The 55,382-nt window shown below is 72.7% G+C and carries 49 protein-coding genes and 4 pseudogenes (2 of these 53 only partly in view); 24 read left to right on the plus strand and 29 right to left on the minus strand.

Translation table 11 applies throughout. The features are described 5' to 3' along the window. On the minus strand, positions 1-642 hold the 5' portion of the coding sequence (locus ACGFMM_RS31675) for a LysR family transcriptional regulator (RefSeq protein WP_393649914.1). Its footprint begins 255 nt before the window's first position; only the first 642 of its 897 coding nucleotides appear in the window; it begins with the start codon at positions 640-642; its stop codon lies beyond the left edge, outside the window. 118 nt (positions 643-760) lie between these two features. Here ACGFMM_RS31675 and ACGFMM_RS31680 point away from each other — a divergent pair, with 118 nt between their 5' ends. Next, the gene (locus ACGFMM_RS31680) at positions 761-1,120 is read left to right on the plus strand and encodes a DoxX family protein (RefSeq protein WP_393649915.1); all 360 of its coding nucleotides are present in this window, start codon (positions 761-763) and stop codon (positions 1,118-1,120) included. A gap of 112 nt (positions 1,121-1,232) precedes the next feature. Here ACGFMM_RS31680 and ACGFMM_RS31685 read toward each other — a convergent pair whose 3' ends face one another. The 8 genes and pseudogenes from ACGFMM_RS31685 to ACGFMM_RS31720 all read right to left on the minus strand — a co-directional run bounded on the left by ACGFMM_RS31685 (position 1,233) and on the right by ACGFMM_RS31720 (position 10,130). After that, positions 1,233-2,882, minus strand: coding sequence for a glycosyl hydrolase family 8 (locus ACGFMM_RS31685; protein WP_393649916.1), 1,650 nt, complete (start codon positions 2,880-2,882; stop codon positions 1,233-1,235). Positions 2,883-3,025: 143 nt separating this feature from the next. Beyond that, positions 3,026-4,102 (minus strand): winged helix DNA-binding domain-containing protein, encoded by a 1,077-nt coding sequence (locus ACGFMM_RS31690; protein ID WP_393649917.1) that lies wholly within the window; start codon positions 4,100-4,102, stop codon positions 3,026-3,028. Beyond that, positions 4,099-4,815, minus strand: coding sequence for a response regulator (locus tag ACGFMM_RS31695; protein ID WP_393649918.1), 717 nt, complete (start codon positions 4,813-4,815; stop codon positions 4,099-4,101). Before ACGFMM_RS31695 ends, ACGFMM_RS31690 begins: the two co-directional genes overlap by 4 nt. Further along, positions 4,812-6,035 carry a sensor histidine kinase gene (locus ACGFMM_RS31700; protein ID WP_393649919.1) on the minus strand — a complete coding sequence of 408 codons (1,224 nt, stop codon included), beginning with the start codon at positions 6,033-6,035 and terminating at the stop codon, positions 4,812-4,814. Before ACGFMM_RS31700 ends, ACGFMM_RS31695 begins: the two co-directional genes overlap by 4 nt. Before the next feature lie 7 nt (positions 6,036-6,042). After that, a complete protein-coding gene (locus tag ACGFMM_RS31705; RefSeq protein ID WP_393649920.1) occupies positions 6,043-6,723 on the minus strand; it encodes a DUF998 domain-containing protein in 681 nt (226 codons plus the stop codon). A gap of 162 nt (positions 6,724-6,885) precedes the next feature. After that, complete coding sequence (locus ACGFMM_RS31710; RefSeq protein ID WP_393649921.1) at positions 6,886-8,583, minus strand: FAD-dependent oxidoreductase; 1,698 nt, start codon at positions 8,581-8,583, stop codon at positions 6,886-6,888. 33 nt (positions 8,584-8,616) lie between these two features. Further along, a pseudogene (locus ACGFMM_RS31715) lies at positions 8,617-9,561 on the minus strand (diiron oxygenase). A gap of 176 nt (positions 9,562-9,737) precedes the next feature. Next, on the minus strand, positions 9,738-10,130 hold the full coding sequence (locus ACGFMM_RS31720) for a winged helix-turn-helix transcriptional regulator (RefSeq protein ID WP_393649922.1): 393 nt from the start codon (positions 10,128-10,130) through the stop codon (positions 9,738-9,740). A gap of 116 nt (positions 10,131-10,246) precedes the next feature. Between ACGFMM_RS31720 and ACGFMM_RS31725 the strand changes: the two genes are divergently transcribed. Continuing rightward, entirely contained in the window at positions 10,247-11,092 is an 846-nt protein-coding gene (locus ACGFMM_RS31725) for an NAD(P)H-binding protein (protein ID WP_393649923.1), read from the plus strand. 51 nt (positions 11,093-11,143) lie between these two features. Beyond that, positions 11,144-11,812: a class I SAM-dependent methyltransferase gene (locus tag ACGFMM_RS31730; protein ID WP_393649924.1), complete on the plus strand. Its 669-nt coding sequence runs from the start codon at positions 11,144-11,146 to the stop codon at positions 11,810-11,812. A gap of 223 nt (positions 11,813-12,035) precedes the next feature. Here the strand turns inward: ACGFMM_RS31730 and ACGFMM_RS31735 are convergent, their stop codons facing one another. Continuing rightward, positions 12,036-13,085, minus strand: coding sequence for an enoyl-CoA hydratase/isomerase family protein (locus ACGFMM_RS31735; protein ID WP_393649925.1), 1,050 nt, complete (start codon positions 13,083-13,085; stop codon positions 12,036-12,038). A gap of 165 nt (positions 13,086-13,250) precedes the next feature. Here ACGFMM_RS31735 and ACGFMM_RS31740 point away from each other — a divergent pair, with 165 nt between their 5' ends. Further along, the gene (locus tag ACGFMM_RS31740; RefSeq protein ID WP_393649926.1) at positions 13,251-14,030 is read left to right on the plus strand and encodes an SGNH/GDSL hydrolase family protein; all 780 of its coding nucleotides are present in this window, start codon (positions 13,251-13,253) and stop codon (positions 14,028-14,030) included. 54 nt (positions 14,031-14,084) lie between these two features. On the opposite strand, the pseudogene ACGFMM_RS31745 reads toward ACGFMM_RS31740, so the two are convergent. The 4 genes and pseudogenes from ACGFMM_RS31745 to ACGFMM_RS31760 all read right to left on the minus strand — a co-directional run. Then, positions 14,085-14,195, minus strand: a pseudogene (locus ACGFMM_RS31745) (IS5/IS1182 family transposase); the annotation flags it as partial. 9 nt (positions 14,196-14,204) lie between these two features. After that, positions 14,205-14,570, minus strand: a complete 366-nt coding sequence (locus ACGFMM_RS31750) for an iron chaperone (protein WP_393649927.1) — start codon at positions 14,568-14,570, stop codon at positions 14,205-14,207. A 497-nt stretch (positions 14,571-15,067) separates the two neighbouring features. Next, the gene (locus ACGFMM_RS31755) at positions 15,068-15,400 is read right to left on the minus strand and encodes a hypothetical protein (protein WP_393649928.1); all 333 of its coding nucleotides are present in this window, start codon (positions 15,398-15,400) and stop codon (positions 15,068-15,070) included. A gap of 54 nt (positions 15,401-15,454) precedes the next feature. Beyond that, complete coding sequence (locus tag ACGFMM_RS31760) at positions 15,455-16,276, minus strand: LysR substrate-binding domain-containing protein (RefSeq protein WP_393649929.1); 822 nt, start codon at positions 16,274-16,276, stop codon at positions 15,455-15,457. Between the two features lie 57 nt (positions 16,277-16,333). Here ACGFMM_RS31760 and ACGFMM_RS31765 point away from each other — a divergent pair, with 57 nt between their 5' ends. From ACGFMM_RS31765 to ACGFMM_RS31780, 4 genes are all read left to right on the plus strand, one after another. After that, a complete protein-coding gene (locus ACGFMM_RS31765) occupies positions 16,334-16,714 on the plus strand; it encodes a DUF5997 family protein (protein ID WP_393649930.1) in 381 nt (126 codons plus the stop codon). A gap of 197 nt (positions 16,715-16,911) precedes the next feature. Continuing rightward, positions 16,912-17,544 (plus strand): hypothetical protein, encoded by a 633-nt coding sequence (locus tag ACGFMM_RS31770; RefSeq protein ID WP_393649931.1) that lies wholly within the window; start codon positions 16,912-16,914, stop codon positions 17,542-17,544. Between the two features lie 308 nt (positions 17,545-17,852). Beyond that, on the plus strand, positions 17,853-18,044 hold the full coding sequence (locus tag ACGFMM_RS31775) for a hypothetical protein (protein ID WP_393649932.1): 192 nt from the start codon (positions 17,853-17,855) through the stop codon (positions 18,042-18,044). Between the two features lie 99 nt (positions 18,045-18,143). Then, positions 18,144-18,506 (plus strand): hypothetical protein, encoded by a 363-nt coding sequence (locus ACGFMM_RS31780; RefSeq protein ID WP_393649933.1) that lies wholly within the window; start codon positions 18,144-18,146, stop codon positions 18,504-18,506. A gap of 27 nt (positions 18,507-18,533) precedes the next feature. Here ACGFMM_RS31780 and ACGFMM_RS31785 read toward each other — a convergent pair whose 3' ends face one another. Then, complete coding sequence (locus ACGFMM_RS31785) at positions 18,534-19,346, minus strand: 2-phosphosulfolactate phosphatase (protein WP_393649934.1); 813 nt, start codon at positions 19,344-19,346, stop codon at positions 18,534-18,536. 29 nt (positions 19,347-19,375) lie between these two features. Here ACGFMM_RS31785 and ACGFMM_RS31790 point away from each other — a divergent pair, with 29 nt between their 5' ends. Next, a complete protein-coding gene (locus tag ACGFMM_RS31790; protein WP_393649935.1) occupies positions 19,376-20,386 on the plus strand; it encodes an NADAR family protein in 1,011 nt (336 codons plus the stop codon). A gap of 12 nt (positions 20,387-20,398) precedes the next feature. Here ACGFMM_RS31790 and ACGFMM_RS31795 read toward each other — a convergent pair whose 3' ends face one another. Next, positions 20,399-20,992 (minus strand): TetR family transcriptional regulator, encoded by a 594-nt coding sequence (locus ACGFMM_RS31795; RefSeq protein ID WP_393649990.1) that lies wholly within the window; start codon positions 20,990-20,992, stop codon positions 20,399-20,401. Positions 20,993-21,102: 110 nt separating this feature from the next. Between ACGFMM_RS31795 and ACGFMM_RS31800 the strand changes: the two genes are divergently transcribed. Continuing rightward, entirely contained in the window at positions 21,103-22,041 is a 939-nt protein-coding gene (locus ACGFMM_RS31800; RefSeq protein WP_393649936.1) for an oxidoreductase, read from the plus strand. 37 nt (positions 22,042-22,078) lie between these two features. Here ACGFMM_RS31800 and ACGFMM_RS31805 read toward each other — a convergent pair whose 3' ends face one another. Continuing rightward, positions 22,079-23,578 (minus strand): alpha/beta fold hydrolase, encoded by a 1,500-nt coding sequence (locus tag ACGFMM_RS31805; RefSeq protein WP_393649937.1) that lies wholly within the window; start codon positions 23,576-23,578, stop codon positions 22,079-22,081. A gap of 125 nt (positions 23,579-23,703) precedes the next feature. Between ACGFMM_RS31805 and ACGFMM_RS31810 the strand changes: the two genes are divergently transcribed. Further along, complete coding sequence (locus tag ACGFMM_RS31810) at positions 23,704-24,861, plus strand: AI-2E family transporter (RefSeq protein ID WP_393649938.1); 1,158 nt, start codon at positions 23,704-23,706, stop codon at positions 24,859-24,861. Between the two features lie 14 nt (positions 24,862-24,875). On the opposite strand, the gene ACGFMM_RS31815 is transcribed toward ACGFMM_RS31810, so the two are convergent. The 3 genes from ACGFMM_RS31815 to ACGFMM_RS31825 are packed head-to-tail and all read right to left on the minus strand — an operon-like array spanning position 24,876 to position 27,293. Continuing rightward, complete coding sequence (locus tag ACGFMM_RS31815) at positions 24,876-26,474, minus strand: MFS transporter (protein WP_393649939.1); 1,599 nt, start codon at positions 26,472-26,474, stop codon at positions 24,876-24,878. A gap of 36 nt (positions 26,475-26,510) precedes the next feature. After that, the gene (locus ACGFMM_RS31820) at positions 26,511-26,795 is read right to left on the minus strand and encodes an SHOCT domain-containing protein (RefSeq protein ID WP_393649940.1); all 285 of its coding nucleotides are present in this window, start codon (positions 26,793-26,795) and stop codon (positions 26,511-26,513) included. A gap of 57 nt (positions 26,796-26,852) precedes the next feature. Further along, entirely contained in the window at positions 26,853-27,293 is a 441-nt protein-coding gene (locus tag ACGFMM_RS31825) for a DUF6325 family protein (RefSeq protein WP_393649941.1), read from the minus strand. Positions 27,294-27,451: 158 nt separating this feature from the next. On the opposite strand from ACGFMM_RS31825, the gene ACGFMM_RS31830 reads away from it, so the two are divergent. Further along, positions 27,452-28,384, plus strand: a complete 933-nt coding sequence (locus ACGFMM_RS31830) for a MerR family transcriptional regulator (protein WP_393649942.1) — start codon at positions 27,452-27,454, stop codon at positions 28,382-28,384. A gap of 4 nt (positions 28,385-28,388) precedes the next feature. On the opposite strand, the gene ACGFMM_RS31835 is transcribed toward ACGFMM_RS31830, so the two are convergent. Then, positions 28,389-28,655: a hypothetical protein gene (locus ACGFMM_RS31835; protein WP_393649943.1), complete on the minus strand. Its 267-nt coding sequence runs from the start codon at positions 28,653-28,655 to the stop codon at positions 28,389-28,391. 170 nt (positions 28,656-28,825) lie between these two features. Between ACGFMM_RS31835 and ACGFMM_RS31840 the strand changes: the two genes are divergently transcribed. Next, complete coding sequence (locus tag ACGFMM_RS31840; protein ID WP_393649944.1) at positions 28,826-30,382, plus strand: FAD-dependent oxidoreductase; 1,557 nt, start codon at positions 28,826-28,828, stop codon at positions 30,380-30,382. 24 nt (positions 30,383-30,406) lie between these two features. Here ACGFMM_RS31840 and ACGFMM_RS31845 read toward each other — a convergent pair. The 3 genes and pseudogenes from ACGFMM_RS31845 to ACGFMM_RS31855 all read right to left on the minus strand — a co-directional run. Further along, positions 30,407-30,757: pseudogene (locus tag ACGFMM_RS31845) on the minus strand (discoidin domain-containing protein); the annotation flags it as partial. Between the two features lie 15 nt (positions 30,758-30,772). After that, complete coding sequence (locus ACGFMM_RS31850) at positions 30,773-32,836, minus strand: endo-beta-N-acetylglucosaminidase (RefSeq protein WP_393649945.1); 2,064 nt, start codon at positions 32,834-32,836, stop codon at positions 30,773-30,775. A gap of 168 nt (positions 32,837-33,004) precedes the next feature. Next, on the minus strand, positions 33,005-34,027 hold the full coding sequence (locus tag ACGFMM_RS31855) for a LacI family DNA-binding transcriptional regulator (RefSeq protein ID WP_393649946.1): 1,023 nt from the start codon (positions 34,025-34,027) through the stop codon (positions 33,005-33,007). A gap of 146 nt (positions 34,028-34,173) precedes the next feature. Here ACGFMM_RS31855 and ACGFMM_RS31860 point away from each other — a divergent pair, with 146 nt between their 5' ends. The 6 genes from ACGFMM_RS31860 (at position 34,174) to ACGFMM_RS31885 (ending at position 42,709) form a co-directional block, all read left to right on the plus strand. Next, positions 34,174-35,475, plus strand: a complete 1,302-nt coding sequence (locus ACGFMM_RS31860) for an ABC transporter substrate-binding protein (RefSeq protein WP_393649947.1) — start codon at positions 34,174-34,176, stop codon at positions 35,473-35,475. An 11-nt stretch (positions 35,476-35,486) separates the two neighbouring features. Continuing rightward, entirely contained in the window at positions 35,487-36,359 is an 873-nt protein-coding gene (locus ACGFMM_RS31865) for a carbohydrate ABC transporter permease (protein WP_393649948.1), read from the plus strand. Between the two features lies 1 nt (position 36,360). Next, entirely contained in the window at positions 36,361-37,206 is an 846-nt protein-coding gene (locus ACGFMM_RS31870; protein WP_393649949.1) for a carbohydrate ABC transporter permease, read from the plus strand. A 41-nt stretch (positions 37,207-37,247) separates the two neighbouring features. Then, a complete protein-coding gene (locus ACGFMM_RS31875) occupies positions 37,248-38,534 on the plus strand; it encodes a glycosyl hydrolase (RefSeq protein WP_393649950.1) in 1,287 nt (428 codons plus the stop codon). 109 nt (positions 38,535-38,643) lie between these two features. After that, positions 38,644-41,691 carry an alpha-mannosidase gene (locus ACGFMM_RS31880; protein ID WP_393649951.1) on the plus strand — a complete coding sequence of 1,016 codons (3,048 nt, stop codon included), beginning with the start codon at positions 38,644-38,646 and terminating at the stop codon, positions 41,689-41,691. Positions 41,692-41,977: 286 nt separating this feature from the next. Next, the gene (locus ACGFMM_RS31885; RefSeq protein ID WP_393649952.1) at positions 41,978-42,709 is read left to right on the plus strand and encodes a flavodoxin family protein; all 732 of its coding nucleotides are present in this window, start codon (positions 41,978-41,980) and stop codon (positions 42,707-42,709) included. 288 nt (positions 42,710-42,997) lie between these two features. On the opposite strand, the gene ACGFMM_RS31890 is transcribed toward ACGFMM_RS31885, so the two are convergent. Continuing rightward, on the minus strand, positions 42,998-45,265 hold the full coding sequence (locus ACGFMM_RS31890; protein ID WP_393649953.1) for a Dyp-type peroxidase: 2,268 nt from the start codon (positions 45,263-45,265) through the stop codon (positions 42,998-43,000). Between the two features lie 343 nt (positions 45,266-45,608). Between ACGFMM_RS31890 and ACGFMM_RS31895 the strand changes: the two genes are divergently transcribed. Together ACGFMM_RS31895 and ACGFMM_RS31900 are read left to right on the plus strand one after the other, a co-directional pair. Then, the gene (locus ACGFMM_RS31895; protein ID WP_393649954.1) at positions 45,609-47,570 is read left to right on the plus strand and encodes a galactose oxidase-like domain-containing protein; all 1,962 of its coding nucleotides are present in this window, start codon (positions 45,609-45,611) and stop codon (positions 47,568-47,570) included. A gap of 137 nt (positions 47,571-47,707) precedes the next feature. After that, a pseudogene (locus ACGFMM_RS31900) lies at positions 47,708-47,938 on the plus strand (flavodoxin family protein); the annotation flags it as partial. Between the two features lie 44 nt (positions 47,939-47,982). On the opposite strand, the gene ACGFMM_RS31905 reads toward ACGFMM_RS31900, so the two are convergent. Next, positions 47,983-48,438: an Lrp/AsnC family transcriptional regulator gene (locus tag ACGFMM_RS31905; RefSeq protein WP_393649955.1), complete on the minus strand. Its 456-nt coding sequence runs from the start codon at positions 48,436-48,438 to the stop codon at positions 47,983-47,985. A 140-nt stretch (positions 48,439-48,578) separates the two neighbouring features. Here ACGFMM_RS31905 and ACGFMM_RS31910 point away from each other — a divergent pair, with 140 nt between their 5' ends. Together ACGFMM_RS31910 and aspA are read left to right on the plus strand one after the other, a co-directional pair. Next, positions 48,579-49,685: an asparaginase gene (locus tag ACGFMM_RS31910; RefSeq protein WP_393649956.1), complete on the plus strand. Its 1,107-nt coding sequence runs from the start codon at positions 48,579-48,581 to the stop codon at positions 49,683-49,685. Between the two features lie 76 nt (positions 49,686-49,761). After that, on the plus strand, positions 49,762-51,189 hold the full coding sequence (gene aspA / locus ACGFMM_RS31915; protein ID WP_393649957.1) for an aspartate ammonia-lyase: 1,428 nt from the start codon (positions 49,762-49,764) through the stop codon (positions 51,187-51,189). Here the strand turns inward: aspA and ACGFMM_RS31920 are convergent. Next, positions 51,183-52,487, minus strand: coding sequence for an MFS transporter (locus tag ACGFMM_RS31920; RefSeq protein ID WP_393649958.1), 1,305 nt, complete (start codon positions 52,485-52,487; stop codon positions 51,183-51,185). The genes aspA and ACGFMM_RS31920 overlap by 7 nt on opposite strands. Before the next feature lie 172 nt (positions 52,488-52,659). On the opposite strand from ACGFMM_RS31920, the gene ACGFMM_RS31925 reads away from it, so the two are divergent. After that, on the plus strand, positions 52,660-52,941 hold the full coding sequence (locus ACGFMM_RS31925) for a hypothetical protein (protein WP_393649959.1): 282 nt from the start codon (positions 52,660-52,662) through the stop codon (positions 52,939-52,941). Between the two features lie 9 nt (positions 52,942-52,950). On the opposite strand, the gene ACGFMM_RS31930 is transcribed toward ACGFMM_RS31925, so the two are convergent. After that, on the minus strand, positions 52,951-53,301 hold the full coding sequence (locus ACGFMM_RS31930) for a helix-turn-helix domain-containing protein (RefSeq protein WP_393649960.1): 351 nt from the start codon (positions 53,299-53,301) through the stop codon (positions 52,951-52,953). A gap of 46 nt (positions 53,302-53,347) precedes the next feature. Further along, positions 53,348-55,382, minus strand: partial view of a SpoIIE family protein phosphatase gene (locus tag ACGFMM_RS31935; RefSeq protein ID WP_393649961.1) — the 3' portion only. 62 nt of this gene lie beyond the right edge of the window; only the last 2,035 of its 2,097 coding nucleotides appear in the window; the start codon falls outside the window, past its right edge; the stop codon is at positions 53,348-53,350.

Genomic DNA, 55,382 nt, shown 5'->3' on the forward strand with positions numbered 1-55,382 from the left:
GCGGGCGTCCACGGCCAGCCAGTACTCCTGCCAGGCGCCGGTCTCCCCGGGGGCGGCGACGAACGGTTCGTCCCACAGCTCGCGGAACGGGATCTCGTCGCGGTCGGCCAGCCGGTGGCCGGCGGGCAGCACGATCCACCGGGCCTCGCTCAGCAGGACCTCGGTGCGCATCCGCTCCTGTCCGGGGAAAGGCAGCCGGAGCAGCGCCGCGTCGACGTCCCCGGCGGCGAGTCCGGCGGTCGGGTCGGACCACGGGGCCTGCCGCATCTCGACCCGCCAGTCCGGCCGGCGTTCGTGGAAGGCGGCGGTGATGCGCGGGGTGAGTTCGTTGGCGGCGCTGGCGAGGAAGCCGACGCGCAGGACGCGCGCCGCGCGCGCGGCCGCGTTCCGCGTCTCGCGGCGCATCCGCTCCCAGTCGGCGAGCAGGCCGGGGACGCCGGCGGCGAGGGCGCGGCCGGGTTCGGTGAGCGCCATGCCGGACTTGGAGCGGGTGAACAGCCGGACGTCGAGGAGTGCTTCGAGGTGCCGGATCTGTTTGGTCAGCGCCGGCTGCGAGACGTAGAGGCGTTCGGCGGCGCGGGTGAGGCTGCCTTCCTGGGCGACGGCGGCGAAGTAGCGGAGCAGCCGGGTGTCCACATCCATGCCGTCAGGTTATGGATACGGGTATTGGACCCGCAAACGGCGGACCGCGCAGGGTGGTGGAGGGGCGGCGGGCGGCCTTCCGGCCGTCGGCGCCCTTCGATCCCGCCAGGAGGTTCCCGTGCTGTTCGCCGTGTACGCCGTCGTCACCGTCCTCGCCGCCGCCGTGCTCGCGTACGGCTCGTACCTCGACCTCGCCGGGCATCCGTCGATCGTCGCGATCGCGGACCGGCTCAGCGTGCCCCGGTCGTGGATGGCGCCGCTCGGCGTGTGCCTCGGCGCGGGTTCGCTGGGGCTGCTGGCCGGGTTCGCGGTGCCGGTGCTGGGGACCGCCGCCGGGGTGGGGCTCGTCCTGTACTTCGTCGGGGCGGTGGGGGCGCATCTGCGGGTGGGCGACCGGCGGTTGGGCGGGGCGCTCGGGTTCCTGGCGCTGTCGGCCGCGGCGCTCGCGCTCGGCGTGGCGGTGCACGGGGCGGTGTGACCGGAGAGAACGGGGGTGACCGGAGACCACGGGGGCGGTGTCACCGGAGACCGCAAGGCCCCGCCTCGTCCCACGGGGGTGGACGAGGCGGGGCCGGGGCGCTCCGTCGCTCCTACGGGACCCAGTGGTTGCCGGTGACCGTGATCATCGTCTGGAGCTGGATGCTCGCGCCGAAGTAGCTGTCGGTCTGGATCGGAGTGGCCAGCATCTTGTTCCAGAGCGCGTCGAGCCAGCCCTGGCTGCCGGCGTCCGTCATCGCCGCGACGGCGAAGGGCGCGAAGAAGGCGGGGTCGCTGCCGGAGGAGATCGGCGAGCCGTTGAGCGCATAACCCGTGGCGATCTTGTTCGGGTCGCCGCCGGTCTTGCCCCTGATCCAGCTGTTGAGCTTGCGCGCCGCCGCGAGGGACTTGGCGTCGCCGCTGGTCACCGCGTCGTCGCCGATGCGCCACGGGGTGCGGCAGGCGTTCCACCAGTACTTGCCGTCGTTCGGGTCCTCCAGGACCTGCCCCGGGGCGGGCTTGGGGGTGGTGTTCGTGTTGACGACGAAGTCCGGCAGCAGGCCGGTGCCGGGGGCGTAGGCGGACTGGAGGTTCGCGATCTGGGTCTGGTGCGCGGTGCGGACGGCGTCCCAGGTGGTGTCGCCGGTGGCCTTCCGGAAGGCGCGGAAGTGGTCGACCATCCAGTCGGAGGTCCGGCTGATGTAGTAGTACTGGTCGCCGGAGCTGCTCCAGTCGCCGAGCTTCAACAGCCGGGTGGACGGGTTCAGCTCGTCCTTCTTGATGGCGTTGATGTGCTTGATCGCCAGGTCCTTGTAGTTGTACGTGCCGCCGCTGCCCCACTGGCGGTCGGCGAGCAGCAGTCCGTACGCCACGTCCATGTCGCCGTCGGTGGCGCCGTCGCCGCCGTTGACGCTGCGGCAGGAGGTGTCCTGTTCGGCGGCGAGCAGGTTCGGGTTGATCGAGGAGGGGTGGTCGATCATCCATTTGACCAGGCCGTCGAAGATCTTCTTTGCGTTGGGGTCGGCGCCGGCCATGGTCGCGGTGACGACCATGCCGTACCCCTGGGCCTCGGCGACGTAGGGGTGGTCGGCGTCCGGGGAGATCACCTGGTACCAGCCGTTGCCGCAGTTCTGCCGGACGAAGGCGGACTTCCAGCTGTTGTAGTACGAGACGACCTTCTGGTCGAGCATGGCCGGGGAACCGGAGGGCCGGAGCATGCCGGCGGCGTACGGCTGGGTGTGGCTGCCGAACGGGACGGCCGGGCCGCCGCCTCCGGTGCCGGTGGGGCTGCCGTAGACCTCGAACTCCCAGAGGGAGTAGCCGTACGGGGTGCCGCGGGTGGTGCCGTACATGCGGACGTAGCGGCCGGTGCCGGAGACGGCGAGGTCGTCGGTGGCGCCGTCGCCGGTGGTGGTGGCGTGGACGTCGGTCCAGGTGGAGCCGTCGGCGGAGGTCTGGATCCGGTACGCCTTGCCGTACGCGGCCTCCCAGTTGAGCTTCACGCGGGAGATCGTGTGGTTCGAGCCGAGGTCGACGCGGACCCACTGCGGGTCGGCCCCCTCCGCGCTGGCCCACCGGGTCGCCGCGTCGGCGTCGAAGGCGAGGGCCGCGCCGAATCCGCTGCCCTCGACGGAGGAGGCGGTGGCGGGCCGGCCGGACGAGACCAGGGTGTCCGCCGCCGCGTTCGCCTGGAGCGGGAGGGCGGTGAGCGGGAGGGCGAGGAGGCCCGCGAGGGCCAGGAGTCCTGTCCCGTGACGTCGCATCACAACTCCTTCATGGGGGTTCGGAAGAGTGGGGCGCGTGGAGGTCAGGAAACTTTCCTAACCATTGCCGGGGAGAGTAGAGACGCGGACGCGAGGTGCGCAAGGGCCTTGGCGCGAAAGGCCGTTGTCCCGCAGGTCGGGCGCTACTCCGCCCGCAGGAACCGGCGAACGTCCGCGATCTCCGCGTCGAGGGCGGCACGTTCGGCCACGGGAAGCGGGGCGAAGAGGTCGACGTGCACTTCGGCCGTCGTTGGCGTGACCCGCCGCGTCCAGGTTCCGGCGACGAGGCCGTCGACGAGCACGGTCGGACGCAGAACGCCGCCGCCGGGCCACACGGCGCGCTCATGGGCGGCGGGCACGGAGAGGGCACGACTGCGGTAGCCGGTGAGGTAGTTGTCGTAGGCGGGGAGGAGGCGCACGTCCGGGCCGTCGACGTCCTGGTCGTCGTCCTGCTGGCCGGCGAGCACCGAGAGTCCCTCGTACGCGGCGGTCGACTCCCCGAGCGTGCGCCACGCGTTGCGGGCCTGGCCGAGCGGGAGCCCCGACCAGCCGGCGAAGTCCTGGACGTCGGCGGGCCCGTAGGCGCGCAGATAGCGGCGGGCGAGCTCCACGGCGGCGGTCTCCAGGCCTGGCCCCTCCCCCCTGACCGGCAGCCAGTCGTCGAGCAGTACGAAGGTGGCCTCGCCGGCCCGCTCGGGCCCGTGGACGAGGATCCCGCGCAGGGCGGCATGGCGGATCAGGTGGAACGCCGCCTGTCCGACGGGCTCGACGCCGAGCGGCGCCAGACGCTCCGTCAACTCCGCCCGGGTGAGCGGCCCATGGTCGGTCACGGCGCGCCGCAGGGCCGTGTCGGCGCGTTCGCGCAGGTCCGCGGCGAGGCCGAGTTCGCGGTACCGCCGTTCGCCGGCGCTCAGCAGACGCGGGGCGAGCAGCCGCAGCAGCCAGCGCAGGTCGGCGGCGGGGACGGTGTGCAGGGTGCCGCGCATGAACCAGCCGCGGACGATGCTCCGCTCGTCCTCGTACGCGGCGCGGATCGCCTCTTCGCCGATGCCGCGGCCGCGCGCCCGGATCCCGAGCTGGGCGGCGACTGCGTCCTGCGCCTGCACGGCGAAGACCCGGCGGACGACCGCCGCCACGTCGCCCTTTCGGACGCCGCCGCCGATGGCCTGGGCCCTGGCCCGTGCCCCTCGGACGCGCCGTTCCCGCTCCTGCTCCGTCACGCCCCCGCCTCCTGCCCGTCGACGCCGATCCCCGCATCGGCGGCTTCGATTCGGCCCGTTCGGACGAGACCCGTCTCGTAGGCCAGGATGACCAGTTGGACACGGTCGCGGACCCCGAGCTTGGCGATGGCCCGAGTGACGTGTGTCTTGGCGGTGAGCGGGCTGATGACGAGGCGGTCGGCGATCTGCTCGTTGGACAGGCCCGTGGCGATCAGGTGGACCACCTCGCGCTCCCGGTCGGTGAGCACGCCGAGCCTCTCCCCGGTGTCGGTGGGCTGGACGGGGCGGTGGCTGAACTGCTCGATGACCCGTCGGGTCACGCTCGGCGAGAGGAGCGCGTCCCCGGCGGCGACGGCCCTGACCGCCTGGCGCAGATCGTCCGGCTCGATCTCCTTGGTGAGGAAGCCGCTCGCACCCGCCCGCAGGGCGGCGAAGATGTACGCGTCGGTCTCGAAGGTGGTGAGGACGATGACCCGGCAGCCGGTCGACTCCGGGTCGGAGACGATGCGTTCGGTGGCGGTGAGACCGTCCGTACCGGGCATGCGGATGTCCATGAGCACGACGTCTGGGCGCAGCGCGCGGGCGCTTCGGATCGCCTCGTCGCCGGCGCCCGCCTCGCCGACGACCTCGATGTCGCGGGTGCGGCGGAGCAGGCTGCGGAAGCCCGCGCGCACCAGGGCCTGGTCATCGGCGAGTAGGACCTTGATCGTCATGACGGGAAGACTGGCACAGGAAGCGTCGCGCGGACCGCATAACCTCCCTGTTCCTCTTCCGGACCGGCGGTGAGGCTTCCGCCGAGCGCGTGGATCCGCTCCCGCATGCCGGTGATCCCGTGGCCCGGCGTCGCCGTGTGGGTGGCCGTGGGCATCGATTCGGCCGGGCCTCCGGGACCGTCGTCCACTACTTCGACCGTCAGCTGCCCGTCCGTACGCCGCAGAGTCACGGTGGCACGGCGGGCGCGGGCGTGCCGGACCGTGTTGGTCAGCGACTCCTGCACCACCCGGTACGCGGCCAGTTCGACCGGGGCGGGCAGGGACCGGATGTCCCCGGTCGTCTCGAGCCGTATCTCCAGTCCGCTCGCCCGCGTCCGTTCGAGCAGGTCGGGCAGCCCGTCGAGCCCGGTCCGCGGGGCGAGGCCCGAGTCCGCGTCCTCCGTCCCTTCGGAGGGGTCGCGCAGGAGCTCGACGAGGGAGCGCAGGTCCTGCACCGCCTGCGTCCGCACCTGTTGCGCGATCGTGAGGGCGTCACGGGCCTCTTCGGTGGAGTCCTCCAACGCCTCCCCCGCGACGCGCAGTTGCACCCCGACGACGGTGAGCGTGTGGGCGACGACGTCGTGCAGTTCGCGGGCGATCTGCAGGCGTGCCTCAGTGATGCGGCGTCCCGCCTCCCGTTCCCGCTCCCGCTCGGCGCGGCGCATGCTCGCGGCGAGTTCGGCGCGCCAGCGGCGCGCGTTGCGGGCGGCGGCCGCGGCGGCGAGGACCGCGGCCAGCCACAGCGTCTCCGCACCGACCGTGCCGAGCACCGTACGCGCGTCCTCCCCCGCCGCGAACTCCCAGCTCGCGGCGAATCCCAGCTCGACCGCGCCGATCCCGATCGCCCACGGCAGACCCGGCCGTCCGGGCCGGTCGTCGACGGCCAGGGCGACGTAGGCGACGGTGGCGGGCCACACCCAGCCGACGTCCGTCAGACCGGCGCTGCGGAAGACGATCACGGCCTGGACGCTGAGCAGCAGCGTGACCACGGGCCACCGGCCGCGGAGGAACAGCACCAGTCCGAGCTGCAGGGCAAGGGGAACCACACCCGCCTGGTCGAGCCGGCCGCCCAGGAGCGCGGTGCCGGCGAGGACGCCGACGGCGGTCACCCCGGCCAGGGCCACGTCGACGGGCAGGGCGTCGCCGAGGCGGCGCGCGAGGACGGGCGGGTCTGTGGTCATGGGCTCATCATCCATGGGCGTGCCGGCCGTCACGGGACCGAGCCGGTAGGGCGGTCGCGGCCAGGGCCAGCCACGCCAAGTCGGCTGCGAGCGCGAGGCGTTCGACGAGGCCGACCAGGGTCGGCGCCGAGCCGAGGCTCAGGGACGGGCCGTCCATGACGTCCACCAGGCACACGGCGAGCGCGAGCGTGGTCAGGACGGAAGCGGCCGTGGCCGCGCGCAATGCCGCGCGTCCCGACGGCCATCGGGCGGCCATCGGACCGGTGAGGAGCAGCGCCGCCACCGGCAGCGCCACGAACGCCGGCCAGGCCGCCGTGCCGTGCACCATCTCCGAGACCGAGGGGCGACTCCAGCGTCCTGGCGGGTCGGCGGGGAAGACCGCGGCCACGAGCACCCCGCAGGACCAGACGGCCAGTGCCGCCCGCCCCGTACGGCGGGCCGCCGACCGGCCGGGTACGCGTCCGAGCCGTACCGTGAGCGCCACCGACGCCGTGCCGATGGCGATCAGGGCCAGGGTGACGAGCCAGCCGGCCGAGCCGTTCACGTACCGGCTGACCACCTCGCTCACCGGGCTGTACTGCGGGGTGAGCACGTCGGCCGCGGCGATGGACGCGCTCGCCACGGCGAGTGCGGCCACCGTGGCCCGCCGCGTCAGGTCCGGTCGGCGGACGTCCCGGATCGTCGTCATGTTGTCGTGTCTCCTCGTCGGTCGTCGGGTCGATGAGGAGGACGGTAGAAAGACCGGGGCTCCGGAGTCGTCGTCCCTGCGCTGTCACTCGCGCGTACCTGATGCGCGTACCCCCGTACACCGTTCGGTGTACGGGGGTACGGCCGGCGGGGGCAGGCCGGCTCAGCGGGCGAGGCTCCAGCGGCTGCGGCGTTTGGAGGCGGCCACCAGGTCGCCGACGGTGGCGAGTTTGACGCGGGGGCGGCCGTCGGCGGCGCCGCGGGCGGTCTCGGCGCGTTCGATGGCACTGAGGCCGCGGGCGTCGACGAGGTGGTCGGCGCGCCTGCGGACCAGGCGGTGGAAGGCCTTGGCGTCGCGGGCCGGCGAGGGGGTGGTGAGCGCGCCGGCGACGGCGTCCGCGAGCAGGGTGCCGACGGTCTCGGCGGCGCAGGTGCGGTTGGCGCCGATACCGCCGGAGGGGCCGCGCTTGATCCAGCCGACGACATAGGTGCCCGGCCGGCCGGCGACGCGCCCGCCGTCGTGCGGGACGGTCCCGGTGACCTCGTCGAACGGCAGACCGGCGACGGGCTCGCCCCGGTAACCGACGGCGCGCAGGAGCAGCCCGGCCTCGATGTCCCGGACGCCGGCCGCGTTCTCGGTGCGCACGGCGCGGACCCGGTCGTCCCCGAGCACCTCGACCGGGGTGCTGTGGAAGCGCAGCACGATCCGGCGGCGGCCCTCCGCGGGCGGGCGGGTCCAGTCGACGCTCTCCCGGGCGACGTCGCGCAGGACCGCGGCCTTGCCCTTGGGCGCGGCGGCGTCGACGGCCGTACCGGTCCGGGGGTCGTGGTCGTCGACGACGAGGTCGACGCCGGGCAGGTGCTTGAGCGCGAGCAGTTCGGGCACGGTGTACGCGGCGTCCTCGGGGCCGCGCCGGCCGAGCAGGACGACCTCGCGGACCGTGCCGGCGCGCAGCGCGACCAGCGCGTGGTCGGCGATGTCGGTACGGGCCAGGGTGTCGGGGTCGGCGAGCAGGATGCGGGCGACGTCGAGGGCGACGTTGCCGTTGCCGACCACGACGACCCGCTCGGCGGACAGGTCGACGGCGTCGGGGGCGACCTCGGGGTGCGCGTTGTACCAGGCCACGAAGGCGGTGGCGGAGAGGCTGCCGGTCAGGTCCTCGCCGGGGACGCCGAGGCGGCGGTCGGCGGACGCGCCGACGGCGTAGACGACGGCGTCGTGGTGGGCGGCGAGCTCTTCGGCGGTGATGTCGTCGCCGACGTTCAGGCCGAGGTACATGCGCACGCGCGGGTGGTCGTGGAAACGGGAGAAGGTCTCGCCGACCTTCTTGGTGGCGGGGTGGTCGGGGGCGACGCCGTAGCGGACCAGGCCGCCGGCGACCGGCAGCCGGTCGACGAGGGTGACCTCGGCGTCGGTGTGCAGGAGCAGGTCCTGGGCCGCGTACATGCCGGCCGGGCCGGTACCGACGACGGCGACCCTGAGCGGCGCGAAGTCGGAGGGCAGTACGCGGGGGAAGGACGGCTCGCCCCAGGCGTGGAAGTTGGGGCCGTGCCCGGCGGGCTCCGGAGCGGTCTCGGTCTCGGTCTCGATCTCGGTCTCGATCCCGGCGTCCTCGTAGTACGCCGCGTTGATCGCCGCGTACTCCTTGCGCGGGCCGATGAGGGAGTCGACCGGGAAGATCGCGTCGACGGGGCAGGCGTCGGCACAGGCGCCGCAGTCGATGCAGGCCTTGGGGTCGATGTGCAGCATGTCCGTGCTGCCGAAGGCCCGCTCCTCCGGCGTGGGGTGGATGCAGTTGACCGGACAGACGGCGATGCAGGTGGCGTCGTTGCAGCAGGTCTGGGTGATGGCGTAGGTCATGGCGTCGCTCGGATCGGCTCTGGGGGCGGCGGGTCAGATGAGGTGGGCGCGCTTGTAGAACGCCAGCGCGGGCCGGGTCAGCAGGCGGCAGGAGGCGAGGAAGTCCATCAGCCCCGAACAGCTGGACCGCATCATCGACTTGTGGTGCTGGTTGGCGCGGGCCTCGGCGAGGGCTCGCTCGGTGTCGAGCCCGGCGTTCGCGTAGACCTTCTTGTTCACCATGCTGGTGACGATGAACTAGGACGCGACGGCGACGACGAAGGCCTGGATCTGGCGGCGTACGCGGCCGGCGCCGGCGAGTCGCTTGCGCGTCTCGTCGCGGGCGTACTTCATGTGCCGCGACTCCTCGACCACGTGGATGTTGTTGATGGTGCGTACGAAGGGCACCACGCGTTCGTCGCGCATCCAGTCCCGCTGCATCACGTCGAGGACCTCCTCGGCGACGAGGATGGCGGCGTACGCGGCCTCGCCGAAGGCCAGCGTCTTGAAGGCGCGGCCGAGTTCGAGGACGTAACGAGGCGGCCGGTAGGCGGGGGCGCCCAGCTTGGCGGCGCCGCGGGCGAACATGATGGAGTGCCGGCACTCCTCGGCTATCTCCGTGAGGGCCCACTGGAACGTGGCGTCGGTGGGGTCCTTCGCGTAGATGTCGCGCAGCACCATCTGCTGCAGGATCATCTCGAACCAGATGCCGGTGCTGGCGACCGAGGCGGCCTCCTGCCGGGTCAGCTCCTTGCGCTGCTCCTCGGTCATCTCGTTCCAGTACGCGGTGCCGTAGAGCGAGCACCACTCGGGGCTCGCGCCGTGGAAGTCCTTGTCGAGCGGGGTGTCCCAGTCGACCTCGGTGGCCGGGTCGTACGACAGGATCGCGGCGGACGCGAGCAGGCGGCGCGCGACGGCGTGCTCCTCGCAGTCCTCGCGGTCCTCGTGGGGTCGGCCGTCCCGGTCCGCGGTCTCCGGGCGGACGATGCTGCTGGCCATGCTGCGGCTCCTCGGCTCGACGTCTCTGCTCGCTGTCTTGTGCGTGCGTACGCAGGGCGTGGCCGGGCGGCCGGGAGCGACGCCCACGCTCCCGGCCACCGGCTTGTTAGACGGACCGTACAACAAGGGATGTGCGCGAGCCTACCCCCGAGTAAGAACGAACTCCCGGGCCGCGTTCAGCGGGGTCCACCGGCCGCGTCGTAGGCCTCGCGGGCCTCCTCCACACGGTCGAGATGGCCCGCGGCCCATTCGGCGAGATGCGCGAAGAGCGGGGCGAGACTGCGGCCGAGCTCGCTGATCTCGTACTCGACGCGGGGCGGGACCTCGGGGTGGTACGTGCGCACGACGAGACCGTCCCGCTCCAGCTGCCGGAGCCGTTGGGTGAGCACCTTGGGCGTGATCCGGGCGATTTGCCGCTCCAGCTCGACGAAGCGCAGCCGGCCGTGGGCGTGGAGGGTCCACAGGATCGGCGTCGTCCACCGGCTGAACACGATGTCGACGACCGGGCTGACCGGGCAGGCGAGCTCCGGATCCCTGTCCGCCCGCTGCTTCCAACTCACTTCCGCCATCAGGCACTTCCCTCTCGGTGGGTCACTATCCCCTAGGTACCTACTATGCGCCCGCTGTTAGCGTCCGGGCATTGCCGATGCGGGGTCAAACCCGCTTGTTTCCTTGGGAGTTCCTTGTGTTTGTGGTGACGGGTGCAACGGGCAACGTGGGGCGCGCACTGGTACGGATCCTCGCCTCCGCCGGGGAGCGGGTCACCGCCACCTCGCGCGGCGTCTCGGCGGCCGACGTCCCGGACGGCGTACGGCACGTGCCGGCGGACCTCGCGGACGCCGACGGGCTCCGCCCGCTGTTCGACGGCGCGGACGCGGTGTTCCTGCAGAACGGCGGGGCGAGCGCGCACCTCCTCGATCCGCGGGACCTCGTCGACGCGGCGAAGGCGGGAGGGGCCGGCCGGATCGTCCTGCTGTCCTCGCAGGGGGTCGCGACCCGGCCCGGTTCGGCCTCGCACGGCGAGATCGGCCTCCGGTTCGAGGACGCGGTGCGGGAGTCGGGGCTGGAGTGGACGATCCTGCGGCCCGGCGGGTTCGCCTCCAACTCCCTCGCCTGGGCCGAGTCCGTACGCGCCCGGCGGGAGCTCGCCGCGCCGTTCGCGGACACCGGTCTGCCCGTGATCGACCCGGAGGACATCGCCGAGGTCGGCGCGGCCGTCCTGCGCGAGGACGGCCATGCCGGCCGCGTGTACGAACTGACCGGACCGGTGCTCAGCACCCCGAGGGAGCGGGCCGCCGACCTCGCCGACGCGCTCGGCGAGCCGATCCGCTTCGTGGCGCAGACCCGGGACGAGGCGCATGCGGAGATGGTCCGCTTCATGCCGGAGCCGGTCGTCGAGACGACGCTGGACATCCTCGGTGCGCCGACCCCGGCGGAGCAGCGGATCAGCCCCGACGTCGAGCGGGTACTGGGCCGGGCCCCGCGCCCGTTCGCGGACTGGGCGGCCAGGAACGCGGCGGCGTTCCGGTGACCCGCCGACCGCGGAAGGACGTTGTCAGTGGCGGTCGGCAGTATCGGGAGGATGAACGAGCGCACCGCTGAGATCAGCGCCTACTGGGACGCCGCCGCGGCGGCCTTCGACGAGGAACCCGACCACGGCCTGCGGGCCGGACCGACCAGGGCGGCGTGGGCCGCCCGTCTGTCCGCATGGGTGGGGGCGGAGGGGGACGGAGGCGGGCTCGACGTCCTGGACGTGGGCTGCGGCACCGGATCGCTGTCCCTGCTCCTGGCCGGCGCCGGCCACCGGGTCACCGGCGTCGACCTCGCGCCGCGCATGGTGGAACAGGCCCGGACGAAGCTGCGGGACGCCGGACTGCCGGCCCGCTTCCTGGTCGGCGACGCGACACGGCCGCCGACGCAGGCGGAGCGCTTCGACATCGTCCTGTGCCGGCACCTGGTGTGGACGCTGCCCGATCCTGCGGCGGCGCTGCGGGAGTGGGTGGCGCGGCTGCGGCCGGGCGGGCGGCTGGTGCTGGTGGAGGGCCGGTGGCGGGAGTCCGGCGAGAAGGGCGTGCCGTACGTGGCGGGGGCGGCGGCGCTGCCGTGGAACGGCGGGGTGGGCGCCGCGGAACTGTCCGCCGCGGTACGGCCGCTGGTGTCCTCGCTGCGGATCGAGCCGTTGGGCGGCGAGCCGGAGCTGTGGGGCGGTCCCGTGGACGACGAGCGGTACGCGCTGGTCGCGGAGGTGTGAGCCGTCGCGCGGCCCGCGCCCACTCGCGTGCCCGCATATGCCGATGACTCGTTTCTGCACGAGTCTGTTGCGGCCGGGCGACGGGTGCCATCCTGATCACGGCGCCTGGCAGCCCCCCGAGATGCGAGGAGCCATCGGCCCCGCCCTGCGGTCTGCGCGGAGGCGGGGCCGCGCCGTCCCTCCCGCCCTCCCCACGGGAGGGCCGGCGGCGCGTTCCCCGGAGTCAGGCCGGGGCCGAGAGCCCCAGGTCGCCGCCCGGCGGGGCGGCGAAGTACCGGGCGACGTCCTCGTCCGTGACCTCGGCGAGCGTGGCCGGCGACCAGCGCGGCTCGCGGTCCTTGTCGACGACCTGCGCGCGGATGCCCTCCACCAGGTCGGCCGAGGCCAGCGCCGCGCAGGAGAGCCGGAACTCCATGTTCAGGACGGTCTCCAGGGAGTCCGCCCGGCGCGCGCGGCGGATCGCGGCCAGCGTGGTCTTCAGCGCCGTCGGCGACTTCGCGAGGAGTGTGGTGGCGGTCTCCTTCGCCTCGGGCGTGCCGGCCTCGAACAGCCGCTCCACGACGGCCTCCACGGTGTCGGCCGCGTAGCAGGAGTCGAGCCAGGCGCGCCGTTCCTCCAGCACCCCGGGCGGCGCGGTCCGCGCGAACGCGGCCACCGCCTCCCGAGCGGGCGTGCGGGTCAGCTCGGCGGCGAGCGCCGGCAGGTCCTCGGACGGTACGAAGTGGTCCGCGAGGCCCACGAGCAGGGCGTCCGCCGCACCGACGGGCGTGCCCGTGAGCGCCAGGTGGGCGCCCAGTTCGCCGGGCGCGCGGCCCAGCAGGTACGTGCCGCCGACGTCGGGCACGAAGCCGATGCCGGTCTCGGGCATCGCCACCCGGGAGCGTTCGGTGACCACGCGTACGGAACCGTGGGCGGAGACCCCGACGCCGCCGCCCATCACGATCCCGTCCATGAGCGCGACGTACGGCTTGCGGTACCGGGCGATGCGGGCGTTGAGCCGGTACTCGTCGCGCCAGAAGTCCGCCGACGCCGTGCCTCCGGCGCGGGCGTCGGCGTGGATCGCGCGGATGTCGCCGCCCGCGCAGAGCCCGCGTTCGCCCGCCCCCTCGATGACGACGGTCTCGACGGCCGGATCGTCCTCCCACCGGGTCAGCGCCTCGTCGATGCGCCGCACCATGGCGTGGGTGAGGGCGTTGATCGCCCGCGGCCGGTTGAGGGTGACGAAGCCCGCGCACCCCTCGGTGCGCAGGAGCACGTGCGGCTCGTCGGACATGGTCACGCCGTTCCTCCCGGAAGGATCTTCGGACCGGAACACCGTAACCGTTGAGCCGCGTGACCGTTGAGCCGCCCGAGTGACCTCATAGTCAACAATGCGAATACTCGCCTTCGCGTGTATCGTCGCCGACAGGTGAGAACCGGAGGGGAAGGCGGCGGGTCGATGCCCCGGTCCAGCGAGATGTACCGGCGCTATGTGGCGCTGGGCGACAGCCAGTCGGAAGGGCTCGGCGACGGGGACGACGTCGTCGGTCTGCGGGGGTTCGCCGACCGCCTCGCGGAACGCCTGGACGCGGTCGCGCCCGGAGTCCGGTACGCGAATCTGGCGGTACGCGGCCGGCTGGCCGGGCAGGTGCGCGCCGAGCAGCTCGGGCCCGCCCTGGCGCTGCGCCCCGATCTGGCCACCGTGGTCGCGGGCGTCAACGATCTGCTGCGGCCTCGGTTCGACGCGGCGGAGGTCGCCGGGCAGCTGGAGGAGATGTTCGCCGCGCTCCGGTCCGCGGGCGCGGACGTGGCCACCGTGACGTTCCCCGACATCGGCCGGATCGCCCCGCTCGCCAGGCCGCTGGCGCCCCGGGTGCACGACCTCAACGACCACATCCGCGCGGCGGCCGGGCGGCACGGCGTCGTGGTCGCCGAGACCGCGCGTCAGCCGGTCACCACGGACCCCCGGCTCTGGACGGACGACCGGCTCCACGCCGCGCCCCTCGGGCACGACCGGATCGCCGCCGCGCTGGCCCACGCCCTGGAGCTGCCCGGCAGCGACGACGCCTGGACCCGGCCGCTGCCTCCCGCGGCGACGCCGACCGGTCTGCGCGCGGCGGCGGCCGAACTGAGCTGGGCGGCCGGTTTCCTCGGCCCCTGGATCGTGCGCCGGCTGCGCGGCCGCTCGTCGGGCGACGGCCGGACGGCCAAGAGACCCGAGCTGCTGCCGCTCGCCTGACGCGCCGGACAGGCCTTGGACGTGCTTGAGATGTGCTCACAGCGTGTTCTGACCTCTGCGGAGGTGGGCGCGGACGGCGCGGGACAAATACCCGCGGTCGGCGAGCACGTGGGCAGGCCGGGTGCGCAGGTGCCCGCCGCCCGGCCGGGGCACGCGGATGCGTGCCTGACGGTGTCAGCAGATCTTGCCGGGCCGGACAGCAGTGGCCTTGAGCAGGTCCCGCAACAGACCGAAGTCAATGTTCTCCGGCCTGCGGAACCGCAGGCAGCCCTTGCCCATGTCCTGTACGGCCAGCCGCTCCTCGAACGCCTCACGGACGTCACTGCGCATGAGATAGAAGGAGATGTACTGCTTCTGGCTGGCAAACGCGATCTCGCAGGCACCGTCGCGCTCGTATGCGGGCATCCCGTAGGCCATGACCTCGTCGAAGCCCACCAGCTCCTCGCGGCACAGCTCCCGCATCTTGGTCAACATGACCCTGCGTTCCTCGGGAACCTCAGTCAGATAGCCGTCGACGTCGCTTGCCTTGCTCCGCACCATTCCGTGAGGCTATGCCGGATTCGAAACCCGTATCAACCTTCAAACACGCCCTGGTACTCCAGTGCGGTTTCGCGATCTACGTGCATGAGTCAGGGGATGGCCGCCGCCGGTAGGCGCTGCGGCGCGCCGAAGCCTGGTGCCTTCTTCGCCAGTCCGACCAGAGCAGGAGCGCGCTCAGAGAGCCGGTGGGCGGGCTGAGCAGGGCGCCGACCAGGCGGCGGATCTCCGGGACGGTCAGGTCGACCGGTTGACCGCTGCAGGCGGGGCGGTTCGGGCCCGCCGGTCCGGTCGGTCTCGCGTCGTCGCCAGCCACAGCCAGGAATGCCAGAGCGAGCAGCGCCAAGGTGATGTGCCGATGCCAGGCGGTCCAGTGGCGGACCCGAGCAGATGAGCACGTGCAGCGGCGCGGGGCTCCACCCGCCCGAACGGGCCCGCGGCCACTGCACTCTCTTCAAGAGTCCACACAACCCTTGATCATCTCGCGGTGGCCGCACGCGTCAGGCGCCGTAGTACTCGCCGTCGTCGCCCTGGACCCGCGCACCCAGCGTCTTCGCCACCTGGCACATCTTCGCGAGCAACACGTCGCACGGCCACTTGGCCGTGATCCTCCCGGCCCGCCAGTCCAGAGCGCCTCCGATCTCTGCGGCCTCCGGGCTCGCGACCAGCTCGGCAATCCATCGCGGTTCTACAAGCCAGCCGCCTTCGGGCATCGGGAACATCACCAGGTCGGGATCGGCAGCGACAACCGCCTCCCACTCCTGACTGCTGATGCCCGGTCCCTGCTCGTCCCACCAGTTCTCACGCCGCGTGATGTGCACGTCGTAGCCCATGAGCAGGCACGGTAGACCACGGAACCGACAAGATCGCGAAACCGCACTGGAGTACTAGGAGCGGCGGCGCGGCTTGCCGGGCTTGGAGCCCTTCGTACCGCCGCCGCCCGCGCGTCCGCCGCGCCCGGCGGCGGCCCGGCCGCCCGACTTCCCGGCGCCCGACTTGCCCGCGCCCGACTTCGCGGCGCCCGACTTCCCTGCGGCGGGCTTGCGCCCCGCCGCCGGCTTCGCGGCCCGCGCCGGTTTCTGATCGCCCTCGCCCGGACGGCGGCCCCGGGAGCTGTTCACGGTCCGGCCGCGGACGATGCCGATGAAGTCCTCCACCAGGTCGGTGGTCTCGTCCTTCGGCCAGGACAGGGCGATCTGCGACTGCGGCGCGTCGGTGACCGTCCGGTACGTGAGGTCCTTGCGGTGGTGGAGCCGGGCCAGGGACTGGGGCACGACGAGCAGCCCGATCCCGGCCGCGACCAGCTCGATCGCGTCGGCCGTCGTCGCCGGCCGCTCGAAGGCGGGCTTGGCCGGCGGGCGCTCCCAGCCGAGGGTGTCGTCGAGCGGGTGCAGCACGATCTCGTCGGCCAGCTCCGCCACGGCCAGCTCCTCGGCCGCGGCGAAGAGGTGGTCCTTGGGCAGCACGACGACCGTGGTCTCGACGTAGAGCGGGATCGCGCTCAGGTCGTCCGCGTCCACCGGCATCCGTACGAACCCGACATCCGCCCCGCCCTCGCGCAGCACGCCGAGCGCGTCGGCCGAGGCGACGGGGGTCAGGATCAGGGGAATGTCGGGGAGGCGCTCGTTCCAGATCCGGACCCACTTCGCGGGGGTCACTCCGGGTACGTACGCGAGGCGGAACGAGGGGGTTTCTTCCGAGCCGGTCACCGGACCAGGCTACCGGGAGTGGTCGGGACCAGCGCACATGCTCGATATTCTCGATGCATGACAGCGCAGCACAATCCCCAGACGATGAAGCCGGCGACCGCCGCGAAGAAGCTCAACGTGTACCTGCCGGCCACCCCCGCCGAGTTCCAGGAGGGCGTCGTCTCGCGCTCGGAGCTCGCCGCGCTCCAGGCCGACCCGCCGGAGTGGCTGCGTGAGCTGCGCCGCACCGGTCCGCACCCGCGGCCCGTGGTCGCCTCGAAGCTCGGCGTGTCGATCTCCGGCCTTGCCCGCGGCGGCGTCGCCGAGGCGCTCACCACCGAGCAGATCGAGGCGCTGAAGGCCGAGAACCCGGAGTGGCTCCAGAAGGAGCGCGCGACGCAGGCGGAGACCCGCAAGGAGACCGCCCGGATCAAGGCGAAGAACGCCGAACGCGACTGACCGCACGACGCGCCGGACCACGGCCCCGCCCCTCGGCCCCCGAGGGGCGGGGCCGCTCGCGTTCCGCCCGGAAGCCGACGGCAACGCCCTTCGACGATTCGCAAGTTCTTCCGGAAAACAACTCCGTTGCACAATCAACAACCTCATACTGTGGGGGTCCGGACACCCAGTTCCGACGCACAGTCACGAGGACGCTCATGGCCGCACTTCTGCGCAAGCCGCCCTCCGACGACATCGCCCGCGCGCTGCGGGACGAACTAGGGCTCGCCCACGCCCCGCCCGCCGTGCCGCTCCCGGCGAAGGGCAGCGGGGTCCCCGCGGACAGCCTGCTGCCGCCGCGGGCGGACTTCGGCGGCGCGGACGCACCGACGCACGGCTACGTGTACGTCGACGCGCCCGCGCCGCGCCCGTTCGAGCTGCGCGTCGCGATCAACGGGGTCGCGGATCCCGGCGAGCCCGTCGCGGCCGTCGCGCCCGTCCTGGACGCCGAGACGCTCGGCGATCTGGTCTACGCCGTGCCGCTGCTCGCGCCGGTGGCCGCGCGCCTGGCGCTGGGCGCCCCGGAGGGCTCCGGGCGGGCCGGCCGGTCCGTCTTCGAGGGGGACGCGACGGTCGCGGCGCGGCTGAACGGGGACCCGAGCCTGCTGGACCGCGCCAACGCGCTCACCGCCGTACAGGAGTGCGCGCAGCGGCTGCTGACGGTGGAGCCGATGCCGCACGGGGCGGTGCTTCTCGTCCGTACCCGCAGACAGACGGTGCTGCGCGGCTGGAGCCTCGGCTCCGAGCATGTCCTGGACCTCGCCGAGCGCATCGAGACCGCGCTGTACTGAGCGCCCTGCGCGGTCCGTCGGATGCTCCGGCGCGGCGGCTCCTGAGGTGTTGTGGCACAGTGCGCGCCCGGCCGCGGGCCGGCGACCGGTCCGGGCAGGGCCGCGAACGCGTGAGGTGCGGTGCGGCCGTACGGACGCACCGCACGTCCCCTCCGGGCCCCCCGGGCGGCGCTCGGGCGTTCACCCGTCCGGCGGACGGCCGGGGCACCCGGACGCACGCCACCCGAACAGCCCCTTACGGGGCGTGCGTCGGGCGCGGGACCGGTCCACTGGAGGAGTCAAGCGTCCGCCGAATCCCGGAGACGGCCATGTACGAAATGCACGTCGGCACCGCCCCGCCGGACGGAACCCTCGTCTGGCACATCGCCGCGAAGGACCGCGCGACCGCACTCTGCGGCGAGTCCCTCCGGCACGAGCACTCCGCCGACCGCGACAGCACCGATCGGCACTGCGTGCCCTGTATGAGCTCGTTCCAGGAGCTCCTGGATCAGCGCGTATGAACCGCTGGTTATCCTGTGACCTGCGCTGACGTGGTGTCGGCGCAGCCCCGCGAGGATGGACGTGCGCCGCCCGGCCGCACGGCAGGAGACGGAGAGCCGATGGACGCCCAGCACTTCGAGCGGATCACCGCCTTCATCGAGGCACGGCTCACCCCGGTCTTCGATCCCGCCAACGGCAGCGACCACGGTTTCGGGATGGACGACACCTCGCGCGCCCTGCGCGCGCTGCGGAACGCCGTCGCCGCCGCGTCGGCGGTCAAGGGGCTCGCCGCGCAGCGGGCGACGGCCGATCCGAAGCTGCGCAGTGTCATCGACCAGGCGCTGGAGCACAACTGGGACGTGCTGCGGGGGATCGCCCGGATGTGGGAGGACCACCCAGACTTCCTCAAGGAGTTCAAGCGCCATGCCTGGGACTTCGACCTCGCGCCCGCCGCGGCCGGCGCGGAGGGCTCGGAGGGCTGACCCCGGGTCCTGGCACCGGCCTGAGTGCTACAGGCCCGTGAAGGCTCCGTCCTTCAGGATCGGCACGGCTCCGGTCGCGTCGAGTTCGGTTGCCACGGCGACGTCCGCGCCGAAGCCGTCGTCGGACAGTTCGAGCCCGGAGGCGCACGCCGTCACCGCCCCGGCCACGTCCGGCGTGGGGGCGTGCGCCAGCCGGGTCGCCTCCGCCTCGGGGGACGCCGGTCCCGCGCCGGCGGCCCGCAGGGCGGCGACGACGGCGCCGGCGCCCAGCAGGTCCTCCAGGGCGGGCCGCAGTGAGCCGTCCGGCCAGTGCTCCCCCGCCGCGATCACGACGACGGGCCGCTCCGGTGTGCCGTACCCCTGCGCGGCGAGCCGGTCGCCCACGGCCCGCGCGTTGCGCAGGCAACCGGCGACGACGGCCGCACCGCCGTCCGCGGCGGCGGCCGCGATGGTCGAGCCGTTCGGCGACGGCAGCACGAGGCGGGGCGTGGCCGGCGCCTTCCGCAGGGCGGCCGGGGACAGTGACCAGGGCCGGTCCGCGCTCACCGCCCGTCGGCCGACGGCGAGTTCGGCGTCCACGCGGGCCGCGTAGGCCGCCTCCGTGCCGTCCCGCCAGGGGTACGGGAAGACGCGTGTGCCGGCGTCCACGGCCACGGTCACGGACGTCGTGAACGACAGCACGTCGACCACCACGAGGCAGGCGGCCTCCGGTGCGAGCCGCCGGGCCCCGGCGAGTCCCCAGTCGAAGCGCACGCCGTGTCCGCGCTGGGCGAACCAGGCGCCTTCGCCGTCCCGCCCGTCGTGCCCGTCCGCCCCGTCCGCGCTGCTCGTTTCGATCATGTGCCCGAGTCTCGGCCTACACTCCCCCGGTGAGCAAGCAGCAGATCCACCGCACGGTCGACGGGGAGCGGATAGCCGGCGTCGCGCGGCCGGTGTTCCTCCGTAACGGCGACCTCCACCTCGTCCACATCGGGATCTACGCCGACGGTCTGATCGACTGCTGGGGGCTTCTCACGCTGGAGGAGTTCGCCGCCGACGTCCGGCGCGGCCGGATCGTCACGCGGTTCGAGGAGGGAGCGCGGGCGTCCGTCTTCGAGACGGTGCAGTGGGACTTCGGCCGGGTGCGGTCGAGCGTGCTGACGCCCGAGTCGCTGATCGCCGAGGTCCGGGACGACATCGACCGCCTCAACGGCCGGCCGGATGCGACCGAGCGCGCCTGGCGCGCGGTCCACGCGTTCCGCGTCGAGCCGACCGAGGAGCGGCGGGCCGTGCTGAGGGCCGCGTACGAGCAGATCCCGGAGCACGAGCGGCACGCCGCCCTCGCGGACCACTCGGTGGGCGACGGGCCGCTGTACGACCTGGCCATGGGCGTCGGGCCGGGCGTGACGGCCGATCAGTACCGGGAGTCCCTGGCCTATTTCGACGAGGAGTGGGGCGACGCCCGGGCGTGCCTGGCCCGGTTCGAGCAGGCGCCGGAGCCCGAGGTGCATCCGACGGCGGTACTCGCCCCGTGGCCGCCGGCCTCGGGGCCGCCGGAGCCTCCCGGGCTCGCGGTGCTGCGCAACGAGTGGCCGGCGCCGATCCGGGTCGGCGAGGTCGTGTACGCGTCGGTGAGCGAGGCGTGGGCGGCGCTCGATCCGCCGGCCGAGGCGCGTACGGCGGTGATGGCGGCGCTGCTACGGGCCAAGTACGGCAGTCACCCGGAGCTTGCGGCGGCGCTCACCGGGACCGGTACGGCGCGGATCCACTGGCAGCCCCAGTGGGCCGACGCCGATGCGTCCTTCTGGGGCTGCGAGGCGGACGGCCGGAACTGGATGGGCCGACTCCTGGAGCTCGTCCGCGGCGAACTGCACCTGAAGCGGCTGAACCTGCCGCTGTGAGCGCGCCGGACGTCAGTCCTGCCGTACGACGGCGTCCAGGGAGGGCGCGATGACGGCGAAGGCGCGGGCGACGAGCTCCGCGGGATCGTCGGCGCCGTCGGAGTCGCTCCAGCGTCGCAGCACCGTGTCGTAGGCGGTCAGTGCCATCCCGGCGGCGAGGTGCGGATACAGGTCGGTTCCGGTGTCGAGGCCGAGGCGGCGGGCCAGTTCCTCGGCCAGGTCGTCGCGCCACTGCGCCTGCCGTTCCAGGAAGCGGGCCAGCAGCGCGGGGGTGCGCAGGATGAGCTGGACCACGCCCAGGGCGCGGTCGGTGTGCTCGCCGCAGGTGTCGAGGGGTACACGTACGGCGTGCAGCAGCGCGACGGACGGCGGCTCGTCGGCGGGGCGTTCCGCGAGCGCGGCGCGGACGTCCGTGCCCATCTCGGTCAGGAAGCGGACGACCACCTCCTCCTTGGAACCGAAGTAGCGGAAGAACGTGCGCTTGGACACGCCCGCGGCGGCTGCGATCTCGTCGACGGTGACGCCGTCGAAGCCCTTGCGGGCGAGCAGCTGGAGGGCGGCTTCGGTCAACTCGGAGGTCACGAGGAGACGTTTGCGCTGGGCCATGGTCACTTCGGGGCGGAGAGTGCTCACCCGTCGATCCTACCCGCGCACGCCAAGAACGGCACAGTGAAGCATTCTTGACACCGAGTGACACAAGCGGCAACGTGTGTCGCATGACTCGGCATCAGCAGTGGACCGCCGCCCATGTTCCCGACCAGACCGACCGGGTGTGCGTCGTCACCGGAGCCACCAGCGGCCTCGGCCTGGCGACCGCCCGTACCCTCGCCCACAGCGGCGGGCACGTGATCCTCGCGGTGCGCGACGAGGCGAAGGGCCGCCGGACGGCCGCCGACCTCGCCGCCGAGCGGCCGGGGGCACGCCTGGAGGTGCGCCGGCTCGACCTGGCGGACCTCACCTCGGTCCGGGCCTTCGCGGACGGGCTGCACGCCGACCACGAACGGGTCGACCTGCTCGTCAACAACGCGGGGGTGATGGCCCCGCCGCGCACGCTCAGCGCCCAGGGCCACGAGCTGCAGTTCGCCGCCAACCACCTCGGCCACTTCGCGCTCACCGGGCTCCTGCTCGACCTGCTGGGCGCCGGGCGGGATCCCCGGGTCGTCACGGTCAGCTCGCTCAAGCACCGGCAGGGACGGCTGGACTTCGACGACCTCTCCGGTGCACGCCGGTACCACCCCATGGAGTTCTACAGCCGGTCGAAGCTGGCCAACGCTCTCTTCGGGCACGAACTGCACCGCCGGCTCTCCGCGGCCGGCAGCCCGGTGCGCAGTCTGCTCGCCCACCCCGGGTACGCGGCGACCGCCCTGCCGGCCGGTTCCGTCGGCCTGGTGAAGACGCTGTTCGGCCGTCTGCTCACCCCGCTGGCGCAGTCCGCGGAGCAGGGCGCGCTGCCGCAGCTGTACGCCGCCACCGCGCCCGAGGCGCGAAGCGGGGAGTTCTTCGGCCCGAGCGGCCCGGGCGAACTGCGCGGCGCACCCACCAGGGTCGCCCTGGCGCCGCAGGCGACGGACACGGAGACGGCCCGCCGCCTGTGGGAGGTTTCGGAGCAGCTGACGGACGTACGCTTCGTCCTCGCGGGACCGGCCCGTACGTAGCGCATACGCCGGCCCTCCTCCCCCGTCGGCGGCCCGTTCAGCTCTCCAGGCGGTCGAGCACGGCGCGCATCGTCCGCTCCACGGCGCGGCGCGCGTCCTCGGAGCGGTCGGTCGTCTCGAAGCCGTGCGTCCCGCCGGGCAGGTCGATCACCTCGACGTCGGCCGCGGTCCCCTCGGCCGCGGCGAGGAACGCCTCGACGGTCGAGGCGATCTCGGCGCGCTCCCCTCCCACCCGCAGCAGCACGATCGGCGGGCGGTTCCCGGCCCTGCCGAGCGCGGCGGCCGGCCGGAAGCGCGGCTCGAACGGGCCCCAGTTGGGCAGCGGCGCGAGGATCGGGTACGCCGCCGCCACGCAGCGCAGCCAGGGCGGGGGTTCGGCGATCCACTCGGCACAGAGCAGCCCGCCGGCGGAGAGGAACCACAGGGCGATCCGGTCCGGGTCGACGCGCGGATCCGCGCGGACCAGGTCGACGGCGGCGGCGAGGTCCTCGGCGGCCCGCGGGTAGGCGGAGAGGTCGTGCAGCCGGTGGTCCAGGGTCGCCCCGACCACGCCGAGGCCCGCCGCGTACCGGGCGTAGCCCACGAGCGTCGGCCAGTCGCGCGGGGTGGGCTCCACCCCGGCGGGGACGGGGCCGCCGTGGACGAACAGCACCGCGGGGCGGGGCCCGTCGGCCTCGGGCGGGTACAGATCGACCCGCCCCACGCGCTCGCGCCGCCGTTCGGGCAGGTCGAGCAGGAACGGTCGCAGGTGCGGCGGCAGTTCGCCCTCGGCGGGCCGGGTCACACGCCGGCCCTCGCCCTTCGCGGATGCCAGCAGGACCTCGGCCAGCCCGTCGGGCGCGGAGAGCATCGGCCAGTGCCCCGTGGCGAGTTCGAGATAGGTGATCCTCGGGTCGGCCAGGGCCTGGAACCGGGGATCGCCGAGCTCGACCAGGGACTGCACGGTGGCGATGCTCGACCCGTTGGCGATGCACAGCACCCCGGTCAGGGGAAGCTCCGTGGCCGCGGCGGTGAGCCGGAGCGGCTGCGTGAGGGTGGCCGGGGGCTGCGGGGCCGCTTCGCGGATCAGCCGGCCGAGCGTCGCGTCGTCCAGCCCGTCGGTGCTCCCCCACCGCTGCCAGGCCTCGCGCGAGGCGGGCGGCGGCAGGTGCGCGGGCCCCTCTGCCAGAGCCTGGTGCACGGCCGGGTCCGGTACGAGGGCGAGTGCGGTCGCTCCGTCCTGGACGAGGGGGGTGTCCACGTGGACGACGCGGGTGATCCGCCCGGGGCGGCGGCCGGCCGCGCCGAGAACCGGGTGGATGCCGTAGTCGTGGCCCACCAGCACCACCTCCGGGTCGCCGATCTCGTCGACGAGTTCCACCAGTTCGCGGACGTGCCGCTCCAGATCCGTCCCCGGCGGGGCCGCGGGCGCACCGCTTCCCATCCCGGTCAGCACCGCCGCATGCGCCCCGGCCCCGGCCGCACGCAGTTGCGCCGCCACGTCGTGCCACACCCAGTCGCCCGTGTACGCCCCCGCCACCAGAACGAACGCCGTCATGACTCTCCCCTCGTACGGTCCTCTCGGCTGCCCCGGCACGGTAGGAACTCCCCCTGCGGGAGATTCAAGTGGCGGTGCGGGGGCGGCCCTCGGCGTGCCCGGGGCCGGTCAATAGGGTGGCCTCCATGTCTGCCTCGTTGAGTTCCACGAAAGCGACCGCGGCGCTCCGCACCGCGGCCCGCGTCTCCGCCGAGTCATTGCTGGTGCTGGTCATGGCGGCAGTGACGCTGTGGATCCTCGGCCACATGTGGTCGGTCGTCTGGCCGCTCGTCGTGGGCCTGTTCCTGACGACGCTGACGTGGCCGCCGACGCGCTTCCTGCGCCGGCACGGCTGGCCGCCGGCCCTGGCCGCGGCCGTCGTCACCGTCGCGTTCCTGCTCGTCGTCGCCGGGATCGTCGCGCTGATCGCGGTGCCGGTCGCGTCCCAGTCCGGTGAGCTGTCGCAGGGGGTCGTGGAGGGGATCCAGCGGCTGCGCGAGTGGGCCGCCGGACCGCCGCTGAACATCGGCCAGGACGAGCTGACCGGCGCGTTCGACACGGCGGTCGACCGTGTGCAGGACAGCATCGGCAGCATGGTCACCGCGGTCGTCTCCGGGGTGGGCACCGTGTTCAACGGCGTCGTCACGGCCTTCCTGGCGCTGTTCCTGATGTTCTTCTTCCTCAAGGACGGGCCGCGGTTCCTGCCCTGGCTCACCCGTCAGCTCCCGGGCCGCCTGGCCGTCGACGTGCCCGTCGTGGCGGAGCGGAGCTGGGACACGCTGGGCGCGTTCGTGCGCAGCCAGGCCTTCGTCGGTCTGCTGGACGCCGTCTTCATCGGCCTCGGACTGTGGATCCTCGACGTGCCCCTGGTCTGGCCGCTGGCCGTGCTGACCTTCGTCTCCGCGTTCGTGCCGATCATCGGCGCGCTGTTCGCCGGTCTGGTCGCGGTGCTCATCGCACTGGTGTCGAACGGCCCGACGGACGCGCTCATCGTCCTGGCGATCATCATCGTGGTGCAGCAGCTGGAGGGCAACGTCTTCCAGCCGATGATCCAGAGTCGCGGTCTCGGCCTGCACGCAGCCGTCGTCCTGCTCGCCGTGACGCTGGGCGGCAGCCTGGCCGGCATCGTGGGCAGCCTGCTCGCCGTTCCGGTGGCGGCGCTCATCGGCGTGTTCTGGAACTACCTTCGCGCCCAGTTGAGCGACCCGCAGCAGGAGCCGGAGCCGGAATCGGGACCGGACACGCCGGACGCCCCGGACACGGACCCCGACGCGTCGCGGGCCCCGGTCCCCGCCGCCTCCTGACGGCGGCTCCCCATTCAGCTCTCCTCGCGCTTCCCGGCCGTCGGACGGCGGCCGGGAAGGCCGCGGGTGAAGAGGAAACTCGCCAGCGTGATCCCGCTGCAGGCGAGGACCGCCGTCTTGAGTCCCTGGATCTGGGCGTCCTGGTAGTTCTCCACGAGCGCGTCGGCCTCCGCCGGCGGGATGGAGGGCTCGGCGGCCAGCGCGTCCGCGAGGTCGTCGGCGGGCACGAAGGAGATGCCCGCCTCCACCCGCACGGTGGCCCGGTCGGCGACCGCCGCGGACACCCGCGGGTCGTCCGCGACGTACCGCGTGACGGAACCGGCCAGCGCGCCGATGAGCAGGGCGCCGATGAGCGCCGTGCCGAGCGACGAGCCGAGGTTCTGCGCGGTGTACTGCAGTCCGCCCGCCTCGCTGCGGTCCTCCTCCCGGACACTGGACTGCACGACGTTGCCCAGCTGGGAGGCGAGCATGCCGAGGCCGAGGCCGAGGAGCGTCATCGCCCCGGCGAAGGACGCGCCCTTCAGCTCCGGCTCGATCGCCGTGATCAGCCACACGGTGGCGCCGAGCAGCACCACCAGGCCCGCCCGGACGACGGTGCGCGGCGACGCGATGCGCAGCAGCAGACTGCCGCACATCGAGGCGCCGAGCATGGCGATCGAGACGGGCAGCAGCTTCAGACCCGTCTCGAAGGCGTCGAGGCCCTGGACGATCTGCAGGTAGAGCGGGATGAGGAAGAACAGCCCCAGCAGGATCGTGTTCTGGTTGAACAGGGTCACGAGCCCGGAGCGCAGCGTCCTGTTGCGGAGCAGGTCCAGCGAGACGAGGGGCGTACGGCCCCGCTTCTCGCGCCGCCGTTCGTGGCGGCAGAAGACGTACAGCAAGGCCCCGCCGACCGCGAAGACGAACAGGGTCGGCGCGAACCCCAGCACGGTGAACGGCGGATTGCGCGGCTCCACCCAGCCCCAGGTGCCGCTCTGCAGCACGGCCAGGACCATCAGGGCGAGGGCCGCGGCGGACAGGACGACGCCCGGCGTGTCGAGCTCGGGGCGCTCGGCCGGCCGGGGCTGCGGGGGCACCCAGCTGATCAGCAGCAGGATGAGCGCGACGAGGACGACCTCTCCGGCGAACACCAGCCGCCAGGTGAGGTACGTGGTGACCCAGCCGCCGAGCAGCGGGCCCACCGCGATGCCCGCGCCCGCGAGCCCGCCGACGACGCCGTAGGCGACGGCACGGTCGCGTCCCGTGTAGGAGCCGGCGACCAGCGACGCGAGGGCGGGCAGCACGAGCGCCGCCCCGAGGCCCTCGATGACGGACCAGCCGAGTGCCAGCACGCCCAGGGTGGGGGCGACGGCGGTGAGCCCCGAGCCGACTCCGTACACGGCGAGGCCCACGATGAAGACGCGCCGCCGGCCGAACATGTCGCCGAGCTTGCCGCCGGTCATCATGAAGGCGGCCATCACCAGCGTGTAGAGGGTGATGACCGCCTGGATGGCGGTGACCTCGGTGTCGAAGTCCTCGACCAGCTGACTGATGGACACGTTCATGACCGAGGCGTCCAGCACCATCAGGAACTGGGCCGTCCCGAGCACGATCAGCGGTTTCCACTTGTTCACCGCCGGCTCCCCGTCGGCTCCCGGTCGGCGCCGACGTCAGGCACCGAGGATCTTGGCCTTCTGGGCGGCGAACTCGTCCTCGGTGAGCACGCCCTGGTCCTTCAGCGCGGAGAGCTGCTGGAGCTGGGCGATCCGTTCGTCCATCGACACTTCCTGCGTCGGCGCGGCCGGCTGAGGCGCGGGGGCCGGCGGAGGCTGCTCGTAGCGGGCGTCCTGCTGGGCCCACCGGCCCGCCTGACGGCGTGAGACTCGATTGGACACGGCGGTGGCCGTGCCGGCGACGACGGCGGTCCGTGCGACGCCTCGTAGCAGTCCGGGCATCTTCTGCCTCCCGGGTCGGGACCCGTCAGGGCGGGTCGGGGGACGGGCCGTCTGGCCTCAGGCGGCGTCGAGGGCGTCGAGCGCGGCGACGACGTCCTGGACCGGTACGCGTCCGCCGGCGATCATGCGGGCGCCCGCGCGGCGCAGCGCGGCGGCCAGCGGCGCGGCCCACAGGTTCTCGTAGAGCAGGACGCAGGCGGAGTCGCCGGGCGACAGCAGCCCCCCGGCCTCGGTTCTGTCCTCCTCGCCGAGCAGACCGGAGGACGCGCCCTCGAAGAATGTGAGGTCGAGCTCTCCGTCGGCGTCCAGGTCCGTCAGCTCCATGCCGAGCAGCGTCCCGTCCGCCTCCTTCTTGACGACGGTCAGGTCGAGGATGCGGATGATGCCGCGCTCGACCAGGTCGCCGAGGAGGGGCAGGCCCTCGCCCGTGAATCGGCTTCCCGGGAACTCGATCACCAGGTAGTCGATGGGGCCGGGTTCGTCGGAAGGGGTGGTCACGTCGGCTCCTCTCGGCGGGTTCGGGCGTGCGGTCGCACACCGCGCCGCTGCGTTGTCTCCATCGTGGCACCGAAGCGCAGGGATCACCTTCCGAGGCGTCGCGGGCGGGATACTGGCAGCCGGAGCGGGGGCGGGGAGCCCTCCGGGGGAGGTGCGCGATGTCGCCCGACGGCCTGTGGAGCATCGGTGAGCTGGCCGAGCGCGCCGACGTGACGGTCAAGACCGTGCGGTACTACTCGGACGGCGGGCTGCTGCCCGAGGCGGACCGCAGCGCCGGCGGGCACCGGCGGTACGGGCCCGAGGCACTGGAGCGGCTGCGGCTGATCCGCTCGCTGCGCACGCTGGACCTGCCGGTGCCGGAGGTCGCCCGGGTGCTCGACGACGAGGACGGCGACGTCTTCGAGGGCGTGTTCGAGGGCGTCGTCGAGGGGCAGTTGCGGGAGCTCGGTGCGCAACTGGCCGCGCTGCGCTGGCGGGAGGCCGCGCTGCGGCTCGTACGGGACTGTCCGCCGTCGGAACGGGCCGAGCGGCTGCGGCTGGTGGGCGCGGTGCGGGTGCCGCCGAACACCGACGCGCTGGCCCGGTTCTGGCGGCGCTGGCTGCCGCCGCGGCTGCCCGCGCCGGTCGTGGCGACGGTCCTGGAGCAGACGGTGCCGCAGCCGCCGGACGAGCCGTCGCCGGGCCAGGTGCTGGCCTTCGCGCGGCTGCACGCGTTCGTGTCCGCGCCCTGCGGGGGCGGCGACCGCGCCCAGCCGGCCGCGCACCGCACGGACGGCGGGCATCGGCCGGCCGTGCTGTACGAGGGCCTGGACGACGCGTACGCGCTGGCCGCGCCCCAGCTGCGGGCGGGCCTGGCCCCCCGGGCGGGCGAGGCGCTGGACTGCTTCGTCGCCGCGTACGCCTGCTCCGGTGGGGTGAGGGACACCCCCGGCTTCCGCCGGGACCTGGGACGCGTCCTCGCGGCGGATCCGCGGATCGACCGCTACTGGCAGCTGGCCGCCGAGGTGTTCGGCCCCGGCCACACCACCGCCGGAGCGGCCCACGACTGGCTCCTCGCGGCCCTGCACAACCAGCTCAACGCCGCGGCCTGACTCCCTACGGCGTGTCGCCGCGCCAGTCCCAGCGTCTCGGATCGCCGGAGCGCGGCGCGTACTGGGCACGGCCGCCCGAGCCGTACGCCCCTATCTCCGTCGGCAGGGCGACCGGCTCCCCCAGTTGGCGCTCGGTCCAGCCGGTGACGTCGAGGAGCAGTCCGTCGAGCGGCCCCGCCACCAGTTCGCGGTAGTCGCGCCCCGGGCGCGGCCCGGGGTCGGGGTCGTCGTGGTCGGCGCCGTAGACACGCCCTCTCATCAGCTCGTCCATGCCCGCAAGCTTCGCAGCCGACACTGACAACGCCCGGTTCACCGCTCCAGCGCCCGCGGTCGCCACGCGTCACGCGCCGGTCACCCCCGGCGCTCGCGGCACGGCGGGCACATGGCGCGACGGCGCAGCGGGTACACCGAACTGGGGGCACCACCGGCGGGAGGCTCCGCATGCACGACCCTCTGGCGCTCAACGACGGAAGCGGGCCGCTGTCCCACTGGCTCGACACGGCGCACCGCCGGCCCCGGCCCCCGCTCGACGAGGACCTGACGGTCGACGTGGCCGTCGTCGGCGGCGGCATCGCCGGACTCGTCACCGCGTGGGAGCTGGCGCGGGCGGGCCGCGAGGCCGTGGTCCTGGAGGCCGGCCGGATCCTGTCCGGAACGACCGGGTCCACCACCGGCAAGGTCACCGCGCTCCACGGGCTGCGCTACGAGCGGCTGCGCCGCACGGTGGGCGAGGAGGGCGCGGGGCTGTACGCGGCCGCCCAGCAGGACGCGGTCGAGCGTCTCGTCGAGATCTGCGCCGACCTGGACGTGGACGTGGAGCTCGAACTCCGGTCCGCCTGCACGTACGTGACGGAGCCGGACGGCGTCGCGGAGGTCCGCGCGGAGACCGCCGCGGCCCGGGCCGCGGGGCTCGACGCGCACTTCGTCACCGAGACCGGGCTGCCGTTCCCGGTCGCCGCGGCCGTCCGCGTCGACGACCAGTACCAGTTCCATCCGGCGGCCTTCCTGACGGCGCTCGCGGACGCGTTCACCGCCGCCGGCGGACGGATCCACGAGCACACCCGCGTCATCGACCTGCACGAGCGCGCCCGCATCCGTCTGGAGACGGAGGACGGGGCCGTCGTCCGGGCCGCGGACGCCGTGGTCGCCACCGGCTTCCCGGTCTTCGCCCCGACCTCCCTGCTGATCCGCCTCGCGCCGCGCCACGAACTGGTGATCGCCGCTCCCCTGCCGGAGGCGGCGGACCCGCAGGGCATGTACCTCACGCCGGAGGACCGGACGCGCTCGGTGCGCACCGCCCCGTACGGGGCGGGCCGGCGGCTGCTGATCGTGACGGGCGAGGCGTTCCGGCCGGGCGCCGGCGACGTCGGCACGCGGTACGCCCGCCTGGAGAGTTGGGCGCGCCGGTACTTCCCCGGTTTCGGCGAGGCGGGCGCGCCGCTGCGCTGGGCCGCGCAGGACGTGGACTCGGCCGATCTGGCGCCGTACGTGGGCCATATGCATCCGGGGACGCAGCACGTGTACGTGGCCACCGGGTTCGGCGGCTGGGGCATGAGTGGCGGGGTGATGGCGGGCCGGCTGCTCGCCGCCCATCTGCTGGGGCTGCCGCGGCCGTCGTGGACCGAGCTGTGCGATCCCCGGCGGCCGGCTCCCCCGAGGGAGCTGCCGGAGCTGGTGCGGGAGCAGCGGGAGGTCGCGGCGCACTATCTGGGCGACCGGCGCCGTCTGGAGCGGGCCGAGTCGCTGGACACGCTGCTGCCGGGTACGGGTGCGGTGGTACGGGACCACGGGCAGCCGCGGGCGGTGCAGCGGGACGTGTCGGGGGTGCTGCACGCGCTGTCGGCCCGCTGTACGCACATGGGGTGCCTGGTGGCGTACAACGAGGCCGAGCAGACGTGGGAGTGCCCGTGCCACGGTTCGCGGTTCGCGCCGGACGGGTCGGTGCTGCAGGGGCCTGCGACGGAGCCCCTGCCGCGCCGTGCCCGCCCGGACGTGTAGGTCCGGACGTGTAGTGACGTGCCCTTACGGTCCCCAGGCCTCGAACTCGTAGATCCGGGCGGCCGGATCGGTGGTCTGGGCGGGCCGCGTGATCTGGAGCCGGGCGTAGCGGGCCGTGACGGACACCGGGTGGGTGGTGACGGCGGCGGTGTTGCCGGTGACGGTGGCCGCCGTGGTCCACGGGTCGGCGGTCGAGGAGCGGACCTGGAGGGTGAAGTCTCGGGTGTTCCACGAGGCGCTCTCGCCGCCGGCGGCCGCGTGCCGGACGGTGAACCGGGTCAGGGCGCGGGCCGAACCGAGGTCCACCTCGAGCCACTTGTCGCTCGTCATGGTGCACCACTTGTCGGCGTTGCCGCCGTTGACGGTGCCGTTGACGGCCTTGGCCGGGGTCTAGGAGGAGTTGCACTGTCCGGAGGCGGTGGCGGGCCGGTTCAGGGCGAGGTTCGTCTCGGGCGCGGTGCCGGACCAGGAGACGGTGGTGGTGGCGACCGGTGAGCGCCCGTACTCGGTGGAGACGGCCTCGACGTCGAGCGTCGTGGTGGTCTCCGTGCCGACGCGGTCGAGCCGGGGCACGAAGTACGCGTCGTTCGGCGTCGCCCCGAGGAAGGTGCGGCTGCCGTCGGGGTTGCGGCGGTGGACCTCGTAGTGGTGCACGGCGCCGGTGGCCGAGGGGGTCCAGCCGAGGCGCAGGGTCTTGCGGGTGCCGCTGACGTCGGTCGAGCCGAGGACTGTGACGCCGGTCGGCGCGGCGGCGGTGTCGACCGTTCCGTCGTACACGGCGAGCTGCCCGACGCGGATGTCGTAGGCGGGGTCGGAGCCGGCGGCCTGGAGGCCGATCTGGGCGATCGTGCGGCCGGCGTACGCGGACAGGTCGAGCGTCCTGGTCTCCCAGCCCGTGCCCGCGGTCGCGCCGAGGTCGAGGGTGGTGAACGCGGTGGGCGCGTCGGTGAAGGAGACGGCGGCCTTGAGCCGGGTCGGTCCGGCGGCCGGGGTCTTCACGACCACGGAGAGCTTGGTGTCGGCCGCCACGGGGAGCTTCGTCTGGTACAGGCGGACGGTGTTGACGGCGTCGAGGACGCCGCTGAGCCGCAGCGAGGAGCCGCCCTCGTAGGCGTCGGTGAAGTCGACGGACGGGGTGAGACGGCTGCCGGCGGAGGAGACCAGCCAGCGGTAGGTGGGCGGCACGTCCTGGAGGGAGAGGTTGTTCCAGCCGGTCGACGAGACCCGGTTGCCGCGGGAGTGGTGGAAGTCGCCCTGCCCCGCGTTGAACGAGGTGACGAAGGGCTTCGCGGTCACGGCGGAGGACTCGGGGATGTAGTGCGCGAGGCCCTTCCAGGACGAGGTGGTCGTGGTGTTCGACGGGTCGCCGTTGGCGCCGTCCCAGTAGCGGGCCTCACGGGCATGCGAATCGGCGCGGCCGGACGAGGAGTTGTGGGTCCACTCGGGGCGGTAGATGCCCAGCGAGGTGACGTGCTTCTGGCCGGCGGGGAAGACCGAGCCCCAGGGTACGGAGGTGTTGTAGCCGTTGGCCTCGGTGTCGATGCCGGCGGCCAGTTCGTACTCGCCGCGGCCCAGGTTCCGGGCGAGGGTGCGGGAGGAGTCGAGTGCGGCGGCGCTCCAGCCGAAGTCCAGGAACATGGAGTCCGAGGTGCGCTGCGCTCCTTCCTGCAGGAAGGAGTCGTTGGCACCGGTGAGCGCGTCCTGCCAGCTCACGGAGCCGGATTCGGTCATGGCGTCGTACCACATGAACTCGACTGGTCCGAGGCCGCGGGCGTAGCGCATCGCGTTGCGCAGCTCGGTGGCGAGGGTCGCGTCGCCGCCGGCGGTCTCCTGGTTGACGAACCAGCCGTCGAAGCCGTAGTGCTGCGCGACCTGGGCGAGTTTCGCGGCGACGGGGTAGGTGCCGCCGGACTTCTGGACGAAGTCGCGGACCCACTGGATCTGGCCGCCGTAGGCGGTCGGCGGGAAGAAGACGGTGCCGTAGACCTTCACGCCGTTGCGGTGGGCGGCGTCGATGACGGTGGCGTTGGGGGCGAGGATCAGGCCCTCGCCGGCGGAGCCGCCCCAGAAGACCAGCTTGTCGACGTACTGCCAGTGGCCGAAGGCGTAGTAGTGGGGTTCGAGGGAGCCCTGGGAGGGGTTGTTCGAGGTGGGGCCGAAGGAGACCAGGGCGGTGACGCCGCCCTCGCCGGAGCGGGCGTTGGCGTTGGCCTTGAGGGCGGGGTCGGATACGCGCGTTCGCAGGGGGACGCGGGACCGGTTGAAGCGGGCGTCGGGGTCGGTCGCCGGGTCCCAGTTCAGGATCGTGTTCGGGTACCAGTACGAGGCGTGGGGCTGGTCGCCCGCGGCCGCGGCCCGCACCGGTTTCGGCGGGGGCGCGCCGTGCGCGGGGGTGAGGCCGAGTACCGCGGCGATCAGGGCCGTGGTCAGCAGGAGGGTGAGGGGTCGTCTCATCCGGGGCTCCGTTCCAGCGTTCGGGGGTGGGGGTGCTGGACGTGCGTGGCGTGCGGAGACGTGCGTGACGTACGAGATGTGCGGAGACGTGCGTGACGTACGAGACGTGCTGGAGCGGACGCGGCTGCCGCGTCCGTCCGACGACCCGGGAGGCTAAACCCCTTTAGTTCACGGGGTCAAGGCCGGCGGCGCGGTGCTCTCGCGCACGGTGAGCCGAGGGGTGGGGTTCTTCGTGTCGCCCGCCGTGGCCGGATCGTCGACGAGCCCGAGCAGCGTCCGTGCGACCTGCTCGCCCAGGGCGAAGGTGTCCCGGGACAGGGCGGTGAGCGAGGGGTGGACGATCCGGGCGAGCGCGGAGTCGTCGAACGAGACGATGGACAGCTCGCCGGGCACGGCGACCCCCATCTCGGCCGCCACGCCCAGGCCCGCGACGGCCATCACGTCGCTGTCGTAGACGATCGCCGTCGGCCGCTCGGCGCGGGCGAGCAGCGTCCGGGTGGCGGCCGCGCCCTCCGCGTCGCTGAAGTCGGTGGGCAGCGAGACGGCGGTGAGGCCGAGCCGGCGGGCGCTGTCCCGCACGGCGCGGATGCGGCGCCGGGTGTGCTGGAAGGCGGGCAGTCCGGCGAGGTGGGCGATGTGCCGGTGGCCGAGGGCGGCGAGGTAGTCGACGATCGACACCATCGCCTCGCGGTCGTCGGCCCAGACGCTGGGCAGGCTGCCGTGCCGTCCGGGTCCGCCGATGACGAGGGCGGGGACGCCGAGCTCCTCCAGGACGGGGACGCGGGGGTCGCGGACCTGGAGGTCGACGAGGACGAAGCCGTCCACCCGGTGCTCGGAGGTCCAGCGGCGGTAGACCTCGATCTCCGCCGCGGTGTCCTCGACGACGAGCAGCTGCAGGGCGGTGCCGCGCACGGACAGCCCGGCCTGGAGGCCGGAGAGCAACTGGCCGAAGAACGGCTCGAGTCCGATGGTCCGGGCGGGCCGGGCGAGGACGAGCCCGACGGCGTCGGCGCGGGCCCCGCCGAGGGCGCGGGCGGCGCTGTGCGGGCGCCAGTTCATCTCCTCCGCGACCTGCAGGATCCGCGCCCGGGTGGTCTCGCTGACGCCGGGGCGGCCGTTCAGCGCGAAGGACACCGCACCCTTGGACACCCCGGCCCGGCGGGCGATGTCGGCGATCGTCGGTCTGGCCATGCAGCGCCCCTTCGGTCCGCACACCTTCTTGACACGGCAGTCTAGCCGGGAGCATAGTCCCGAATCGCTAGACCGGTTTAGTAGCTCCGCACCGCTTCCTCGACTTCCTCGACACGCAAGCCGACGAGCACACCGGGAGATCTTCCATGCGCAGCAGACTCTGGATACGGCCGGTCCTGGCGGCGGTCGCGGCGGCGGCCCTGGCGGGCTGCGGCCTCGGCGACCCGGCCGCGTCCGACGGCACGGACGGCGCGGACGGCGCGGGCAAGCCCGTCGACGGCGAGGTGAAGGGCAAGGTCTCGATCCAGACCTGGGCCCTGAAGCCGAAGTTCACGACGTACATGCAGGGCGTCATCGACGCCTTCGAGAAGAAGCACCCCGGCGCCGAGGTCCAGTGGCTGGACCAGCCCGGCGAGGGCTACTCGGAGAAGGTGCTCAGCCAGGCCGCCGGCGGCACGCTGCCCGACGTCGTCAATCTGCCGCCGGACTTCGCACTGCCGCTGGTCAAGCAGAACATGCTGCTCGACATCGCCGGCGCCGACCCGAAGGCGGCGCAGGAGTACGTCGAGGGCGGCCTGGAGGCGTACCGCTTCGGCGGCCACCGGGGCACGTACGGCTACCCCTGGTACCTCAACACCGACGTCAACTACTGGAACTCCGAGCTGCTCCGCAAGTACGGCCTGGACCCGAAGAAGCCCCCGGCGACCCTCGACGAGCTGATCTCGGCCGGCCGCACCGTCAAGGCGAAGTCGAACGGCGCGAACTACCTGATGAGCCGCAAGCCCGGACTGATGGACTTCGCCAACGCCGGCGTGAAGCTGATGTCCGAGGACGGCACCCGCTTCACCTTCAATACCCCCGAGGCCGCGGCCCTGCTCGACAAGTACCGCGACGCCTTCAAGGAGGGCCTGCTCCCCAAGGACGTGCTGACCGAGACGTACGCGGGCAACGCCAAGCTCTTCAACGCCAGCACGGCCGCCTGGACGACCGGCGGCGCGAACCACATCGGCAGCATCGCCACCGACAACCCCACCCTCGCCCCCGTCGTGGTCTCGTCCCCCGCGATGGGCACGCCGCCGCTGTACGTCCAGGGCCTGTCGGTCGCCAGGGCGACGAAGAATTCGGCGGCCGCGGTGGCGCTCGCCCGCTGGGTGACGAACGCCCCGAACCAGGCCGCGTTCGCCCACCTCACCAGCATCTTCCCGTCCACCAAGGCGTCCGCCGACGACCCGTTCTTCAGCAAGAGCGACGGCACCAACGCCGGCGACGCGAAGGTCACCGCCTTCAAGTCGCTCGCCACGGCGAAGATGCTCCAGCCGGTACAGGCCAACGACGCGATCAACACCGTCATCAACCAGCAGATCGCGCTCGCGATCAGCGGCCAGGCCGATTCCAGGAAGGCCCTGGACACGGCGGTGTCCCGCGCCGACGCCCTGCTCAAGGACTGAAGGGCGGACGGATGACCCACCGGCGCTGGTTCACCCCCTGGCTGCTCGCCGGGCCGGCCGTCGTCTGGCTGCTGGTGTTCAACCTCTGGCCCGCCGTCAACACGGTGATCCTGTCGTTCACCAACGCCAAGCCGCTCGGCGGCGGGCGCTTCACCGGCCTCGAGAACTACGAACGCGCCCTCAGCGACGAGCAGTTGACCGACGCGCTGATCAACAGCATCGTCTATCTGCTGATCTGCCTCCCCCTGCTCACCGTGCTCCCGCTGCTCCTCGCTCTCCTGGTGGAGCGGAAGCTGCCCGGCATCACCTTCTTCCGGACGGCGTTCTACACCCCGGTCGTCGCGTCGGCGGTCGTCGTGGGCGTCATCTGGGGATGGGTGCTGGACGACCGGGGGCTCGTCAACGGCCTGCTCGGACAGCTCGGCCTCGCCGACCGGCCGCTCTCCTTCCTCACCGACCGCTGGCTGCTGCTGTTCAGCGCGATCGCGCTGACGGTGTGGAAGGGCCTCGGGTACTACATGGTCATCTACCTGTCCGCGCTCGGGAACGTCGGCCGCGAGCTCCACGAGGCCGCGGCCGTCGACGGCGCGTCCGCCGTCCGCCGGTTCTGGCACGTCACGCTGCCCGGCGTGCGGACCGCGATGATGCTGATCTCCGTCCTGATCTCGGTGTCCGCGCTGCGGGTCTTCTCCGAGCTGTACGTGCTGTCCAACGGCACCGGCGGCCCGGGCGGCCGCGACATGTCCGTGGTGATGCTGATCCAGATGTACAGCCGCGGCTTCACCGGGCACATCGGCTACGCCTCGGCCCTCAGCCTCCTGCTGTTCGTCATCACCATCGGGCCGATGCTGCTGCTGGCCCGGCTGAACCGGAAGGCGGCCTGAGATGCCCGCACGGGGATTCGGCGCGCTCCGCCCGGCCGGGAAGGCGGGCCGCTATCTGCTCCTGGTCCTGGTCCTGGTGCTCACCATCGGCCCGTTCCTGTGGCAGCTGTCCACCTCGCTCAAGGGCCCGCGCGAGGACGTGTACTCCCGCATCCCGACGTTCTTTCCCGAGGACCTCACGTTCTCGAACTACGCGCGGGTCGCCGAGACCATCCCGGTCTGGACGTACGCGGCGAACTCGCTCACCGTCGCCGCGGTCGCGGTGTTCGGCAACGCGGTCGGCGCGACGCTGGCCGGCTTCGCCCTGTCCAAGCTGCGGTTCCGCGGGATGCGGCTGGTGACCGGCCTGTTCCTCGCCACCCTGGTGCTGCCCGGCGAGGTCACGATCGTCTCCCAGTACGTGACCGTGCGCAGCATGGGCCTGACCGACACGCTCACCGGCGTGGCCCTGCCCGGGGCCATCGCCATGTTGAACGTGCTGCTCATGTACACCGCCTTCCAGGCGGTTCCGCCCGATCTGGACGCGGCGGCCCTGGTCGACGGGGCGAACGCGTGGCAGCGCCTGGTCCATGTGGGTCTGCCGAACGTCCGGGGCATGCTCAGCGTGGTCGTGATCTTCACGTTCATCGGGGCCTGGGACGACTTCCTGTGGCCGCTGATCGTGCTGAACGACCCCGACCGCTACACGCTCACCGTCGGACTCCAGTACCTCGACGGCACGTTCACCGCGAACCCCCGGCTGATCGCGGCGGGCACCATGATCGCCTTCCTTCCCGTCGTGATCGTGTTCGCCTCGCTGCAGCGGTTCTTCTTCAAGGGCGTGGAGGAGGGCGCGATCAAGGGGTGAGCGTTCACCGCACAAGCTCAGGAGAGGACCCGCTGCCGCGCATGACCACATCCCCCCGTTTCGGCGTCAACTACACACCCAGCAAGGGCTGGTTCCACCACTGGCTCGACTTCGACCTCGACGACGTCCGCGCCGACCTGGACTCGATCGCCGCCCTCGGCCTCGACCATGTCCGTGTCTTTCCGCTCTGGCCGCTGTTCCAGCCCAACCGCACCCTGATCCGGCCGCGCGCCGTGGAGCAGCTGGTGCAGCTCGCCGACGCGGCCGCCGACCGCGGTCTGGCCTTCGCGGTGGACGGCCTGCAGGGACATCTGTCCAGTTTCGACTTCCAGCCGTCGTGGACCGTGACCTGGCACCGGCGGAACATCTTCACCGATCCGGACGTCCTGGACGGCCAGGCCGCCTATCTGCGCACGCTCGCCGAAGCCCTGGCGGACCGGCCTGGGTTCCTCGGCATGACGTTGGGCAATGAGATCAACCAGTTCTCGGGCGATCCACACCCGGACCCCGACCGGATCACTCCGGAGCAGGCCGGGCGCTGGCTGCGCCGGATGCTGGCCGCCTGCGAGGAGGGCGCGCCGGGGCGGCTGCACCTGCACGCCGCGTACGACGCCGCCTGGTACGTCGACGGGCACCCGTTCACCCCGGCGCACGCGGCCCGGCTGGGTGCGGCGACGGCCGTGCACTCCTGGGTCTTCAACGGGACCGCCCAGCGGTACGGGTCCGGGTCCACGGCGGCCGGGCAGCACGCCGCGTACCTGATCGAGCTGTCGAAGGCCTGGGCCGAGGACCCGCACCGGCCGGTCTGGCTGCAGGAGGTCGGTGCGCCCGCCCCGCACGTGCCGCCGGACCGCGCCGCCGCGTTCACGCGGACGACGGTGGCGGCGGCGCTCGACTGCCCGGACGTGTGGGGCGTGACCTGGTGGTGCTCCCACGACGTGGACCGGGCCCTGGCCGACTTCCCCGAGCTGGAGTACACCCTGGGCCTGCTCGCCAACGACCGCACGGTCAAACCGGTCGGCCGGGAGCTGGCCGCGCTCGTGGCGGAGCTGCGGGCCGGCGCGTACGAGCCGCCGGCGCCGCGCACCACAGCGCTCGTCGTCGACCTGCCCGAGGACCCGGCCGAGCGCGCGGTGTGCGGTCCCGGCGGGCCGGTGTTCGAGGCGTTCATGCGGCTCGCGGCCGACGGGGCGCGGCCGACGACCGTGCTCGCCGGGCGCGCCGCGGACCGAGCGCATCTGGCCGCGCGGGGTATCACTGAGCTCGTCACGGTCGAGGAGACCGGAGTCGGCCGGTCCGTGTCTCCCGTTTCCCGCCCGGTCTGCTGAATCCTGCCTCTGCGAACTCGCGTCCTGCCCCGTCGATCCGTGTTCCTGCCCCGTCGATCCGCCGCCCGACTGCTGCTTCCCTCCGCCCGCGTCCTCTGGAGCGTCCGCCATGCACAGTGACCGCAGTCTGATCGAGTCCCGTCTCAAGCGCGTCCTCGAGGAGCGCATCCGCCCCGCCGTGTACCCGGAGTCGGTCCCCCTGGAGGCCGGTATCTGGACCGTCCCGGACGAACCGGTGCCGGTGGCGGAGGGCCTGGCCGCCCCCCGCACCCCGATCGCCGCCGGCGCCCGCTGGGGTGCGCCGTGGGGCACCAGTTGGCTGACGGTGTCGGGGATGGTGCCGGAGGTGTGGGCGGGCCGGACCGTCGAGGCGCTGATCGATCTGGGTTTCGACAAGAACATGCCGGGCTTCCAGTGCGAGGGCCTGGTGTACAGGCCCGACGGCACACCGGTGAAGGGCCTGCATCCGCGGAACCAGTGGGTGCGGGTGGCCTCTCCCGCGGTGGGCGGCGAGGAGGTGCTGCTGCATGTGGAGGCGGCGTCCAATCCGGTGGTCCTGGACTACCACCCGTTCCTGCCGACGGAGCTGGGCGAGAAGGAGACGGCGGGCACGGAGCCGCAGTACCGCCTGGAGCGGCTGGAACTGGCCGTCTTCGACGAGACGGTGTGGCAGCTGGTCATGGACCTGGAGGTGCTGGGCGAGCTGATGGCCGAGCTGCCGGTGGAGGGGGCGCGGCGCTGGGACGTCCTGCGGGCGGTGGACCGGGCGCTGGACGCGATCGACCTGCAGGACGTGAACGGCACGGCCGCGGCGGCCCGGGCGGAACTGGAGGGGGTCCTGGCGACGCCGGCGGAGCCGTCGGCGCACCGGATCAGCGCGGTCGGGCACGCCCACATCGACTCGGCGTGGCTGTGGCCGCTGCGCGAGACGGTCCGCAAGGTGGCGCGGACGACGGCGAACATGACGGCGCTCCTGGAAGCCGAGCCGGACTTCGTCTACACGATGTCGCAGGCGCAGCAGTACGCGTGGATCAAGGAGCACCGGCCGGAGGTGTACGCCCGGGTCAAGAAGGCCGTGGCGGAGGGCCGGTTCGTGCCGGCGGGCGGGATGTGGGTGGAGTCGGACACGAACATGCCGGGGTCGGAGGCGATGGCCCGTCAGTTCGTGCACGGCAAGCGGTTCTTCATGGACGAGTTCGGCGTGGAGAACACCGAGGCGTGGCTGCCCGACACCTTCGGTTTCGCGGGCGGGCTGCCGCAGATCATCCGGGCGGCGGGGTCGACGAGGCTGCTGACGCAGAAGATCTCATGGAGCCAGGTGAACAGCTTCCCGCACCACACCTTCTGGTGGGAGGGCATCGACGGGACGCGGATCTTCACCCACTTCCCGCCGATCGACACCTACAACTGCGCGATGGAGGGGCACCAACTTGCCCACGCAGTGCGGAACTTCAAGGACAAGGGGCGGGCCCGGCACTCGATCGCGCCGACCGGCTGGGGCGACGGCGGGGGCGGCACGACCCGCGAGATGGTCGCCAAGGCGGCGCGGCTGCGGGACCTGGAGGGCTCGCCGCGGGTGCGCTGGGAACGTCCGGCGGAGTTCTTCGCGCGGGCGGAGGCCGAGTACCCGGACGCCCCGGTGTGGGTCGGGGAGCTGTACCTGGAGCTGCACCGGGCGACGCTGACCAGCCAGGCCCGCACCAAGCAGGGCAACCGGGCGAGCGAGAACCTGCTGCGGGAGGCCGAGCTGTGGGCGGCGACGGCGGCGGTGCGGGCCGGATTCCCCTACCCGTACGAGCAGTTGGACCGGATCTGGAAGACGGTGCTGCTGCACCAGTTCCACGACATCCTGCCGGGTTCGTCGATCGCCTGGGTGCACCGTGAGGCGGAGCGCACGTACGCGGCGGTGGCCGAGGAGCTGACCGGGATCGTCGGGGCGGCGCAGCGGGCGCTCGCCGGGGACGGCTCGGCGGGCGGCGAGGTGGTGTTCAACGCGGCCCCGCACGAGCGGGCCGGGGTACCGGCGGGCGGCGCCCGGCCCGCGGTCGCGGAGCCGGCCGGCGCGGTGTGCGCGGTACGGGCGCGGGAGGGCGGCGGATACGTCTTGGAGAACGGGCTGCTGCGGGTCGAGGTGGACGGGCGGGGGCTCGCCGTCTCGGTGCGCGACCTGGGCAGCGGGCGGGAGGCGGTCGCGCCGGGCCGGGCGGCGAACCTGCTGCAGCTCCACCCCGACTTCCCGAACATGTGGGACGCCTGGGACGTCGACCAGTTCTACCGGAACACGGTCACCGACCTCACGGACGCGGACGAGGTCGCGGTGTCGGTGGACACTCCGCGGTCGGTGTCGGTGCGGGTGACCCGGTCGTTCGGCGCGTCGCGGGCGGTGCAGACGCTGACGCTGGCGGCCGGGGCGCGCCGCCTCGACCTGGACGCGGAGGTCGACTGGCACGAGACGGAGAAGTTCCTGAAGGCCGCGTTCCCGCTGGACCTGCACACCGACCGGTACGCGGCGGAGACGCAGTTCGGCCATCTGTACCGGCCGACGCACACCAACACCAGTTGGGAGGCCGCCAAGTTCGAGGCGTGCAACCACCGCTTCGTACATCTGGAGGAGCCCGGCTTCGGCGTCGGTCTGGTGACCGCGTCCACGTACGGGCACGACATCACGCGCACGGTCCGGCCCGAGGACGGCGGCACGACCACGACCGTACGGGTCTCCCTGCTGCGCGCCCCGCGGTTCCCCGACCCGCACACCGACCAGGGCGTGCACCGCTTCCGTCACGCCCTGGCGCCGGGGGCGTCGGTCGGCGACGCGGTCCGCGAGGGGTACGGCATCGGCCTGCCGGAGCGCCGGGTGCCCGGCGACGCGGAGGTGCGGCCGCTGGTGGCGGTGGACGAGGACGCCGTGGTCGTCAGCGCGGTGAAGCTGGCGGACGACGGCAGCGGCGACGTGGTGGTGCGGGTGTACGAGGCGCACGGCGGCCGGGTCGCGGCCCGGCTGGCGACCGCGTTCGAGCACACCGGCGTGCACGTCTGCGACCTGCTCGAACGGCCGCTGCCCGGCGAGTCGGCCGAGGGGGCGGAGGACGGCGGGGTGGCGCTGCGGCTGCGACCGTTCGAGCTGCGCACCCTGCGGTTCGTGCGTCCCGTCGGGTGACGTCGGGCGCGGGGCGGACGCGCCGGGCGGTGCGCCTGCCCCGCGGGGCAGGCCCGAAGGGTCGCCGCGTGGTCGGGGTTCAGCCCGAAGCCCGACATCTCCGAGATCTTCCGGCTGACCGATGCTCCCGCTGTCGGGCGCTTCGCATTCCGGACGTCGTCTTGGGCCGGCGGACCGGAGAGCGGACCGTCAGGCAAACGGCACAGCTCCGCGAGCGTCCGGGGCGAAGGCCTGGTGAGCTGTACTGGGAGATCGTCGGCGCCTTCGCACCGGACTCCCGGAGCGTATGGAGGAGGATTCCGTGCCGGACTCAACGACGTCGTACGCCGACCTGCGCGCCCTGGTGATCAACTGCACACTGAAACGTTCCCCGGAGCGCAGCCATACACAGGGGCTGATCGACATCAGCACCGGGATCATGGAGCGCCAGGGCGTGCAGGTCGAGGTGCTCAGGGCTGTGGACATCGACATCGCGACCGGTGTCTGGCCGGACATGACGGAGCACGGGTGGGAGACGGACGAGTGGCCGGTGATCTACTCGCAGGTGATGGCCGCCGACATCCTGACCCTGGCGGGGCCTGTGTGGCTGGGAGACAACTCCTCGGTCATGAAGAAGGTGATCGAGCGTCTGTACGCCTGCTCGTCGATCCTCAACGAGCAGGGCCAGTACGCCTACTACGGTCGTGTGGGCGGTTGCCTGATCACCGGCAACGAGGACGGCGCCAAGCACTGCGCGATGAACGTCCTCTACAGCCTCCAGCACCTCGGATACGTCATCCCGCCGCAGGCGGACGCGGGCTGGGTCGGCCCGGCCGGACCCGGGCCGTCCTACCTCGACGAGGGCTCGGGTGGGCCGGAGAACGACTTCACCAACCGCAACACCACCTTCATGACCTGGAACCAGCTGCACCTGGCCCGCATGCTCAAAGACGCCGGGGGCATCCCCGCCCACGGCAACCAGCGCTCCGAGTGGGACGCCGGCTGCCGCTTCGACTTCGAGAACCCCGAACACCGCTGAGCTCGTGGCCGGAACATCGGAGGTCCGGTGGAAGTCAGCTCCGGATCAAGCAGGTCCGTCGCGCGGCAGCGCCCGCGACGACAGCGGCCTCAACCTGACGTCCTGCCTCGGGGTCGCGCCGAACAGCTTCCTTCCCGTGTCGCGACCGACCTCGCCGAGGGGACCCGGCGCGTCCGGGGCCGTTTCCGCTTCGGCGCCGGGCTTTGTTCCGCGGCGCCGACCCGGTGCGCCGCGCCGCGGGCGCGGCGAGGCGCACCGGGTCCGGCACCCGCTCGGGGGGCGGACCGGTCAGCCCGTCAGGGACCTCCACATCGTCAGTGGTCGGTCCTCGACCGTGACCTGGTCCTCGTGGCCGTGACCGTCGCGGATCACGATGATCCGGTACTTGTCCTGGTGGAACACCCAGAACAGACTCATGCCGTTGATCCGCTGCATGTCCGGTACCGCGAGGAATTCGTCGACCCGCGTGATCCCGTCCAGCGATCGCCACAGGTCGAGACCGCGGTCGCCGCGTTCGAGGTTGTCCGAGTGCATCCTGCCGTCGGCGACCGAGACGAGGCGGTAGACCTGACGGTCCATCAGGGTGTGGAACACCCAATACCAGCTCTTGCCGTTGACCCGCTGCATGTCGGGGACCGGCAGGAAGGCGTCCACACTCTCGATGCCGTTGAACGAGACCCAGGCGGAGAGCGAGCGGTCCGGGAGGTCGATCACGGCGGCCTGCTCGGGCGGGAGTCCGGACTCGGCGCCGTCGGCGATCGAGATCTTCCGGTAGACCTGCCGGCCTTCGACGGTGTGGAACAGCCAGAACCGGCTGCGGCCGTTGATCCGCTGCTCGTCCGGAACGGGCAGGATCGCGTCGACCTTCTTCACCCCGGCGTAGCACGGCCAGGTCGTCAGCGGGCGGTCGGGGCGCTCGCGGACGTCCGTGTGCTCGTCCCCGTCGGCGATGGCGACGGTCCGGCAGACGGCGTCACCGTCGCCGCCCGTCCCGTACGCCCAGTACCAGCTCTTGCCGTCGACCCGCTGCATGTCGGGGATGGGCAGGAAGGCGTCGGTCGGCCGGACGTCGGCGGGCGGCGTGTCGGTGAGCCGGCCGTCACCGAGTAGCCGGAGCAGGGTCAGCGAGGGTACGAAGGCGTAGACGGACCCCTCGGTGACGACGAACTGGCTCAGGCTCAGCTGAGTGGTCTTGCCGGGGGTCTCGTAGCTGACCTTGCCGGCGGCCCCGACCATTCCGTCGGGGCCTGGCTTGTTGGTCCGGTTGGGTGGGAAGTCCGGGCTGTCGATCCACGCCTTCTGGATGAACTCGAACTGTTGCACGAGGTCCGACTGGTAGCAGACGAAGAGCAGGCCGCGCTTCTCGTCGGGCCCGCCGGGCCCCTCCGAAGCGGGGTCGAAAGGTGCGCCGTACGGGGCGCCACGGCGGATGATCCGACGGCGGTCCATCACCGGATTCTCGTCGAACGGCGGATCACCGGGCTTCTCCTGCAGGCCGTCCCGGGGGTTGGTGCAGCGCAGGTGCGAGAAGAGCGGGGTGATGAAGCCCTCAGGGTCGTTGCGGTAGCCGAAGTCGTTGTCGTCGCCGGACAGCGCGCTGGAGGGCCTGTCGGCGTTGGGGCACGTGGCGACGGGGGTGCCGGACCGCCACCGGCCGACGAGGCGGGCGGCCAGCCACTCCGAGGTGGCCTCGAGCGGCACCACCTTGGCCTGCTTGAGCACCTTCAGCTGCCCCGCGACCTGGGACCAGAAGCCCGGGACGTCCTGGCCCAGCCGCCGCACCACCTGGAAGGTGCCGTTGTCGGCCCATTCGGGTGTCTCGTGCGGCACGCCGCCGACCCGGTCGTGGCCGACGACGAACTCACCGGGCGGGATCAGCCGGGTGCCGTGATGGCCCTTGACGTACTCGGGCTTGACGGGGTCCGGCTCGTCGAAGCCGATCACGCCGGGCTCGCTGACGCCGTCCTTGAAACCGAAGTGCTCCTTGCCCCTCCGGCTTCCGGGCAGTGTGGCGGCGTCCTGCTGGAACACGATCACGATCTTGGCCGAGGCGCAGGCCTCACGCTGCTGTCTGACCGTCGCCTGGAGATCCTGGACGGTGTCGGACGCGACGGTGAGCACGGCGTGGACGACCTGCCCCTTGCCGTTGCCGAAGAGCCACATCCCCGGCGAGCTGTCGCCGGTGTCCCCGAGCGCCCGCTTGTCCGAGCCCTCTTTGAACGCCTCCAGGCCGCTGCCGGGCTTGACGGAGGGCAGAGGGTCTTTTCCGGTCAGCTCCCGCAGCCCCGAGCAGGTGAAGCTCACGTTGATCCAGGTGGCCTTCAGGGTCTTGGGGTCGTCGCCTTCCGAGGCCTTCCTGGCCTTGCTGAAGGCGGCGTTGAAGGTCGCCACCTGCCTCGTCGTGGAGATCTGCGGTTCCAGGGCCTTGACCCAGGTACGCGCCCTCGCCGCGTCCTCGAACTTGAGGAACAGCAGGGTCATCTGGTCCTTCTTGAAGCCGGCGATCACATCGCCCTGGATGTCCTCGCTCTCACGCAGCTTCAGATCGTCCACCATGTTCCCTCCAGGAGATCGACACCTCCACGCCCGATGTCGCGCGGAGTCATCATCGAAGTACGAGTTCTCGTATGCCCTTCCACGGGCAGACCGGACCGATGAAGCCATCCGTCACCCGTTTGTTGACCGCAAACACGCTGGTCGGGGGGCGCACAAGGCGCGAAGAGGCGCTTTCGGCGCTCGGGATCACCCGGCTGCATGCCTCAGGGCGACAGCCGGTTGATACGCCGAAACACTGAAGCTCGTCACTGTGTGTGAACGCGTGGCAGTCCCGGCGCAGCCCGCCCTCCGATGCGTCCCCCAGGCGAACCGCTGCGCCCTCCTCTCTGCAGCAAGGAGTCCCATGTCCCGCAGCAATCCGCCCCAGCCCGCCCGCCGGAGGCTCGCCACGGCGATCTCGGTCTGCGCTGCCACCGCGATGGCCGCGTCCATGGCCCTGTCGGCGGCAGGCCCCGTACTGGCCCACACCGGTCACGACGAGGGGGGCGACGCCTTTCCCTACGGCCCCGCCTCCCGAGCGGCGACCGCGCCGGTCACCGTCGACCCGGACGAGGCGGCGACGCTCGGCAAGGAGCACGCCGAGGAGCACGCCCGTACCCGGAAGGCCCTGGCCGATGTCGGTGAGTACCCGCAGACCACCCGTACGGAGCGGCTCAAGTCGCTGACCGCCTCCCAGGAGAAGATCAACGCGTCCTTCGACGCCGCCGAGTTCGGCCGGTTCCGGGAGTACTTCCAGTCCCCCGACTTCGCCGCCCACATCGCGCTGCTGCCCACCGGCAAGGTCCTGCTGTTCTCCTTCGAGCGGATCGAGACCAACCCGCAGAACGAGCCCGCCCCCACCCAGACCATCGGCAAGGAGAACGCCGGCCGCGCCTGGATCTGGGACCCCGCCAAGGGGACCGGCGCCGGCGCTTTCACCGAGAAGAAGCCGCCGGTCATCAACATGCCCGACGGCAAGAACGAGCCCCGCCCGGCCCCGTTCTTCTGCGCCGGCCACTCCTACCTGCCCAACGGCATGCTCGGCGTCTTCGGCGGCAACCTCGGCGGCAACGGAGGTTCCGGCGCCAAGCTGTCCCTGGTCTTCGACCCCTGGGCCGAGGAGTGGTACCTGAACAAGGACATGTCCGTCGGCCGGTGGTACCCGAGCGTGGTCACCGGCGCCGACGGACGTCAGGTGATCATGTCCGGTCAGTCGGAGCTCGGCTGGGGCACCCCCACCCCGGTCGTCGAGCGCTTCCCCGCCGCGGCCCACCAGGTGCCCTTCGACAAGACGGTCAAGCCGATCGGCTGGGGAGTGGACAAGCTCAAGACCGAGGCCCCGTTCAAGTGGGACTATCCGCACCTGTTCTCGCTGCGCGACGGGAAGATCTACGGACTCGGCCGCTCCGTGGACCAGCAATGGCTCTTCGACACCGCCGCCGACACCAAGACCGACCTGCCGAACCGCCCGGACGTCAACGAGGCCAAGCCTGGCCCTGATGGTGGGGAGTGGAGGCGCAACTACGGCTCCGCGGTCCCCCTGCCGGCCGGCTTCAGAGGCCCCGACTCGGTCCTGGTCCTCGGTGGCGACCGCAACGACCCGAACACCTACCGCCTGGCCGGCGGCAAGTGGAACACCGAGAAGCCCCGCGCCTTCGGCCGCACCCAGGACGACACCCTGCTCCTGCCGAACGGCAATCTGCTCACCGTCAACGGCGCCTTCGACATCCGCGACTACGGCAATGGACCGTACAACCCCAACGCCGACCTGAAGTACCGCCAGGTCGAACTGCGCGACGAGAACGGCGACTGGAAGCTCGGCCCCGTCCAGCGGCTGCCGCGCGGCTACCACTCCAACGGCGTGGTCCTCCCGGACGGCCGTGTCATGATCACGGGCGACGAACTCCAGCAGCTCGCCAACGACCCTGACATCAACGACAACAACAACGGCAGCATCGAGATCTACGAGCCGGCCTACCTCCACCAGGGCAGCCGCCCCTCGCTCGGTCTGATCTTCAACCCGAGCGTCGGCTACAACGAGAAGATCACGGTGAGCACCAGCACACCCAACGAAGTCACCCACGCCGTACTGCTGGCCCCGACCACCGCGACCCACTCGGTCAACACCAGCCAGCGTCACCTCGAACTGCGCATCAAGAGCCGCAGCGGCAACTTCCTGGAGCTTCAGGCCCCGCCGACCGCCGCCGCGGCCCCGCCCGGCCATTACATGCTCTTCCTCCTCAACGAGGAGGGCGCACCGAGCAAGGCCGGCTGGGTCCAGCTCAAGCCCCCGGCGACCGCCGCCAAGGTGAAGGCGGCCGACTGACACCTGCTGTCTCTCCGGAACGAGCCCCCAGCCCTGTCACTGGGCACGGCTGGGTGCTTGCCCCTGCGCCGTCGGTCTGTGTCATGGGTGAACTGACGGCCAGAACTGCTGGTCAGATGGGGTGCCAGAGTGTTCCGCCGATCCGGCTGGGCGACAACAGCTCGGTGGCGAAGCGGGTGGTGGAGCGGCTGTACGGCTGCTCGGCGATCCTCAACGAGCAGGGGCAGTACGCCTGTTACGGGCGGGTCGGCGGCTGTCTGATCACCGGCAACGAGGACGGCGTGAAGCGCTGCGCGATGAACCTGCTGTACAGCCTTCAGCACCTCGGCTACACGATCCCGCCGCAGGCGGACGCGGGCTGGATCGGTTCGACTTCCCGAACCCGGAGCACCGGTGAGGACGCCGGAGGGCGTCAGTCCTCGACGGGCAGGCCCCTCGGCTCCTTGATCCGCTTCATGATGATCTGCGAGTTGACCTCGGTGACGCCGCCGAGCGTGGTGAGCCGCTCGATCCAGAGGCGTTCGTACGCGGCGAGGTCGGCGACCGCGATGCGCAGCAGGCAGCCGGGGCTGCCGAACAGTCGGTACGCCTCGATGACGTCGGGGATGTCCCGCAGCGCCGCCTCGAAGGCCTCGACGGTCTCGCGGTCGCGGCGCACCTCGATGGAGACCAGGACCTCGAAGCCGCGCCCCACGGCCTGCGGGTCGACGATGGCGCGATAGCCGCGGATGACGCCGTCCTGCTCCAGCTGGCGGACCCGGCGCAGGCACGGCGAGGCGCTGAGGCCGACGCGCTGGGCGAGCTCCTGGTTGGTGAGCCGGCCGTCCTCCTGCAGCTCACGCAAGATATGAAGGTCGATGGCGTCCATGGCGCAATTATCCACCACGGGTATTGCGGGACGAGCCAGAATCGGCAATCCGATTGCGGGCGTTTTCTCCTATCCTTGCCACGGCCGCGGCACCGCACGCCCGCGCCGAGGAACAGCCCGACATCCGAGGACGAAGCCCCATGGAATGGATACGCGACGCGCGGCCGCGCCGGATCACTCTCATCAGCACCGGCGGCACCATCGCCAGCCGATGGCAGGGCTCGGGGTACGCCGCCGAGGCGGCGGGCAGCGACGTCCTCGACGCCGCCGCCGTGCCGGAGCACGTGACGGTCGACGTGGTCGACCTGTTCAACGTCAACAGCTCGCGGATGACCTCGGTCCGGCAGCTCACGCTGCTGCGCGCAGTGCACGAGGCGCTCGCCGACCCCGGTGTGGACGGCGTCGTGATCACCCACGGCACGGACACCCTGGAGGAGTCCGCCTTCTTCCTCGACCTGCACCACACCGACCCGCGCCCGGTGGTCCTCACCGGCGCCCAGCTCCCCATCGGCACCGCCGACAGCGACGGACCCGGCAACCTGTACGACGCCCTCCAGGTCGCCGCCTCCGTGCGTGACCTCGGCGTCCTGGTGGTCTTCGACGGCCTGGTGCACCCGGCCCGCGGCACGGTGAAGACCCAGACGCTGGCCGCCGACGCGTTCTCCGACCCGTCCGCGCGGCACCTCGGCAAGGTCGGCTTCGGCCGGGTCGACACCCGGCAGGAGCCCGAGCGCACGGCCCCGCTGCCGCTGCCGGCGGCTTCGGCCGAGCCCGGGGCGGCCGCGCTGCCGCGGGTCGACGTGATCACCCACCACAGCGACGCGGACCCGCTGCTGTTCCGCGCGGCGCTCGCCGCCGGCGCGCAGGGCATCGTGCTGGTCGCCACGGGCGCGGGCAACGCCACGCCCGAGTTCGTCGAGGCCGTCCGGGAGGCCGTGGCGCGGGGCGTGCTCGTCACGGTCACCACGCGGGTGCCGGCCGGACCGGTCGCCGAGATCTACACCGGCGGCGGCGCGGTCGACCTGGTCGCCGCGGGCGCCCTGCTCACGGGCACCCTGCGCGCGGCGCAGACCCGCGTCGCCGTACTGGCCACGCTGCTCGCCGAGGTCCCCCCGGCACAGCGCACGGAGCTGCTGCGTGCCCTGCTGGCGCACGAGGCGTCCGAGCAGCCGGCGCCGACCCCCCTCCCCGAGGAGCCGTCGCTGCTCCCCGTCCCGGAGCCCCTCGCCGCCGAGTCGGCCGCGTAAGGCCGCCCCCGGGCCCCCGGCCCCGGAACCCTCCGAGTCTCCGCCCTCCCCCGCCGCTCCCCCGAAAGCCGTGTCGATGACCCTCCCCTCCCCTGCCGCCCCTGCCCCCGTGACCCGTCGCGAGCACGACCTGCTCGGCGACCGGGACGTTCCCGCCGACGCGTACTGGGGTGTCCACTCGCTGCGCGCGACGGAGAACTTCCCGATCACGGGGACGCCGATCTCCGTGTACCCGCGGCTGATCGACGCGCTGGCCTCGGTGAAGGAGGCCGCCGCTCGCGCGAACCAGGAGCTGGGGCTGCTGTCCGCGGCGAAGGCCGACGCCATCGCAGCCGCCTGCCGGGAGATCCGCTCGGGCAAGCTGCACGACCAGTTCGTCGTCGACGTCATCCAGGGCGGCGCCGGCACCTCGACGAACATGAACGCCAACGAGGTCATCGCCAACCGGGCGCTGGAGCTGCTCGGTCACGCCAAGGGCGAGTACCAGCACCTGCACCCCAACGAGGACGTCAACCTCAGCCAGTCCACCAACGATGTCTACCCGACCGCCGTCCGCATCGCGACGATCCTCGCGGTGACCGATCTGCTGAAGGCCGCCGCCGTCCTCCAGGACGCCTTCGCGGAGAAGTCCGTCGAGTTCCGCGAGGTCCTGAAGATGGGCCGGACGCAGCTGCAGGACGCGGTGCCGATGACGCTCGGTCAGGAGTTCTCCACGTACGCGGTGATGCTGGAGGAGGACCGCGGCCGGCTGAGCGAGGCGATCGAGCTGATCCACGAGATCAACCTCGGCGCCACCGCCATCGGCACCGGCCTCAACGCCCCCGCCGGGTACGCCGAGACGGCCCGCCGGCACCTGGCGGAGATCACCGGCCTGTCCCTGGTGACCTCGGCGAACCTGATCGAGGCCACCCAGGACTGCGGCGCCTTCGTGCAGTTGTCGGGGGTGCTCAAGCGTCTGGCGGTGAAGCTCTCCAAGACCTGCAACGACCTGAGGCTGCTCTCCTCCGGCCCGCGGGCCGGCCTCGCGGAGATCAACCTCCCTGCGGTGCAGGCCGGTTCGAGCATCATGCCGGGCAAGGTGAACCCGGTGATCCCGGAGGTCGTCAACCAGGTCGCCTTCGAGGTGATCGGCAACGACATCACCGTCACGATGGCCGCCGAGGCCGGCCAGCTCCAGCTCAACGCCTTCGAGCCGGTGATCCTGCACGCGCTGTCGCGCAGCATCAACTCGCTGCGCCAGGCCTGCCTCACGCTGGCCGAACGCTGCGTGGTCGGCATCACCGCCAACACCGAGCGGCTGCGGGCGGCGGTGGAGAGCTCCATCGGGCTCGCCACCGCCCTGAACCCGCACATCGGCTACACCCAGGCCACCGCCATCGCCCAGGAGGCGCTGCGCACCGGCCGGGGCGTGGCGGAACTGACGCTGGAGCGGGGCCTGCTGCCCGCCGAGCGCATCGCGGAGCTGCTCACCCCGGAGCGCCTGGCGGGCCCGAACCGTCACTGACGCCGGCGGCCCCGGCGGGACAGTGCCGCGGCGGCGGCCAGGTAGGGCAGCGCGAGCAGCGCGAAGGCCGTGCCGTGGCCGGCCGCGGTGCCGAACACCGCGTACAGACCGAACACGGAGAGGGTCACCGCTTCGGTGCCCACTCCGGCCAGCGAGGTGACGGTGGCCCGGCTGTCGCCGGTGATGCTGTCCTGCAGCCGGGCGTCGACGAGCACCTGGCCCAGCTGGAAGCCGCCGAAGGCGAGCGCGACCAGCGCGATCGCGGCCGGGGTGCCCAGGGCCGAGCCGACGCCCAGGGCGACGGCGGACACGGCGAGCAGCGCGGCGAGCCCGCGTGCGCCGAGCCGCTGGGCCGGGCCGGCGAGCAGGCCGCCGGCCGTGGCGCCCGCCCAGATGAGCAGCAGCAGCTGCGGCTCGGTGCCGGGGGCCACCCCGGTGTCGCGGACCAGCAGCGGTGTGTACTCGTCGAGGGCGCCCCAGACGCCGGTCACGGCGGGGACCAGGAGCACGGCGAAGCGGACGGCCTTGTCGTGCCGGGCCTCGAAGACACCGGCGCGCAGGGTCGCCGCCCAGCCGGCCTCCGCCTTCTCCTCCGACTCCGCCTCGGCCTTCTCCTCCGCCTCGGCCTCGGCCTCGGCAAGCGTGTCGGCCGCGTTCAACTGTGCGGGCGCGGCCGCCTTGGCCCGGCGGTGCTCCGGCAGGGCGGTGGCGAAGGCGCTGGTCAGCACGCAGGTCGCCACGCTGGCCGCGCCGACCAGCAGGTAGCCGCCACCCGCGAACGCCGGGCCGGCGAGCGCCGTCGCCGCCATCACGGCCACCAGGCCGGCGGCCCGGGCGCGGCCCATGAGGCGGGCGTACCGGTCGGCGGCCCCGACCCGGTCCAGCTCCTCGTACACGAGGGCTTCGAGCGCGCCGGAGCCGAACGCGCCGCCGGCGCCCCACAGCACGAAGCCGAGGGCGAAGGCCCAGTACGAGGGGAACAGCACCCACAGGGCGAAGCCCGTACCGGTCAGCAGCGGCCCCAGCTGGAGCAGCCGCTTGCGCGACACCATGTCCGCCCAGACTCCGGACGGGACTTCGAACAGGACGTTGGCCAGGGACCAGAGGGCGAAGAGCGAGGAGATCTGCCACAGCCCCAGTCCCGTGTCGCTGAACAGCAGCGCGTACACGGGGTAGAGCAGGACGAACTCTTCGAAGAACGAATAACCGTACAGAGCGGCCGCGATGCGGCGGACGCCACGGACCGGGGCACCGCGTTCGGTGCCCGTGCCGGGCAGTTGCTCGGACGAAACAGTCATGTTGCCTTCCCGATGAGGACAGCTGGGACGCCGGAGGTACGGGGTCCGTGGCGGTCCTCGGGAAGGCCGGGTGCCGGATCAATGTCGCCAGATCATGTGTCCCATGCTAATCCGGATACACGTCCCCGGCCGGGGATTTTCCGGAGGTCTGCGGAGGCGGAGGGCAGGACGCATGGAGGTGTCGGTGCTGACGGCCGCGATCGCCGCGGCGGCGCTGGTCGTGCGCGTCGCGGTCCTGGAGTGGCGCACCCCGGGCAGCGGCCGCCGGGAGTGGGGCTTCGCCCGGGACGGGAAGGCGCTGGGCGCGGGGGCGGTCGCCGCGCTGCTGCTGGCGGCGGGCGGGTGGCCGGTGGCGGGCGACGCGGCGGTGGTGTGGGCGCTGCTGACCGGCGTGCTGGTCGCGTACGTGGCGCACCGCCGCCCGCCCCGGGACCAGGGAGGTCCCGGGGAGTGAGGGCGGCCCTCAGGCGGCCAGCCGCACCTCGGCCTGACGCGGCGCGGCGAGGCGGGACCGGGCGGGCAGCGTCCGGACCGCGGTGAGCCGGACGGCTGTGAGCCGGACCAGTTCCTCCTGGGCCAGCGCCAGCACGTCGGCGAGGTTCAGGCCGAGCCCGCGGGCGGTGGCGGCGAGCAGTTCCGAGGAGGCCTCCTTGCGGCCGCGCTCGATCTCGGAGAGGTACTGCATGGAGATCCGCGCGGCGTCGGCGACGTCCTGGAGGGTGCGTCCCTGGGCCCTTCGCTCGCGGCGCAGGACGCCGCCGACGACGTCCCGCCAGAGGGGTTCTTGTGCCTGCTCGCGCTTCGGTGTGCTCACGGCTCCACCCTAGGAGCCGGGGCGCCCCGGTGACCCGCGGAAGCGTTCAGCCCCCGGCGAAACCACGGCCGTTGGGGCGGTGTCCCGCGCGCGGCGTACGGGCGAGCAGGACCGCCACGTCGTCCTGGGCCGGGTACGGCAGCAGCCGGGCGAGGATCCCGTCGCAGAGCTCGTCCAGCGGCCGGTCCAGGCCGTGCAGCGCCATGGCCAGTTCGGTCAGTCCCTGGTCGAGGTCGCGGTCGCGGGCCTCGATCAGCCCGTCGGTGTACAGGGCGAGCAGGCTGCCCGGCGGCAGCGGCACCTCCTCGGTGCCGAACTCCCGGCCGCCTGTGCCGAGCGGCGTGCCGGGCGGGCCGTCGAGGAACGAGATCCGTTCGTCGGGGGTGACGACGGCCGGCGGCGGGTGGCCCGCGCGGGCGATGACGCAGCCTCCGGTGGCGGGGTCGTGGACGGCGTACACACAGGTCGCCATCTCGTCCTCGCCGAGTTCGGTGACGATGTCGTCGAGCGAGCGCAGCATCGCCACGGGCGGGATGTCGTGCCGGGCCAGGGTGCGGACGGCGGTGCGGAGTTGGCCCATGACGGCGGCGGCGTGGATGCCGTGGCCCATGACGTCGCCGATGACGAGCCCGGTCCGGCCCTTGGGCAGCGAGATGACGTCGTACCAGTCGCCGCCGACGTCGTGTTCGCTGGCGGGCAGGTAGCGCCCGGTGAGTTCGAGGCCGGTGTCCTGCGGCAGGGCGTTGTTGGTGAGGCTGCGCTGGAGGGTGAGGGCGGCCTCGCGCTGGGTGGTGTACAGGCGGGCGTTGTCGATGTTGAGGGCGGCCCGGCCGACGAGTTCGTCGATGAGCACGCGGTCCTGGTCGTCGAACCGGGCGCGGCTGCGCAGCCGGGTCACGGTGACGGTGCCGAGCACGGTGCCGCGGGCGACGAGCGGGACCATGCGGGCGCAGCTGAGCTGGGTCATGAGGTAGCTGCGCAGCGGCTCGGCCCGCGGGTCGGTGATGAGCGCCGGCACGTCGGGCTCGTTCAGGTCGAGCGCGCCGCCCTCGTTGAGGACCTGTTCGTACACGGAGTCGAGCGGGATCTGGAAGGTCTGGCCGGGCGCGAGGAAGGCGGTGGGTGCGGTCGGGTCGGGGAAGCGCACCGCCAGGCGGCGCAGGAGACCGCGGGTGGACGCGCCGCCCTCGTCGGGTTCGAGGATCGATTCGAGCAGCTGGACGTCGGCGGAGTCGGCGAGCCGGGGCACGAGGACCTGGACCAGTTCCTCGGCGGTCTGGCCCAGGTCGAGCGTGCTGCCGATGCGGGCGCCGGCCTCGGCGAGCAGCGAGACGTTCCGGCGGGCCCGTTCCGCGTCGACGCGGTCCCGTTCGGCGGCGGTGATGTCGATGAGGGAGGCGATCAGGCCGAGGGGGCGGCCGGCGTTGTCGAGCAGCGGGGCGTAGGAGCAGGACCAGATGTGGTCGTGGTCGGGGTCCGCGGCGGTGCGGCCGATGCGGCGGGCGTCGATGACGGCCGTGCGGCGGGACAGGGCCTGCCGCATCAGGGTCTCGAGGGCGCTGGTGTTGATGCCCGGGAGGATGTCGCTGAGGGTGCGGCCGACGTGGTCGGCGGCGGGCAGGCCGTTCATCCGGGCGAGGGCGTCGTTGACGCGGACGAAGCGCAGGTCGAGCCCGAGGGTGGCGAGCCCGATGGGCGACTGCGTGAACAGACTCTCCAGGGCGGCCAGGGAGTCCCGCATCCGCAGGACCTCGGAGGTCTCCACCGCGATGAGCATGGCCCCGGTGCGGCCCTCGGGGTCGGCGGCGGGGAGGATCCAGGTCTCCATCGTGACGTGGTGGCCGTCGCGGTGCCGTACGGGCAGGGTGCCGACGACGGTCTCCCCGGCCTGGACGCGGCGGGTCAGCTGGTCGGCGAGGCCTTGGTTGTTCTCGGGGACGAGCATCGCGGAGGCGGGCCGGCCGAGCACGTCCTCGGGGCGGTGGCCGAGCAGGTCCTGGGCGGCCAGGGACCACTCCACGACGCGACCGTCGGCGTCCTCGCGCCAGAGCGCGATCGGAAGCAGTTCGTTCAGGACGCCC

Source organism: Streptomyces sp. NPDC048604 (genome assembly GCF_043199435.1).
Taxonomy (GTDB): domain Bacteria; phylum Actinomycetota; class Actinomycetes; order Streptomycetales; family Streptomycetaceae; genus Streptomyces.

What these genes read in the sequence shown, in the direction of transcription:
- ACGFMM_RS31800 (WP_393649936.1), top strand. Translation starts at nt 21,103, where the DNA reads ATGACTCGGCATCAGCAGTGGACCGCCGCCCATGTTCCCGACCAGACC.
- ACGFMM_RS31820 (WP_393649940.1), bottom strand. Translation starts at nt 26,795, where the DNA reads ATGCCCGGACTGCTACGAGGCGTCGCACGGACCGCCGTCGTCGCCGGC.
- ACGFMM_RS31850 (WP_393649945.1), bottom strand. Translation starts at nt 32,836, where the DNA reads ATGAGACGACCCCTCACCCTCCTGCTGACCACGGCCCTGATCGCCGCG.
- ACGFMM_RS31860 (WP_393649947.1), top strand. Translation starts at nt 34,174, where the DNA reads ATGCGCAGCAGACTCTGGATACGGCCGGTCCTGGCGGCGGTCGCGGCG.
- ACGFMM_RS31830 (WP_393649942.1), top strand. Translation starts at nt 27,452, where the DNA reads ATGTCGCCCGACGGCCTGTGGAGCATCGGTGAGCTGGCCGAGCGCGCC.
- ACGFMM_RS31895 (WP_393649954.1), top strand. Translation starts at nt 45,609, where the DNA reads ATGTCCCGCAGCAATCCGCCCCAGCCCGCCCGCCGGAGGCTCGCCACG.
- ACGFMM_RS31865 (WP_393649948.1), top strand. Translation starts at nt 35,487, where the DNA reads ATGACCCACCGGCGCTGGTTCACCCCCTGGCTGCTCGCCGGGCCGGCC.
- ACGFMM_RS31740 (WP_393649926.1), top strand. Translation starts at nt 13,251, where the DNA reads ATGCCCCGGTCCAGCGAGATGTACCGGCGCTATGTGGCGCTGGGCGAC.
- ACGFMM_RS31720 (WP_393649922.1), bottom strand. Translation starts at nt 10,130, where the DNA reads ATGGCGGAAGTGAGTTGGAAGCAGCGGGCGGACAGGGATCCGGAGCTC.
- ACGFMM_RS31685 (WP_393649916.1), bottom strand. Translation starts at nt 2,882, where the DNA reads ATGCGACGTCACGGGACAGGACTCCTGGCCCTCGCGGGCCTCCTCGCC.
- ACGFMM_RS31705 (WP_393649920.1), bottom strand. Translation starts at nt 6,723, where the DNA reads ATGACGACGATCCGGGACGTCCGCCGACCGGACCTGACGCGGCGGGCC.
- ACGFMM_RS31730 (WP_393649924.1), top strand. Translation starts at nt 11,144, where the DNA reads ATGAACGAGCGCACCGCTGAGATCAGCGCCTACTGGGACGCCGCCGCG.
- ACGFMM_RS31805 (WP_393649937.1), bottom strand. Translation starts at nt 23,578, where the DNA reads ATGACGGCGTTCGTTCTGGTGGCGGGGGCGTACACGGGCGACTGGGTG.
- ACGFMM_RS31920 (WP_393649958.1), bottom strand. Translation starts at nt 52,487, where the DNA reads ATGACTGTTTCGTCCGAGCAACTGCCCGGCACGGGCACCGAACGCGGT.
- ACGFMM_RS31835 (WP_393649943.1), bottom strand. Translation starts at nt 28,655, where the DNA reads ATGGACGAGCTGATGAGAGGGCGTGTCTACGGCGCCGACCACGACGAC.
- ACGFMM_RS31795 (WP_393649990.1), bottom strand. Translation starts at nt 20,992, where the DNA reads ATGGCCCAGCGCAAACGTCTCCTCGTGACCTCCGAGTTGACCGAAGCC.
- ACGFMM_RS31765 (WP_393649930.1), top strand. Translation starts at nt 16,334, where the DNA reads ATGACAGCGCAGCACAATCCCCAGACGATGAAGCCGGCGACCGCCGCG.
- ACGFMM_RS31885 (WP_393649952.1), top strand. Translation starts at nt 41,978, where the DNA reads ATGGAGGAGGATTCCGTGCCGGACTCAACGACGTCGTACGCCGACCTG.
- ACGFMM_RS31785 (WP_393649934.1), bottom strand. Translation starts at nt 19,346, where the DNA reads ATGATCGAAACGAGCAGCGCGGACGGGGCGGACGGGCACGACGGGCGG.
- ACGFMM_RS31735 (WP_393649925.1), bottom strand. Translation starts at nt 13,085, where the DNA reads ATGTCCGACGAGCCGCACGTGCTCCTGCGCACCGAGGGGTGCGCGGGC.
- aspA (WP_393649957.1), top strand. Translation starts at nt 49,762, where the DNA reads ATGACCCTCCCCTCCCCTGCCGCCCCTGCCCCCGTGACCCGTCGCGAG.
- ACGFMM_RS31695 (WP_393649918.1), bottom strand. Translation starts at nt 4,815, where the DNA reads ATGACGATCAAGGTCCTACTCGCCGATGACCAGGCCCTGGTGCGCGCG.
- ACGFMM_RS31780 (WP_393649933.1), top strand. Translation starts at nt 18,144, where the DNA reads ATGGACGCCCAGCACTTCGAGCGGATCACCGCCTTCATCGAGGCACGG.
- ACGFMM_RS31810 (WP_393649938.1), top strand. Translation starts at nt 23,704, where the DNA reads ATGTCTGCCTCGTTGAGTTCCACGAAAGCGACCGCGGCGCTCCGCACC.
- ACGFMM_RS31750 (WP_393649927.1), bottom strand. Translation starts at nt 14,570, where the DNA reads ATGGTGCGGAGCAAGGCAAGCGACGTCGACGGCTATCTGACTGAGGTT.
- ACGFMM_RS31880 (WP_393649951.1), top strand. Translation starts at nt 38,644, where the DNA reads ATGCACAGTGACCGCAGTCTGATCGAGTCCCGTCTCAAGCGCGTCCTC.
- ACGFMM_RS31755 (WP_393649928.1), bottom strand. Translation starts at nt 15,400, where the DNA reads ATGGGCTACGACGTGCACATCACGCGGCGTGAGAACTGGTGGGACGAG.
- ACGFMM_RS31855 (WP_393649946.1), bottom strand. Translation starts at nt 34,027, where the DNA reads ATGGCCAGACCGACGATCGCCGACATCGCCCGCCGGGCCGGGGTGTCC.
- ACGFMM_RS31910 (WP_393649956.1), top strand. Translation starts at nt 48,579, where the DNA reads ATGGAATGGATACGCGACGCGCGGCCGCGCCGGATCACTCTCATCAGC.
- ACGFMM_RS31890 (WP_393649953.1), bottom strand. Translation starts at nt 45,265, where the DNA reads ATGGTGGACGATCTGAAGCTGCGTGAGAGCGAGGACATCCAGGGCGAT.
- ACGFMM_RS31700 (WP_393649919.1), bottom strand. Translation starts at nt 6,035, where the DNA reads ATGACCACAGACCCGCCCGTCCTCGCGCGCCGCCTCGGCGACGCCCTG.
- ACGFMM_RS31875 (WP_393649950.1), top strand. Translation starts at nt 37,248, where the DNA reads ATGACCACATCCCCCCGTTTCGGCGTCAACTACACACCCAGCAAGGGC.
- ACGFMM_RS31770 (WP_393649931.1), top strand. Translation starts at nt 16,912, where the DNA reads ATGGCCGCACTTCTGCGCAAGCCGCCCTCCGACGACATCGCCCGCGCG.
- ACGFMM_RS31840 (WP_393649944.1), top strand. Translation starts at nt 28,826, where the DNA reads ATGCACGACCCTCTGGCGCTCAACGACGGAAGCGGGCCGCTGTCCCAC.
- ACGFMM_RS31870 (WP_393649949.1), top strand. Translation starts at nt 36,361, where the DNA reads ATGCCCGCACGGGGATTCGGCGCGCTCCGCCCGGCCGGGAAGGCGGGC.
- ACGFMM_RS31710 (WP_393649921.1), bottom strand. Translation starts at nt 8,583, where the DNA reads ATGACCTACGCCATCACCCAGACCTGCTGCAACGACGCCACCTGCATC.
- ACGFMM_RS31905 (WP_393649955.1), bottom strand. Translation starts at nt 48,438, where the DNA reads ATGGACGCCATCGACCTTCATATCTTGCGTGAGCTGCAGGAGGACGGC.
- ACGFMM_RS31925 (WP_393649959.1), top strand. Translation starts at nt 52,660, where the DNA reads ATGGAGGTGTCGGTGCTGACGGCCGCGATCGCCGCGGCGGCGCTGGTC.
- ACGFMM_RS31775 (WP_393649932.1), top strand. Translation starts at nt 17,853, where the DNA reads ATGTACGAAATGCACGTCGGCACCGCCCCGCCGGACGGAACCCTCGTC.